45 protein-coding genes (1 of these 45 cut by a window edge) are annotated in these 57,671 nt (G+C 71.5%); 34 read left to right on the top strand and 11 right to left on the bottom strand.

Annotated features, from left to right (window positions below; translation table 11 throughout):
* The 3 genes in view from hisF to hisI are tightly spaced (each overlapping or abutting the next) and all read left to right on the top strand, a layout consistent with a single transcriptional unit that may run on beyond the window.
* Positions 1-549: the 3' portion of an imidazole glycerol phosphate synthase subunit HisF gene (hisF, locus tag CLV43_RS15300; RefSeq protein WP_106187831.1), read on the top strand. The gene continues 225 nt to the left of window position 1, outside the view; 549 of the gene's 774 nt are visible here — the last part of the coding sequence; its start codon lies off the left edge, out of view; it ends in the stop codon at positions 547-549.
* Positions 549-947 carry a hypothetical protein gene (locus tag CLV43_RS15295; RefSeq protein ID WP_106187830.1) on the top strand — a complete coding sequence of 133 codons (399 nt, stop codon included), beginning with the start codon at positions 549-551 and terminating at the stop codon, positions 945-947. The genes hisF and CLV43_RS15295 overlap by 1 nt, the downstream gene beginning before the upstream one ends.
* Positions 944-1,285: a phosphoribosyl-AMP cyclohydrolase gene (gene hisI, locus CLV43_RS15290; protein ID WP_106187829.1), complete on the top strand. Its 342-nt coding sequence runs from the start codon at positions 944-946 to the stop codon at positions 1,283-1,285. Before CLV43_RS15295 ends, hisI begins: the two co-directional genes overlap by 4 nt.
* 336 nt (positions 1,286-1,621) lie before the next feature.
* Here the strand turns inward: hisI and CLV43_RS15285 are convergent, their stop codons facing one another.
* Positions 1,622-2,227, bottom strand: a complete 606-nt coding sequence (locus CLV43_RS15285; RefSeq protein ID WP_106187828.1) for a TetR/AcrR family transcriptional regulator — start codon at positions 2,225-2,227, stop codon at positions 1,622-1,624.
* A gap of 133 nt (positions 2,228-2,360) precedes the next feature.
* On the opposite strand from CLV43_RS15285, the gene CLV43_RS15280 reads away from it, so the two are divergent.
* The 8 genes from CLV43_RS15280 (at position 2,361) to CLV43_RS15245 (ending at position 11,244) form a co-directional block, all read left to right on the top strand.
* The gene (locus tag CLV43_RS15280; RefSeq protein WP_106187827.1) at positions 2,361-3,908 is read left to right on the top strand and encodes an anthranilate synthase component I; all 1,548 of its coding nucleotides are present in this window, start codon (positions 2,361-2,363) and stop codon (positions 3,906-3,908) included.
* A 16-nt stretch (positions 3,909-3,924) separates the two neighbouring features.
* On the top strand, positions 3,925-4,398 hold the full coding sequence (locus CLV43_RS15275) for a Trp biosynthesis-associated membrane protein (RefSeq protein ID WP_425445755.1): 474 nt from the start codon (positions 3,925-3,927) through the stop codon (positions 4,396-4,398).
* A 232-nt stretch (positions 4,399-4,630) separates the two neighbouring features.
* Positions 4,631-5,440 carry an indole-3-glycerol phosphate synthase TrpC gene (gene trpC, locus CLV43_RS15270; protein ID WP_106187825.1) on the top strand — a complete coding sequence of 270 codons (810 nt, stop codon included), beginning with the start codon at positions 4,631-4,633 and terminating at the stop codon, positions 5,438-5,440.
* A gap of 16 nt (positions 5,441-5,456) precedes the next feature.
* The gene (gene trpB / locus CLV43_RS15265) at positions 5,457-6,707 is read left to right on the top strand and encodes a tryptophan synthase subunit beta (protein WP_106187824.1); all 1,251 of its coding nucleotides are present in this window, start codon (positions 5,457-5,459) and stop codon (positions 6,705-6,707) included.
* Entirely contained in the window at positions 6,704-7,495 is a 792-nt protein-coding gene (gene trpA, locus CLV43_RS15260) for a tryptophan synthase subunit alpha (RefSeq protein WP_106187823.1), read from the top strand. Before trpB ends, trpA begins: the two co-directional genes overlap by 4 nt.
* A gap of 273 nt (positions 7,496-7,768) precedes the next feature.
* On the top strand, positions 7,769-8,854 hold the full coding sequence (gene lgt / locus CLV43_RS15255; protein WP_106187822.1) for a prolipoprotein diacylglyceryl transferase: 1,086 nt from the start codon (positions 7,769-7,771) through the stop codon (positions 8,852-8,854).
* Between the two features lie 366 nt (positions 8,855-9,220).
* Positions 9,221-9,886 (top strand): response regulator transcription factor, encoded by a 666-nt coding sequence (locus tag CLV43_RS15250; RefSeq protein ID WP_106187821.1) that lies wholly within the window; start codon positions 9,221-9,223, stop codon positions 9,884-9,886.
* The gene (locus CLV43_RS15245; RefSeq protein ID WP_106187820.1) at positions 9,886-11,244 is read left to right on the top strand and encodes a sensor histidine kinase; all 1,359 of its coding nucleotides are present in this window, start codon (positions 9,886-9,888) and stop codon (positions 11,242-11,244) included. The genes CLV43_RS15250 and CLV43_RS15245 overlap by 1 nt, the downstream gene beginning before the upstream one ends.
* A gap of 7 nt (positions 11,245-11,251) precedes the next feature.
* Here CLV43_RS15245 and CLV43_RS50455 read toward each other — a convergent pair whose 3' ends face one another.
* Together CLV43_RS50455 and CLV43_RS15235 are read right to left on the bottom strand one after the other, a co-directional pair.
* A complete protein-coding gene (locus CLV43_RS50455; RefSeq protein WP_425445754.1) occupies positions 11,252-11,545 on the bottom strand; it encodes a hypothetical protein in 294 nt (97 codons plus the stop codon).
* 98 nt (positions 11,546-11,643) lie between these two features.
* Positions 11,644-12,567, bottom strand: a complete 924-nt coding sequence (locus CLV43_RS15235; RefSeq protein ID WP_106187819.1) for a TAXI family TRAP transporter solute-binding subunit — start codon at positions 12,565-12,567, stop codon at positions 11,644-11,646.
* A 154-nt stretch (positions 12,568-12,721) separates the two neighbouring features.
* Between CLV43_RS15235 and dctA the strand changes: the two genes are divergently transcribed.
* From dctA to CLV43_RS15210, 5 genes are all read left to right on the top strand, one after another.
* The gene (gene dctA, locus CLV43_RS15230) at positions 12,722-14,092 is read left to right on the top strand and encodes a C4-dicarboxylate transporter DctA (protein WP_106187818.1); all 1,371 of its coding nucleotides are present in this window, start codon (positions 12,722-12,724) and stop codon (positions 14,090-14,092) included.
* Between the two features lie 551 nt (positions 14,093-14,643).
* Positions 14,644-19,188 carry a glutamate synthase large subunit gene (gltB, locus tag CLV43_RS15225; RefSeq protein ID WP_106187817.1) on the top strand — a complete coding sequence of 1,515 codons (4,545 nt, stop codon included), beginning with the start codon at positions 14,644-14,646 and terminating at the stop codon, positions 19,186-19,188.
* Complete coding sequence (locus tag CLV43_RS15220) at positions 19,181-20,686, top strand: glutamate synthase subunit beta (RefSeq protein ID WP_106187816.1); 1,506 nt, start codon at positions 19,181-19,183, stop codon at positions 20,684-20,686. The genes gltB and CLV43_RS15220 overlap by 8 nt, the downstream gene beginning before the upstream one ends.
* A 366-nt stretch (positions 20,687-21,052) precedes the next feature.
* Positions 21,053-21,802, top strand: coding sequence for a cutinase family protein (locus CLV43_RS15215; RefSeq protein WP_106187815.1), 750 nt, complete (start codon positions 21,053-21,055; stop codon positions 21,800-21,802).
* A 43-nt stretch (positions 21,803-21,845) separates the two neighbouring features.
* Positions 21,846-22,499, top strand: a complete 654-nt coding sequence (locus CLV43_RS15210; RefSeq protein WP_106187814.1) for a DUF2461 domain-containing protein — start codon at positions 21,846-21,848, stop codon at positions 22,497-22,499.
* Here the strand turns inward: CLV43_RS15210 and CLV43_RS15205 are convergent.
* Entirely contained in the window at positions 22,477-22,803 is a 327-nt protein-coding gene (locus CLV43_RS15205) for a VanZ family protein (RefSeq protein WP_106187813.1), read from the bottom strand. The genes CLV43_RS15210 and CLV43_RS15205 overlap by 23 nt on opposite strands.
* Before the next feature lie 137 nt (positions 22,804-22,940).
* On the opposite strand from CLV43_RS15205, the gene pyk reads away from it, so the two are divergent.
* The 4 genes from pyk (at position 22,941) to gndA (ending at position 27,856) form a co-directional block, all read left to right on the top strand.
* The gene (gene pyk, locus CLV43_RS15200) at positions 22,941-24,365 is read left to right on the top strand and encodes a pyruvate kinase (protein WP_106187812.1); all 1,425 of its coding nucleotides are present in this window, start codon (positions 22,941-22,943) and stop codon (positions 24,363-24,365) included.
* Positions 24,366-24,374: 9 nt separating this feature from the next.
* Complete coding sequence (tesB, locus tag CLV43_RS15195) at positions 24,375-25,307, top strand: acyl-CoA thioesterase II (RefSeq protein ID WP_106187811.1); 933 nt, start codon at positions 24,375-24,377, stop codon at positions 25,305-25,307.
* Positions 25,304-25,948, top strand: coding sequence for a 50S ribosomal protein L11 methyltransferase (locus tag CLV43_RS15190; protein WP_106187810.1), 645 nt, complete (start codon positions 25,304-25,306; stop codon positions 25,946-25,948). Before tesB ends, CLV43_RS15190 begins: the two co-directional genes overlap by 4 nt.
* Before the next feature lie 471 nt (positions 25,949-26,419).
* On the top strand, positions 26,420-27,856 hold the full coding sequence (gndA, locus tag CLV43_RS15185) for an NADP-dependent phosphogluconate dehydrogenase (RefSeq protein WP_106188247.1): 1,437 nt from the start codon (positions 26,420-26,422) through the stop codon (positions 27,854-27,856).
* A 34-nt stretch (positions 27,857-27,890) separates the two neighbouring features.
* Here gndA and CLV43_RS15180 read toward each other — a convergent pair whose 3' ends face one another.
* Positions 27,891-28,844 carry a P-loop nucleotide/nucleoside kinase family protein gene (locus CLV43_RS15180; protein ID WP_106187809.1) on the bottom strand — a complete coding sequence of 318 codons (954 nt, stop codon included), beginning with the start codon at positions 28,842-28,844 and terminating at the stop codon, positions 27,891-27,893.
* 328 nt (positions 28,845-29,172) lie between these two features.
* Between CLV43_RS15180 and dacB the strand changes: the two genes are divergently transcribed.
* Positions 29,173-30,723, top strand: coding sequence for a D-alanyl-D-alanine carboxypeptidase/D-alanyl-D-alanine endopeptidase (gene dacB, locus CLV43_RS15175; protein WP_106187808.1), 1,551 nt, complete (start codon positions 29,173-29,175; stop codon positions 30,721-30,723).
* 138 nt (positions 30,724-30,861) lie between these two features.
* Here dacB and CLV43_RS15170 read toward each other — a convergent pair whose 3' ends face one another.
* The gene (locus CLV43_RS15170) at positions 30,862-33,120 is read right to left on the bottom strand and encodes a SulP family inorganic anion transporter (RefSeq protein WP_106187807.1); all 2,259 of its coding nucleotides are present in this window, start codon (positions 33,118-33,120) and stop codon (positions 30,862-30,864) included.
* Between the two features lie 1,115 nt (positions 33,121-34,235).
* Positions 34,236-34,562, bottom strand: a complete 327-nt coding sequence (locus tag CLV43_RS15165; RefSeq protein ID WP_106187806.1) for a hypothetical protein — start codon at positions 34,560-34,562, stop codon at positions 34,236-34,238.
* A gap of 235 nt (positions 34,563-34,797) precedes the next feature.
* Here CLV43_RS15165 and CLV43_RS15160 point away from each other — a divergent pair, with 235 nt between their 5' ends.
* Positions 34,798-35,646: a helix-turn-helix domain-containing protein gene (locus tag CLV43_RS15160; RefSeq protein ID WP_106187805.1), complete on the top strand. Its 849-nt coding sequence runs from the start codon at positions 34,798-34,800 to the stop codon at positions 35,644-35,646.
* A gap of 19 nt (positions 35,647-35,665) precedes the next feature.
* The gene (locus CLV43_RS49265; RefSeq protein ID WP_245886469.1) at positions 35,666-35,878 is read left to right on the top strand and encodes a DUF397 domain-containing protein; all 213 of its coding nucleotides are present in this window, start codon (positions 35,666-35,668) and stop codon (positions 35,876-35,878) included.
* Between the two features lie 75 nt (positions 35,879-35,953).
* Here the strand turns inward: CLV43_RS49265 and CLV43_RS15150 are convergent, their stop codons facing one another.
* Complete coding sequence (locus CLV43_RS15150) at positions 35,954-36,373, bottom strand: hypothetical protein (protein ID WP_106187803.1); 420 nt, start codon at positions 36,371-36,373, stop codon at positions 35,954-35,956.
* A 202-nt stretch (positions 36,374-36,575) separates the two neighbouring features.
* Between CLV43_RS15150 and CLV43_RS15145 the strand changes: the two genes are divergently transcribed.
* The 6 genes from CLV43_RS15145 (at position 36,576) to CLV43_RS15120 (ending at position 47,126) form a co-directional block, all read left to right on the top strand.
* Positions 36,576-37,223: a DedA family protein gene (locus tag CLV43_RS15145; RefSeq protein ID WP_106187802.1), complete on the top strand. Its 648-nt coding sequence runs from the start codon at positions 36,576-36,578 to the stop codon at positions 37,221-37,223.
* A 281-nt stretch (positions 37,224-37,504) separates the two neighbouring features.
* Positions 37,505-40,411, top strand: a complete 2,907-nt coding sequence (locus CLV43_RS15140; RefSeq protein ID WP_106187801.1) for an AfsR/SARP family transcriptional regulator — start codon at positions 37,505-37,507, stop codon at positions 40,409-40,411.
* 134 nt (positions 40,412-40,545) lie between these two features.
* Complete coding sequence (locus CLV43_RS15135; RefSeq protein WP_106187800.1) at positions 40,546-42,924, top strand: chitinase C-terminal domain-containing protein; 2,379 nt, start codon at positions 40,546-40,548, stop codon at positions 42,922-42,924.
* A 164-nt stretch (positions 42,925-43,088) separates the two neighbouring features.
* Positions 43,089-43,283, top strand: a complete 195-nt coding sequence (locus CLV43_RS15130; protein ID WP_106187799.1) for a hypothetical protein — start codon at positions 43,089-43,091, stop codon at positions 43,281-43,283.
* An 11-nt stretch (positions 43,284-43,294) separates the two neighbouring features.
* The gene (locus CLV43_RS15125; RefSeq protein WP_106187798.1) at positions 43,295-46,306 is read left to right on the top strand and encodes a helix-turn-helix transcriptional regulator; all 3,012 of its coding nucleotides are present in this window, start codon (positions 43,295-43,297) and stop codon (positions 46,304-46,306) included.
* A 64-nt stretch (positions 46,307-46,370) separates the two neighbouring features.
* Positions 46,371-47,126, top strand: a complete 756-nt coding sequence (locus tag CLV43_RS15120) for an AAA family ATPase (protein ID WP_106187797.1) — start codon at positions 46,371-46,373, stop codon at positions 47,124-47,126.
* 48 nt (positions 47,127-47,174) lie between these two features.
* On the opposite strand, the gene CLV43_RS15115 is transcribed toward CLV43_RS15120, so the two are convergent.
* A complete protein-coding gene (locus tag CLV43_RS15115) occupies positions 47,175-48,041 on the bottom strand; it encodes an AraC family transcriptional regulator (protein WP_106187796.1) in 867 nt (288 codons plus the stop codon).
* A gap of 217 nt (positions 48,042-48,258) precedes the next feature.
* Between CLV43_RS15115 and CLV43_RS15110 the strand changes: the two genes are divergently transcribed.
* The 5 genes from CLV43_RS15110 (at position 48,259) to CLV43_RS15090 (ending at position 55,094) form a co-directional block, all read left to right on the top strand.
* Positions 48,259-49,020, top strand: coding sequence for an ABC transporter ATP-binding protein (locus tag CLV43_RS15110; RefSeq protein ID WP_106187795.1), 762 nt, complete (start codon positions 48,259-48,261; stop codon positions 49,018-49,020).
* A complete protein-coding gene (locus CLV43_RS15105; protein WP_106188246.1) occupies positions 49,020-51,542 on the top strand; it encodes an ABC transporter permease in 2,523 nt (840 codons plus the stop codon). Before CLV43_RS15110 ends, CLV43_RS15105 begins: the two co-directional genes overlap by 1 nt.
* A gap of 501 nt (positions 51,543-52,043) precedes the next feature.
* Positions 52,044-53,327 (top strand): extracellular solute-binding protein, encoded by a 1,284-nt coding sequence (locus CLV43_RS15100; RefSeq protein ID WP_106187794.1) that lies wholly within the window; start codon positions 52,044-52,046, stop codon positions 53,325-53,327.
* Positions 53,324-53,647: a hypothetical protein gene (locus CLV43_RS15095; protein WP_106187793.1), complete on the top strand. Its 324-nt coding sequence runs from the start codon at positions 53,324-53,326 to the stop codon at positions 53,645-53,647. Before CLV43_RS15100 ends, CLV43_RS15095 begins: the two co-directional genes overlap by 4 nt.
* A 4-nt stretch (positions 53,648-53,651) precedes the next feature.
* Positions 53,652-55,094, top strand: coding sequence for a GH1 family beta-glucosidase (locus tag CLV43_RS15090; protein ID WP_106187792.1), 1,443 nt, complete (start codon positions 53,652-53,654; stop codon positions 55,092-55,094).
* 324 nt (positions 55,095-55,418) lie between these two features.
* On the opposite strand, the gene CLV43_RS15085 is transcribed toward CLV43_RS15090, so the two are convergent.
* Together CLV43_RS15085 and CLV43_RS15080 are read right to left on the bottom strand one after the other, a co-directional pair.
* On the bottom strand, positions 55,419-56,450 hold the full coding sequence (locus CLV43_RS15085) for a LacI family DNA-binding transcriptional regulator (protein ID WP_106188245.1): 1,032 nt from the start codon (positions 56,448-56,450) through the stop codon (positions 55,419-55,421).
* An 82-nt stretch (positions 56,451-56,532) separates the two neighbouring features.
* Entirely contained in the window at positions 56,533-57,636 is a 1,104-nt protein-coding gene (locus CLV43_RS15080) for a GNAT family N-acetyltransferase (protein ID WP_106187791.1), read from the bottom strand.
* Positions 57,637-57,671: the final 35 nt, after the last annotated feature.

Here is a 57,671-nt window from a genome sequence, read left to right as displayed (position 1 = left end):
ATCCCGCTCACGGTCGGCGGTGGCGTGCGCAGCCCGGAGGACGTCGACAAGCTGCTGCGCGCCGGCGCGGACAAGGTCGGCGTGAACACCGCCGCCATCGTCCGGCCCGAACTGCTCAGGGAGCTCTCCGAGCGGTTCGGCGCCCAGTGCATCGTCCTGTCTGTCGACGCCCGCCGCGTCCCCGCGGGCGAACGGCCCACGCCTTCGGGTTTCGAGGTCACCACGCACGGCGGCCGCAAGGGCACCGGCATCGACGCCGTCGAGTGGGCCGCGCGCGGGCAGGAGCTCGGAGTAGGCGAGATCCTGCTCAACTCCATGGACGCCGACGGCACCAAGGTCGGCTTCGACCTCGAACTGCTCCGCCTGGTGCGCAAGGTCGTGGACGTCCCCCTCATCGCCAGCGGCGGCGCCGGCGCGGTCGACCACTTCCCGCCCGCCGTCGAGGCGGGCGCCGACGCCGTGCTGGCCGCCAGCGTGTTCCACTTCGGACAGCTGCGCATCGGCGACGTCAAGGACGGCCTGCGCGCCGCGGGCGTCGAGGTCCGCTGATGGACTCCCTGCGCAAGCTCACCGGCCGCTCCGCCATCCCACCCGAGGTCCTCATCGCGGCCGTGGTCGCCGCCGGTGGCGCCTTGTTGTTCCTGCTGGTCGGCGTCCTGCGCTGGCAGCTCGACGGCGACTCCGGCTGGCTCCGCTTCCCCCTCGTCGTCGCGGCACTGGAGCTGGTCGTGGCCGCGGGCCTGATCACCGGCTTCCGCCCGTCCCGCATCACCGCCGTCATCCTCTTCCTCCTCCTGGCCCTCCTCCACCTCCTCACCACCCTCAACACCGGCCCCGTGTGGGCCCGCGTCATCGCGGGCGTCCTCTCCGCCGCGCACGTCTACGGCGTCGTCCTGCTCAACACCAACCCAGCACTCGTCTACCTGAAACGAAAAGGAACCCGGTGACCCTCGACCCCGCTATCGCGTCCAGGCTCAAGCGGACCGCCGACGGACTGGTGTGCGCGGTCGCGCAGCAGCGCGGCACGGGCGAGGTCCTGATGGTCGCGTGGATGGACGACGCCGCCCTCCACGAAACCCTCACCACCCGCCAAGCCACCTACTTCTCCCGCAGCAGGCAACAACGCTGGCGCAAGGGCGACACCTCCGGCCACACCCAGTACGTCCACGAGGTCCGCCTGGACTGCGACGGCGACACCCTCCTCCTCGTAGTCGACCAAACCGGCGCCGCCTGCCACACCGGCAACCGCACCTGCTTCGACGCAGACATCCTCCTCAAGGACTAAGGGCGAAGCCCGCCAAGACCCCTTTGGGCACAGCCGAGCCCGCCAAGACCCCTTTGGGCGAAGCCCGCCAGCGCGCATCCGGCGCGGAGCGCCTGGGGCCTTGTCGGCGCCAGCCGATGCCTGGTCCGACGCGTAGCGAGGATGCTTGGTCAGGCGGAGCCTGATGCTGGCGAAGCCAGACTCCCCCTCTGCCCCCGATCCACAGCGCCCTCCTGCTTGATCTTGCTTGTCAAGACAGCTTCACCGTCTTGACAACGAAGATCGGGCATTGAGACAATCGCGCGCCGGGGGCCGGGCTTCGCGCACGTAACCCACAGCACAGCCCACAACCAACCCCTACCCGATCTTCCCCGTCAAATACCTCTGCAAGTTCGGCCCCACAGCCCCCACCACCACCTCCACGTCCGCCGAAGCGAACGGCTCGAACCTCACCACGTACCGCGTCAGCCCCATCCCCACCACCTGCGACGCGCACAGCGCCGCCCTCAGCTCCGCCTGGTCCACCACCAGTTTCTCGGTGATCCTCCGGAACACGTTGTTCAGGAAGAACTCCCGCATCATGGTGGCCACTCCGTCGTGGCTGGTCACGCTCCGCAGCAGTGCCACGAAGGGTCCTCCGCCGCTCGCGTCCCACACTCCGATGAAGTTGCGCACGATCCGTTCCCCGGTTTCCTCCGGTGGCCCGTCCAGGAGTCGTTTCACCAGTTCGGTGGGGTCGAACGGCAGTTTCAGCACGGCTTGTGCGAAGAGGTTCTCCTTGCTGCCGTACCAGTGGTTGACCATCGCCGCGTCGACCCCCGCTTTCGCGGCGATCGCCCGGACCGTGGCACCCTCGTACCCGCGTTCGATGAAGACCTCGCGCGCGGCGTCGAGCAGGACGGCCTTGGTGTCGGCGCCGCCGGCGCGCCTGCCGCGCCGCTTGGGTTCGCTCGCTGTGGTCACGTCTCCATCATCACGCCGATCGGGCTAATTTTCAACAAACGATGAAATACGGCCGGGTCGAACCGGCGGTGCCTACGGGACCCCGATAGAGCCCAAAGAGGGGTTTTATAGGTCTCCACGGCAGAATGAGGCCATGGTCAGCGTCATCGGAGTCGGTGCAGGCTCGGGTCTGGGAGAAATCAGCCCCACCCGAGATGAATTCCGCGAGCTCGCCGCCGAACGCCGGGTGATTCCGGTCATCAGGCGGCTGCTCGCGGACGCGGAGACACCGGTCGGCCTCTACCGCAAGCTCGCCGCGGACCGGCCGAACACGTTCCTGCTCGAGTCCGCCGAGAACGGCCGGTCGTGGTCGCGCTGGTCGTTCGTGGGCGTGCGCTCCTCGGCCGCGCTGACGGCCACCGGCGGCGAGGCGTACTGGACCGGCGTCCGCCCGGTCGGCCTGCCCGAGGGCGGCGACCCGTTGCAGGCGCTGCGCGAGACCATCGAGGTGCTGCGCACCGACCCGCTGCCCGGCATGCCCCCGCTCACCGGCGGCATGGTCGGCTACATCGGCTACGACGCCGTGCGCAGGCTGGAGAAGCTGCCCACCCTCGCCGAGGACGACCTCAAGGTCCCCGAGCTGGTGATGCTGCTGGCCACCGACCTCGCCGCGCTGGACCACCACGAGGGCACCGTCACGCTCATCGCGAACGCCATCAACTGGGACGACTCGGCGCAGAACATCGACGCCGCGTACGACGACGCGGTGGCGCGGCTGGAGCAGATGACGCTCGACCTGCAGAACCCCACCCCGCCCACGGTGGCCGTGTTCACCCGGCAGCGGCCGGAGTTCCTGCGCCGCCGCTCGCCGCAGGAGCACCACGCGGTCATCGAGAAGGCCAAGGCCGCGATCCGCGCCGGCGAGGCGTTCCAGGTCGTGCTCTCGCAGCGGTTCGAGATGCGCACGGACGCCGACCCGCTCGACATCTACCGCGTGCTGCGCACCACGAACCCCAGCCCGTACATGTACCTGCTGCGGCTGGAGGGCTTCGACATCGTCGGGTGCAGCCCCGAGTCGCTGGTGACGGTCCGCGACGGCAAGGCGACGACCCACCCGATCGCGGGCACCCGGTGGAGGGGTGTCGACGAGGAGGAGGACGCCCTGCTGCAGAAGGACCTCCTCGCCGACCACAAGGAGCGCGCCGAGCACCTGATGCTGGTCGACCTCGGCCGCAACGACCTGGGTCGGGTGTGCAAGCCGGGCTCGGTGACGGTCGTCGACTTCTTCAAGGTGGAGAAGTACAGCCACGTCATGCACATCGTGTCCACGGTCAGCGGCGAGCTGGCCGAGGGCAGGACGGCCTACGACGCGGTCGCGGCCTGCTTCCCGGCGGGCACGCTCTCCGGCGCGCCGAAGCCCCGCGCGATGGAGCTGATCGAGGAGCTGGAGCCGACCCGGCGCGGCCTGTACGGCGGTGTCGTCGGCTACCTCGACTTCGCCGGTGACGCCGACACGGCCATCGCCATCCGCACCGCGCTGGTGCGCGACGGGGTGGCGTACGTGCAGGCGGGCGGCGGGATCGTGGCCGACTCCGACCCGGTGTCCGAGGACAACGAGTGCCTCAACAAGGCGGGCGCCGTCCTCGCCGCCATCGCCACCGCCCAGACGATGGCCCCTGCCGCGAGTCCGACGAGTGTCTAGACGTCCACTGTGGATGGTGGTCCTCCTGCTCCTGCTGGGGGCGCTGGCGCTGTGGGCGGCCTCCGGGCTGACCTGGGCCACCGAGGCGGTGCAGCGCCCCGGCGCGGCCGCCACCACCGTCGAGCGGTCCGGCGCGGACGTGGCACCGCAGCTGGTGCCGCTGGCCGTGCTCTGCGCGGCGGCGGTCGCCGCCGTGGTCGCCCTGTCCGGCTGGGTGCGCCGGGTGCTGGGCGCGGTCGTGCTGGCCGCGGGCCTCGGCGCGGGCTGGGTGGCCGCCACGACCGGGGGAACGCCGCTGCCGAAGGCGGTGGCGCTGCTCGGGGCGGTGCTGGTGCTCGCGGCGGGAGTGCTGCTCCTGCTGCGCGGCCAGACCATGCCGAGGCTGGGAGGCAGCTACCAGACACCCGCCGCGGCCAAGAGGTCCGCGAACCCGGACAAGGACCTGTGGCACGCCCTCGAACGCGGCGACGACCCCACCGAACGGAGCTGACCCGTGGCTGACGACGTGCTGACGCGTCCGTGCCGCACGTTCGCGCACGTCGTAGTCGTGGGTGCCCTGTGGAGCAGGGCGGATCGCGCCACCCCGGTGGCCGGTCGGATAGTCCGACGGGGTTAGCATCCATGCGGCGGGAAGGGGATCGTGACGTGTGCGAACCGGCGACCGAGGTAGTTGGCAGCAAGGCACCGAATACCGGCCAGGCGAGCAAGTGCGAGGTGTCCGGGTGACTGTTCTCGAATCGATCATCGAAGGCGTTCGTGAGGACCTCGCCGTCCGCGAGGCGGCGCTGCCGTTCCCCGAACTGCGCGAGCGCACCACGAAGGTCGCGCCGCCGCAGGACGTGATGTCCATCCTGCGCGCACCGGCCGTCGGCGTCATCGCCGAGGTCAAGCGGCGCAGCCCGTCCAAGGGCGACCTGGCGACCATCCCGGAGCCCGCGGACCTCGCCATGGCCTACGAGGCCGGCGGCGCGAGCGTGATCAGCGTGCTGACCGAGGAGCGCCGCTTCGGCGGGTCGCTCGCGGACTTCGACGCCGTGCGCGCCGCGGTCAAGATCCCCATGCTGCGCAAGGACTTCATCGTCAGCCCGTACCAGGTGCACGAGGCCAGGCTGCACGGCGCGGACCTGGTGCTGCTGATCGTGGCGGCGCTGGAGCAGAACGCGCTCATCGCGCTGATGGACCGCGTGGAGTCGCTGGGCATGACCGCGCTGGTCGAGGTGCACACGGCCGAGGAGGCCGACCGCGCGCTGGAGGCGGGCGCGAGCGTCATCGGCGTCAACGCCCGGAACCTGCACACCCTCGAGATCGACCGGGACGTGTTCGGCCGCATCGCGCCCGGCCTCCCGTTCGAGACGATCAAGATCGCCGAGTCCGGCGTGCGCGGCCCCGGCGACCTCATGTCGTACGCGGGCCACGGCGCGGACGCGGTCCTGGTCGGCGAGGGCCTGGTCACCGCGCCCGACCCGAAGGTGGCCGTCAACAAGCTCGTGACCGCAGGCTCGCACCCCGCGTGCCCGCGGCCCAGTCGCTAGATCCCTGGAGGAGCGCATGTCGCCAGCCGGCCAGAGCGCGAGCGGACAGCTCGCGCCCACACCGCACGACCCGGACGAGCGGGGGCACTTCGGCCGCTGGGGCGGTCGGTACATGCCGGAAGCGCTCATCGCGGCCGTGGACGAGCTGGCGGCCTTCTACGAGAAGGCGCGCATCGACCCGGACTTCCTCGCCGAGTTCGCCCGGCTGCTCAAGGACTACGCGGGTCGTCCGTCCCTGCTGACCGAGGCCAAGAAGTTCTCGCGGCACGCGGGCGGCGCGCGGATCTTCCTCAAGCGCGAGGACCTGAACCACACCGGCTCGCACAAGATCAACAACGTGCTGGGCCAGGCGCTGCTCACCAAGCGCATGGGCAAGAAGCGCGTGATCGCGGAGACCGGTGCCGGTCAGCACGGCGTCGCGACCGCGACCGCGTGCGCGCTGATGGACCTCGACTGCGTCGTCTACATGGGCGAGGTGGACACCGAGCGCCAGGCGCTCAACGTGGCCCGCATGCGCCTGCTCGGCGCCGAGGTCATCCCGGTCAAGACCGGCTCGCGGACGTTGAAGGACGCGATCAACGAGGCGCTGCGCGACTGGGTCGCCAACGTCGACGACACGCACTACCTGCTCGGCACCGCCGCGGGCCCGCACCCGTTCCCGGTGCTGGTGCGCGACTTCCACCGGATCATCGGCATCGAGGCGCGCGCCCAGATCCTGGAGCAGATCGACCGCCTGCCCGACGTCGTCGCGGCGTGCGTCGGCGGCGGCTCGAACGCGATCGGCATCTTCCACGGCTTCATCGACGACCCGTCCGTGCGGCTGGTCGGCCTCGAACCCGGTGGCGACGGCATCGACACCGACCGGCACGGCGCCACGCTCACCATGGGCACGCCCGGTTCGCTGCACGGCGCCATGTCCTACGTGATGCAGGACGAGGACGGCCAGATCAACGAGGCGCACTCCATCTCGGCGGGCCTGGACTACCCCGGCGTCGGCCCGGAGCACGCGCACCTCAAGGACCTCGGGCGGGCCGAGTACCGGCCGGTCACCGACGCCGAGGCGATGGAGGCGTTTGCCCTGCTCTCGCGCACCGAGGGCATCATCCCGGCGATCGAGTCCTCGCACGCGCTCGCGGGTGCCATGGCGCTGGGCAAGGAGCTGGGCGAGGAGGCCGTGATCCTGGTCAACCTCTCCGGCCGCGGGGACAAGGACATGGACACCGCCGTCAAGTGGTTCGGTCTCGGCGTCGAAGGGGAATCCCGATGAGCAGGCTCGCCCCGATGTTCGAGCAGTGCCGCGCCGAGAACCGCGCGGCCCTGATCGGCTACCTGCCCGCCGGCTACCCGACGCTGGACGGCTCCAAGGACCTGCTGCGCGTCATGGTCGACTCCGGCTGCGACCTCCTGGAGATCGGCCTGCCGTTCTCCGACCCGGTCATGGACGGCCCGACCATCCAGGTCGCCGCCGAGCAGGCCCTGCGCGGCGGGTTCCGCGTGCGCGACCTGTTCGGCGTGGTCGAGTCCGTCGCCGCCGCGGGCGGGCGGGCCATGGTCATGTCGTACTGGAACCCGATCCTGCGCTACGGCGTCGACGCCTTCGCCCGCGACCTCGCCGCGGCAGGCGGCCTCGGGCTGATCACGCCGGACCTCGTCCCGGACGAGGCGGAGGAGTGGATCGCCGCCTCCGAGGCCCACGACCTGGACCGCGTCTTCCTGGTCGCGCCGTCCTCCAGCGAGGAGCGCATCGACCTCACCTCGCGGTCCTCGCGCGGCTTCCTCTACGCCACCTCGGTCATGGGCGTCACCGGCGCCCGCGACGTGGTGTCGAACCTGGCCCCCGAGCTGGTCGCGCGGGTGCGCGAGCACACCGACATCCCCGTCGGCGTCGGTCTCGGCGTCCGCTCGGGCGCCCAGGCCGCCGAGCTGGCCGCGTTCGCCGACGGCGTCATCGTCGGCTCCGCGTTCGTCACCGTCGCCGCGGACGGCGCGGACGCCGTCCGCGCCTTGGCTGAAGACCTCGCCACCGGCGTGCGCAGCGCCGTGGCACCCGCCTGACGGTTCTTCCCGGAACGGGCCGCTCCGCATCGCGCGGGCGGCCCGTTCCGCTGTCGTGACCTGGTCTTTTGTCCGGGCGCCGGTTCTCGATCGGGTGAACGTCCGCCGGGAGGGCGGTCGAGGGCCCGGAATTGTCGGTGGTCCTGCGGACAGTGGACGCATGGACCGACCGATCCCGACACCGACCCGCCGCCCCGCGCCCCCGGCCGTCCCCGATAACGATCGGATACTGCGGGGAGGACGGAACACAGGGCCCACACAGCACCGGCTACGGTGGTCGCCGTGGTGACGACCTACGCGTCCGGCGCGTTCCTGGCGACGATCCCGAGCCCCTCCCAGGGGGTCTGGGAGATCGGCCCGATTCCCATCCGTGCCTACGCCCTCTGCATCATCGTGGGCATCATCGTGGCGATCTGGTGGGGTGAGCGCCGGTTCGTCGCGCGCGGCGGGCCCGCGGGCGCGGTCACCGACATCGCGGTGTTCGCGGTGCCGTTCGGCCTGGTCGGCGGCCGCCTCTACCACGTGGCGACGGACTACCAGAAGTACTTCGGCGAGGGCAAGAACCCGCTGGAGGCACTGGCCATCTGGAAGGGCGGCCTCGGCATCTGGGGCGCCATCGCCCTCGGCGCGGTCGGCGCGTGGATCGCCTGCCGCCGCCGCGGCATCCCCCTGCCCGCCATGGCGGACGCCCTCGCTCCCGGCATCGTGCTGGCCCAGGCCATCGGCAGGCTCGGCAACTACTTCAACCAGGAGCTCTACGGCGGTTCCACCACCCTGCCGTGGGGCCTGGAGATCTACGAACGCGTCGACCCCGCCACCGGCCTGAAGGACGACCTCGCGGGCGTGGCGGTCGACCACACCCCGATCGACATCGTGCACCCCACGTTCCTCTACGAACTGCTGTGGAACGTCGGCGTGGCCATCCTCATCGTCTGGGCCGACCGCAAGTTCCGCCTCGGCCACGGCCGCGTCTTCGCCCTCTACGTCGCCGGCTACACCGCCGGCCGCTTCTGGATCGAACTGATGCGCACCGACGAAGCCACCCACGTCTTCGGCCAACGCATCAACGTCCTCGTCTCCGCCGCCGTCTTCCTAGGCGCCGTCATCGCCTTCTTCCTCGCCAAATCCAAGGGCCCCCGCGAAGACCTCACCCTCATCCCCGCCCTGGACGCCCCAAAACAGGACTCCACCACCAAGCCCGAAACCGAGACCAATCCGGACAACTCGGCCGCTGCGACCACCACCACCACCACCACCGAACCCGAAACCGTCACGGTCCCCGACACCAAACCCCAGCCCGACACCACCCCGACCACCAAGGCCACGGACGACAAGCCTTCGGCCGAAAAGTCGGAATAGCAGACCGGCAGCGAGCTAACCGCCAACGACGCTGGAAGCGAGCGCCGAGGGCCCAGCCCAGCTGGTAGCGAGCGGTGCTCGTCCGCTAGTGCGGTCGGCTTGACTTGGGGTTTTTGGGCTTACAATGAGTCGGCGGGCAGGCTCTACCACCTGCCCTTTTTCGCCCGACGAAGCCCAAAAAAGGGGCCCCAAGTCAAGCCGACCGCACCTGGGTCCGCTGCAGCGATACCCCGTAGTCCGCTGTAGCGACACCCCCGTAGTCCACTGCAGTGACACCCCCGTAGTCCGCTGTAGCGACACCCCCGTAGTCCACTGCAGTGACACCGGGTTCGAGGAATCAGCGATACCGGGTTTGAGGAACCAGCCATGCGCATCCTCGTCGTCGAAGATGACGACCGGGTGGCCCGCGGCCTGCTCACCGCCCTGCGGCACGCCGGCTACGAGGTCCACCGGGTCGGTACCGCGGCCGCCGCCCTCGCGGCGCCCCCTGCCGACGTGGTCCTCCTCGACCTCGGCCTCCCCGATGCCGACGGCCTCGACGTCCTGCGTGAGCTGCGCCGTCGGCAAGGCGTCGCGGTCATCACCGTCACCGCCCGCGGCGAGGAGCGCGAACGCGTCCTGGGGTTGCGGGCGGGTGCCGACGACTACGTCGTCAAACCGTTCGGCACCGCCGAGCTCCTCGCCCGCATAGAGGCCGTCCTGCGGCGCACCCGCACCGCCCGTGCCTCCTCCGAGTCGTCCCGGTCCCTGGAGCTGGGTCCGCTGGTCCTCGACGCGGCGAGCAGGACCGTCACCCTGCGGGACGTCCCGTTGTCCTTGACCCGCAAGGAGTTCGACCTGCTGGCCCTGCTCGTCGGCCGGGCGGGTGCCGTGGTCAGCCGGGACCTGATCGTCGACCAGGTGTGGCAGTCGCACTGGGAAGCGCCGTCCCGCACCCTCGACACCCACATCGCCGCTCTCCGCGGCAAGCTCGGCGACGGTGTCCGCATCGAGACGATCCGCGGTGTCGGCTACCGGGTGACCGAGGCCTGATGCTGCGGCGTCTGCTGGTCCTCATCGTCCCGCTGCTGGTCGCGCTGGTGGCGGCGCTCGGTGTGCCGTTGGCGTTCGCGGTCGTGCAGCGGGAGACGCAGCAGACCTACCTCGACCGGCTGGGGGACGCCAGCCGGTTCGCCTCGCTCGCCGAGAACGCGCTGGCGTCGGGGAGGCTGACCGCGTTGCGCGGTGAGCTGGAGCGGTACGACGAGCTGTACGGGGTGCAGGTCGCGCTGGTGGCCACGGACAACCGGGTCGTCGCCAGCTCGCGGCCGGACGTCGTGCTGACCTCGCCCGCGATCGCGGCGGGGCTGCGGGCGGCGTTCGGCGGGTTCCGCGGTGACACCGACCAGACGGTGTGGCCGTGGGAGGACGTGCCGCTGGTCGTGGTGGAACCGGTAGGGCGGGACAGCGAGGTGGTCGCCGCGGTGGTGACGGTGTCGCCCACGGACCGGCTGCGCGGGTCGGTGCTGCGGCAGTGGGGGCTGCTCGGGCTGGTCGGCCTGGTCCCGATGCTGGGTGTGGTGCTGGTCGCGTGGCCGATGTCGCGGTGGGTGCTGCGCCCGGTGCGGCGGCTGGACGAGGCCACGGCCGCCGTCGCGGGCGGCAGGCTGGACGCGCGGGCCGACGAGGTCGGCGGGCCGCCGGAGCTGCGGCGGCTGGCGCGGTCGTTCAACACCATGGTCGACGTGGTCGGCCGTGCCCTGCGCCGCCAGCGGGCGTTCGTGTCGGACGCCTCGCACCAGTTGCGCAACCCGCTGGCCAGCCTCCGGCTCGCCGTGGACAACCTCGCCCCGCACGTGTCCGGCGAAGGCCTGGAGGCGCAGCGGATCGCGGTCGACGAGGCCGAGGAGATGGGCCGCGTGCTGGACGCCCTGCTCGCCGCGACCCGGCTCGACAGCGCCTCCGCCGCCGAGCCGGTCGAGCTGGACGCGCTCCTCGCGACGCACGTCCCCGCGTGGCGGGCGCTGGCCGAGCAGGCCGGGATGGTCCTGCGGGTCGACGTGCCCACCGGCCTGTCCGCGCTGGCACCGCCCGGCGGACTCGGCAGCGTGCTCGACGAGCTGGTCGGCAACGCCGTCAAGCTCTCCGGCGGCACCTCCGTCACCATCTCGGCCCGCTCCGAGGCCGAGTGGGTCGACCTGCACGTGACCGACGACGGCAGCGGCCTGGGCACCGACGACCGGGCCGACGCCCTGCGCCGCTTCTGGCGCGCCACCAAGCACCAGAACACCGCGGGCACCGGCCTCGGACTGTCCATCTGCGCCGAACTGGTCACCTCGGCGGGCGGCGAGCTCCGCTTGGACCCCGTCGAACCGCACGGCCTGGACGCCGTGGTCCGCCTGGGCGCGTGACCACGGCTCAAGGCCGCTGCCCCGGCTCGTCCACAACGGACATCCGCACCGCCGGTTCGGTGCGTAGTCGCCGAGCGCGATCACGGCGTCGACCGCGATGGAGGGCGCGACAGCGGCGCCCACGACCACCGGGGGGCATGTCCACTAGCAGCCCTTCGCGGGTAGGCGAGGGCGTGCCCAACACCACCCGCACCTTGCGACGGGCGCGGTCGAGCCGCGACCGCACGGTCCCGACCGGGATGACCGGCGCCGCGGCGACCTCATCGTGGGCAAGCTCCTCCCAGGCGACGAGCAGCAGCACGTCCCGGTCCAGGAACGTCTCCGCCGCCAGGTCGTCGGCGGCCTGCCCGCGAGCCGTCGGGCGAGGTACCCGTGGACGTCCGGAACGGGGTCACCGCACTAGCGCTTGACCGACCTGAACCAGCGTTCGGCACCGGGGTGCAGCGGTACGTCGCCGGTGGCGATGCCGGTGCGGACGTTGATCCGGCTGGCCTCCGGGTGGCCCGCGGCGATGCGCTCGGACTCGGTGAACACGGTCCTGGTCACCACCTCCACCACGTCGTCGGCCAGCGAGGTGGTGGCCAGCAGCAGGTTCGGGACGGACACGGTCTGGCACGGGCCGAGGTCGCCGTAGGTGGTGGCGGGGATGGTGACCGGGACGTAGGTGCCCTCGAAGGCGTTGGCCAGGGCGATGGCCTGGTCGGCCATCGGCACCAGGCGGATCGGGAACTCGCCGACCAGCCCGCTGATCGCCGGGGTGGGGATGCCGGTGAGCGCGAGGAACGCCTCGATCGTCCCGGCCCGCAGCTGCTGCGCGGACTCCGAGTGGGCCATGCGGACGTCGTCGGCCCGCACCCCGAGCAGCTGGAACAGCCGCTTGGCGGTGAACTCGGTGCCGGACTCGACCGGGCCGAAGGAGACGCGGCGGCCCGCGAGGTCGGTGAACGTCCTGATCGGCGACGACTCCGGCACGACCAGGTGCAGGAAGCTGTCGTAGAGCCTGCCGATGGCGCTGATGCCGTCCAACGAGGGCAGGTCGGCCACCGAGTCCAAAGAGGACAAACCGAGCTGGGCCTCGCCGCCCTTGAGCAGCCGCAGGTTCTCCACGGACGCGCTGCTGGGCCGGGCGACCACGTGGGTACCGGGGAGCTGGTCGGCGAGCGCGGCCGCGAGCGCGGCGCCGACCTCGCGGAACACGGCGCCGTCCGGACCGGTGGCCAGGACCAGCTCGGCGAGCTCCGGGGTGTCCGTCGAGGAGCACGCGGCCACCGGGACGCCCGCCGCGAGAGCGGCCAGCAGCACGGTGCGACGGCTGAGCGACACGAGACGGAGGGTACGCCGGAAGTCCAGGTGAACCTCGCGTGGCGGACTTGTTACGTCAGGTGGATCTGAAGTTTCGGGCCGCTCGCTTGTTGCGGGGGAGCCCTGTGCCCAGGATCACGAACCAACTCATCCCCACCGCACCTTTGGAGGCGACGTGGCCGCCAGTCCGCCCGCAGCGGCGCGCAAGCCGCTCTACCGGCACCTGTACTTCTGGGTGCTGGTCTCGATCGTCCTCGGCGTTGTCGTCGGCTACGCGTTCCCGGTGCAGGCCAGCGGCATGAAGTGGCTCGCCGACCTGTTCGTGGCGCTGGTGAAGGTCGTCATCGCGCCGACCATCTTCTGCACGATCGTCGTGGGCATCGCCGGGCTCGGCAACCTCGCCAAGGCCGGTGGGCTCGCGCTGCGCACGATCCTCTACTTCACCGCCATGACGCTGGTCGCCCTCGTCATCGGCATGGTCGTCGTGAACGTCGTCCAGCCCGGCCACCACGGCGCCTCCATCCCGATCAAGGACAGCGTCGCCGAGAAGACCCTCCAGGACGCGTCCAGCTCGGACACCGGTGTCACCGGGTTCGTGCTGAGCCTGGTGCCGAAGTCGTTCGTCAGCGCGTTCACCGACGGCCAGCTGATCCAGGTCCTCGTGGTCGCCGTCCTGGTCGCCGTCGCGGTGGCGGGCATGGGCTCCCGCGGCGCCAGGGTCGTGTCCGCGCTGGACACGGTCGCCAAGGTCATGTTCGGCGTCATCAAGATCGTCATGTACGCGGCGCCGATCGGCGCGTTCGGCGGCATCGCCTACACGATCGGCAAGTTCGGCGGCAGCATCCTCGGCAAGCTCGCCTGGCTGATGGGGTCGTTCTACGTCACGTGCGTGCTGTTCGTCTTCCTGGTGCTCGGCGGGGTCGCCTACTACGCCGGGTTCAACATCCTGAAGTTCCTGCGCTACATCAAGGACGAGCTGCTGATCGTGCTCGGCACGTCCTCCAGCGAGACCGTCCTGCCGCGCATGCTGGTCAAGCTGGAGGCGGCGGGCGCGGAGAAGTCCGTGGTCGGCCTGACCATCCCGACCGGCTACTCGTTCAACCTCGACGGCACGTGCATCTACCTGACCATGGGCGCGCTGTTCATCGCTCAGGCCACCGGCACCGACGTCGGCATCGGCACCCAGATCGGCCTGCTGCTGTTCATGCTGCTCGCCAGCAAGGGCGCGGCGGGCGTCACGGGAGCCGGGCTGGTCACCCTCGCAGCCTCTCTCCAGGCGTTCGAGGCGAACAGCGCCATCCCCGCGGTCGGCATCGCGCTCATCGTCGGCATCGACCGGTTCATGTCCGAGGCCCGAGCGATCACGAACGTCATCGGCAACGGTGTCGGCACCCTCGTGATCGCCCGCTGGCAGAACCAGCTCGACCGGGACCGGCTGCGGGAGGTGCTCGACAACCCGTCGCTCGTCGACGTCGACCACCTCATCGACCAGCAGCACACCGGTGAGGACGAGAAGCGCGAGACCGTCCCGGCGGGCGCCCACTAGACCACCCGGCCGCGGGTCCCGCCGGCGCGCACACCCCACCCACGCCGCGCGCCGGCGGGGCCTGCCTTCCTCTCACGACACCGAACGACGCCGAACGACACTGCACGAAACGCCAGGGCCGCCTCCGGGCGGTCCTGGTCCGTGTTTCGGGGGTTGCTCCGGCACGGGTGGGTGACTCCGCGTGACCACCGGACCGACTGGTCCTGTTACCGCCCGCTAACCAGGGCGGACGGGGTCCGACCAGCGGGGGAGCGCGGGAAGCGGTGGGGTGCCTCGTGTCGGCAAGCTCTCATCGCCGCGCGGGGTCGGTTCGGCTCGGATATGCTGCCCGGTCGTAGCCGATCACGAGGTGTGGGCCCACTGTCGTTCCGACAGCCCGAATCGTTACGCGATCATGAGCAACACCGCCCATCGGAGGGTGATTCCAGGTTTCGCGGCTGTTAAGGTCGCGTCAACACGCGGGCCACCGTCGTCCCGTGCCCAGAGACCGTAATCCCAGGTCTGAGCACGAGGACATCGTTCTTCACAGGACGACGAAGGAGGTCTGCGCTGTGATCTTCTCCGCCATCCCGGCCCCTCAGGGCCTCTACGACCCCACTGCGGAGCGTGACGCCTGCGGTGTGGCGATGGTGGCCGACATCAGGGGTCGGCGTTCGCACGGGATCGTGGACGACGCGCTCACCGCGTTGGCCAACCTGGAGCACCGGGGCGCCGCGGGCGCCGAGCCGACCAGCGGTGACGGGGCGGGCATCCTGCTCCAGCTGCCGGACGAGTTCCTCCGCGCGGTGGTCGACTTCGAGCTGCCCGCCCGCGGGAGCTACGCGGCGGGGGTCGCGTTCCTGCCGCTGGACGTCGACGAGCGCGCCAAGGCCGTCGAGACGGCCGAGCGGATCGCCGCCGAGGAGGGCCTGGAGGTCCTGGGCTGGCGCGACGTGCCGGTCGACCCGGTGGCCGCCGACGTCGGCCCGACCGCGCTGTCGGTGGTCCCGCACTTCGCGATGCTGTTCGTGGCTTCGGCCGACGACACGGGCGTCGAGGGCATCGCCCTGGACCGGTTGACGTTCGGCCTGCGCAAGAGGGTCGAGCACGAGACCGCGGCCGCGAACGTCGGCACGTACTTCCCGTCGCTGTCCGCGCGCACCCTGGTCTACAAGGGCATGCTCACGACCGGGCAGCTGCCCGCGTTCTTCCCGGACCTGCGCGACGAGCGGCTCGCCTCCGCCATCGCGCTGGTGCACAGCCGCTTCTCCACCAACACGTTCCCGTCGTGGCCGCTGGCGCACCCGTTCCGGTACGTGGCGCACAACGGCGAGATCAACACCGTGCGCGGCAACCGGAACCGGATGCGCGCCCGCGAGGCGCTGCTCCGCTCCGACCTGATCCCCGGCGACCTGACCAGGCTGTTCCCGATCTGCGACCCCGACGGGTCGGACTCGGCGTCGATGGACGAGGTCCTGGAGCTGCTGCACCTGGGCGGCCGGTCGCTGCCGCACGCGGTGATGATGATGATCCCCGAGGCCTGGGAGAACCACGCCTCGATGAACGCGCGGCAGCGGGCGTTCTACCAGTTCCACGCCAGCCTGATGGAGCCGTGGGACGGCCCCGCCTGCGTCACGTTCACCGACGGCACCCTGGTCGGCGCGGTCCTGGACCGCAACGGCCTGCGCCCGGCCCGCTGGTGGCAGACCGCCGACGGCCGGGTCGTGCTGGCCAGCGAGACCGGTGTGCTGGACGTGCCGCCGAGCGAGGTCGTGGCCAAGGGCCGCCTCCAGCCGGGCCGCATGTTCCTGGTGGACACCGAGGCCGGTCGGATCGTGGACGACGCCGAGATCAAGGCGGGCCTGGCCGACGACCACCCCTACGACGAGTGGCTGCACGCGGGCCTGCTCCAGCTCGACGACCTCGCCGACCGCGAGCACGTCGTGCAGAGCCACGAGTCCGTCGTGCGCCGCCAGCTCACCTTCGGCTACACCGAGGAGGAGCTGCGCATCCTGCTCGCCCCCATGACCGTCGGGGGCATGGAACCGCTGGGCTCGATGGGCACGGACACCCCCGTCGCCGCGCTGTCGAAGCGGTCGCGGCTGCTCTACGACTACTTCGTGCAGAACTTCGCCCAGGTGACGAACCCGCCGCTGGACGCGATCCGCGAGGAGATCGTCACGTCGGTGTCGCGCGTGATGGGACCCGAGCAGAACCTGCTGGACCCGTCCCCGGTGTCCTGCCGCCACATCCAGCTCGACTACCCGGTCATCGACAACGACGAGCTGGCCAAGCTCATCCACATCAACGACGACGGCGACCTGCCGGGGTTCGCCTGCACCGTCCTGTCCGGACTGTACGAGGTGGACGGTGGTGGCGACGCGCTCGCCGCGGCCGTCGAGCGGGTGCGTCGCGAGGCGTCGGAGGCCATCGCGAACGGCGCCCGCACGCTCGTGCTGTCCGACCGCGACTCCGACCACCGGATGGCGCCGATCCCGTCGCTGCTGCTGGTCTCCGCCGTGCACCACCACCTGGTGCGCACCAAGGAGCGGCTGCGCGTCGCGCTCGTCGTCGAGACCGGTGACGCCCGCGAGGTGCACCACATCGCGACGCTGCTGAGCTACGGCGCCGCCGCGGTCAACCCGTACCTGGCGTTCGAGACGATCGAGGACCTGGTCAACCAGGGCGCGATCACCGGCATCGAGCCGCGCAAGGCCGTGCGCCAGTACGTGGGTGCGCTGGTCAAGGGCGTCCTGAAGATCATGTCCAAGATGGGCATCTCCACCGTCGGCGCGTACACCGCGGCGCAGGTCTTCGAGGCCATGGGCCTGGCGCACGACCTGCTCGCCGAGTACTTCACCGGCACGGTGTCCAAGCTCGGCGGCGTCGGCCTCGACGTGCTCGCCGAGGAGGTCGCGATCCGGCACCGCCGGGCGTTCCCGGACAACCCGACCGACCGCTCGCACCGGCGCCTGGAGGTCGGCGGCGAGTACTCCTACCGCCGCGAGGGCGAGCTGCACCTGTTCTCCCCGGAGACGGTGTTCCTGCTCCAGCACGCCACGAAGACCCGCAAGACCGAGGTCTACCGGCAGTACACCGAGGAGGTCGAGCGGCTGGCCCGCGAGGGCGGCACGCTGCGCGGCCTGTTCGAGGTGCTCACGCAGGGCCGCACCCCGGTGCCGATCGACGAGGTCGAGCCGGTCTCCTCGATCGTCAAGCGCTTCAACACCGGCGCCATGTCCTACGGCTCCATCTCGGCCGAGGCGCACGAGACCCTGGCCATCGCGATGAACCGGCTCGGCGGCCGGTCCAACAGCGGCGAGGGCGGCGAGGACCGCGAGCGCCTCTACGACCCGCAGCGGCGCTCGGCGGTCAAGCAGGTCGCGTCCGGCCGGTTCGGCGTGACCAGCGAGTACCTGGTCAACGGCACCGACATCCAGATCAAGATGGCGCAGGGCGCGAAGCCCGGCGAGGGCGGGCAGCTGCCCGGCTACAAGGTGTACCCGTGGATCGCGCGCACTCGGCACTCCACGCCGGGCGTCGGCCTCATCTCGCCGCCGCCGCACCACGACATCTACTCCATCGAGGACCTCGCCCAGCTCATCCACGACCTGAAGAACGCCAACGAGCAGGCCCGCGTGCACGTGAAGCTGGTCAGCGAGATCGGCGTGGGCACGGTCGCGACGGGCGTGGCGAAGGCGCACGCGGACGTCGTGCTGATCTCCGGCCACGACGGCGGCACCGGCGCGTCCCCGCTGAACTCGCTCAAGCACGCGGGCACGCCGTGGGAGATCGGGCTCGCCGAGACGCAGCAGACGTTGCTGCTCAACGGTTTGCGCGACCGCATCACGGTCCAGGTCGACGGCGCGCTGCGCACCGGCCGCGACGTCGTGGTGGCCGCGCTGCTCGGCGCCGAGGAGTTCGGCTTCGCCACCGCGCCGCTGATCGTGGCCGGCTGCGTGATGATGCGCGTCTGCCACCTCGACACCTGCCCGGTCGGCGTCGCGACCCAGAACCCGGTGCTGCGCGCCCGCTACACCGGACAGGCCGACCACGTGGTGAACTTCTTCGAGTTCGTCGCGCAGGAGGTCAGGGAACACCTGGCGGCACTGGGTTTCCGCACGATCGACGAGGCCGTCGGCCACGCCGAGCTGCTGGACACCGCACCCGCCATGGAGCACTGGAAGGCCAGCGGGCTCGACCTGTCGCCGGTGTTCGCGGTGCCCGAGACCCGGTACCCGTCGGCGCGCCGCCGCGTCCGCGACCAGGACCACGGCCTCGACCACGCCCTGGACCGCACGCTGCTCCAGCTCGCCGAGGGCGCGCTGGAGGACGCCATCCCGGTGCGGCTGGAACTGCCGGTGCGCAACGTGAACCGCACCGTCGGCACGCTGCTCGGTGCGGAGGTCACCCGCCGCTTCGGCGGCGACGGCCTGCCCGACGACACGATCCACGTCCGGCTCACCGGGTCCGCGGGCCAGTCGCTCGGCGCGTTCCTGCCCTCCGGCATCACGCTGGAGATGGTCGGCGACGCCAACGACTACGTCGGCAAGGGCCTGTCCGGCGGCCGGATCGTGGTGCGCCCGCACGAGGACTCGGCGTTCGCCGCCGAGCAGCAGGTGATCGCGGGCAACGTGATCGGCTACGGCGCGACCTCGGGCGAGGTGTTCCTGCGCGGCCGGGTCGGCGAGCGGTTCTGCGTCCGCAACTCCGGCGCGATCGCCGTGTCCGAGGGCGTGGGCGACCACGCGTTCGAGTACATGACCGGCGGCCGCGCGGTGGTGCTCGGCCCGACCGGCCGCAACCTCGCCGCGGGCATGTCCGGCGGCATCGCCTACCTGCTGGACCTCGACCCCGCCAACGTCAACAAGGCGATGGTCGAGCTCCAGCGCCCGTCACCCGACGACCTCCGCTGGCTCAAGGAGATCGTCACCCGGCACCACCAGCTCACCGGTTCGGCGGTGGCCGCCTCGCTGCTCGGCGACTGGCCCCGGCGTTCCGCCGCGTTCACCAAGGTGATGCCCCGCGACTACCAGCGCGTGCTCGAAGCGATGAGGCTCGCCCGCGCGGAGGGCAGGGACGTCGACACGGCGATCATGGAGGCCTCCCGTGGCTGACCCGCACGGTTTTCTGAAGAACGACCGCGCCGACGCGAAGAAGCGGCCGACGACCGAGCGCGTCGAGGACTGGCGCGAGGTCTACCTCGACCTCGAACCCGAGGTGCGCGAGAAGCAGGTCCGCACCCAGGCCGGGCGCTGCATGGACTGCGGCATCCCGTTCTGCCACTCCGGGTCCGCGGGCTGCCCGCTGGGCAACCTGATCCCGGAGTGGAACGACCTGGTCCGCCGCGGCGACTGGGAGCTGGCGTCGGACCGCCTGCACGCCACCAACAACTTCCCGGAGTTCACCGGTCGGCTGTGCCCCGCCCCGTGCGAGGCGGCGTGCGTGCTCGCGATCACCCCGGACGCCGGGGGAGCGGTCGCGATCAAGCGGGTCGAGCAGGCCATCGCCGACGTGTCCTGGGAGCAGGGACTGGTGCACGCCAGCCAGTCCACCGTCTCCTCGGGCAAGAAGGTCGCCGTCGTCGGCTCCGGACCGGCCGGTCTGGCCGCCGCCCAGCAGCTGACCCGCGCGGGCCACCACGTCACGGTGTTCGAGCGCGACGACCGCCTCGGCGGCCTGCTCCGCTACGGCATCCCCGAGTTCAAGATGGAGAAGAAGGTCCTCGACCGCAGGCTGGCGCAGCTGCGCAAGGAGGGCACCAAGTTCGTCACCGGCGTCGAGGTCGGCGTCGACCTCACCGTGGACCAGCTGCGCGCCAAGTTCGACGCCGTGGTCCTGGCCGTCGGCGCCCTGCGCGGGCGCGACGACACCACCACCCCCGGCCGCGAGCTCGCGGGCGTCCACCTCGCCATGGACCACCTGGTCCCGGCGAACCGGGCCGTCGAGGGCGACGGGCCGTCACCGCTGTCCGCCGAGGGCAAGCACGTGGTGATCATCGGCGGCGGCGACACCGGCGCCGACTGCTACGGCACCGCGGTCCGCGAGGGCGCGGCGTCCGTGCTCCAGCTCGACCAGTACCCGATGCCGCCGTCCCAGCGCGACGACTCGCGCTCGCCGTGGCCGGTGTGGCCGTGGATCCTGCGCACCTACGCCGCCCACGAGGAGGCGGGCGAGCGGAAGTTCGCCGTCGCCGTCGAGAGGTTCATCGGCGACGACGACGGCCACGTCCGGCAGATCGCGCTGCGCAAGGTGCGGGTCGAGAAGGACGCCGAGGGGCGCCGCGCGGTCGTGCCGATGTCCGAGGAGGTCGAGGTCCTGCCCGCGGACATGGTGCTGCTGGCCATCGGCTTCGAGGGCGTCGAGCACATGCGGCTGCTGGACGACCTGGACATCACGCTCACCCGGCGCGGCACCATCTCGTGCGGCTCCGACTGGGAGACCACCGCGCCGGGCGTGTTCGTCTGCGGCGACGCCCACCGCGGCGCCTCCCTGGTCGTGTGGGCGATCGCGGAGGGCCGGTCGGTGGCGAACGCGGTCGACCGCTTCCTCACCGGCTCGTCGGACCTGCCGTCGCCGGTGGTCCCAAACCTGATCCCGCTGGCCGTCGTGTGACCCGTCGTCCGGTCACGACAACGGGGTCGTGACCGGACGACGCCATTCCTCCCGGTGATTTCGACACCATTTCGCGGACGTCGGTGAAATCCGGTCGACCGGTCTCCTTCTCGGCGGGTGGTTCCGCGCGCCACTGGTGGAACACCCGATGCGGTGTGCGCGGTGCGTGCGGTATGGGAGCCGTGAGCGGCGGAAACGCATTCCGCCACCTGGACCGGTCATTCCAGGACCGTTCGTTCCCAGACCGGTCATTCCAGGACCGGGTATTCTGCTTTTCGGCGGTGAACCGCGCGTAGTGCCGTTCCGTATGCACAGTCAGGGGGTTTCTATAGCCGCTTTTCTCCACCACGGAAACGGAGTTCCGAAATGAGCGCTGTCCATTCCCTCCGCCCGAGACGCCGGCTCTTCGGGCTGCTCGCCGTCGTCACCGCGAGCGGGATCACCGCGGCCACCGTCTTCGTGATGTCCAACCAGGCGAGCGCCGTCAAGGCACCCGCGGGCACGGCCTGCGCCGCCGTGCACGTCATCACCGCCCGCGCCTCCACCGAACGCCCCGGCGAGGGCATCACCGCCGCCATGGTGAGCCGGGTCGTCGGCACCAGCAAGCAGACCGTGAGCCGGGCGTCGGTCGACTACCCGGCCACCCTCACCGACTACGCCCGCAGCTCGGGCCAGGGCGTCAGCGCGCTGACGTCGCAGCTCACCGCCCAGGTCCAGCAGTGCCCGGACCAGAAGATCGTGCTGGCGGGCTACTCCCAGGGCGCCCACGTGGTGCTCGACGTCCTCGGCGGCGGAGGCGGTGTCGGGCTCGGCTCGGCGACCCCGCCGCTGGCCGCCTCGGTCGCGAGCCACGTGACCGCCGTCGCCACGTTCGGCGACCCCCGCCACGTCGTCGGTCAGCCCTTCGACGTCGGCACCTCGACCCGCAACGGCCGGTTCCCCCGGTCCGGCGCCCAGCTGAAGGTCCTCGCCGGGTTCGCCGACCGCATCCAGACCTTCTGCGACTCCGGTGACACGTTCTGCGACAGCGGCGTGAGCACCATCACGCACCTGAGCTACATGAACCGCTACCGCGACGACGCCGCGGACTTCGTCCTCGGCAAGGTCGGCGGCTGACCACCCGACCACCGCGGCGAAGGGCGGAACGTAGGCTGTCGGCGTGGAATTCAGCGGGTTCGGCGAACACGCCATCGACTTCTTCGACGGTCTCGAGGCCGACAACTCCAAGGTCTACTGGGACGCGAACAAGTCCACCTACCAGGAGGACGTGCGGGCGCCGATGCTGGTGCTGCTCAACGACCTCGAACCCGAGTTCGGTCCCGGCAAGGTCTTCCGGCCGTTCCGCGACGTCCGCTTCAGCAAGGACAAGACCCCGTACAAGACGCACTGCGGCGGCGTGGTCGAACAGGGCCGCGGCGGCGGCGCCTTCTACGTCCAGATCGGCGTCGAGGGCGTGATGGTCGGCGGCGGCTCGTTCGCGATGGCCTCCGACCAGCTCGCCCGGTTCCGCACGGCCGTGGACGAGGACCGGCGCGGCGGGCAGCTGGAGAAGATCGTCGCCAAGCTGGAGAAGTCCGGGTGGGACATCCGCGGCGACCGGCTCAAGAGCAAGCCGCGCGGCGTCGCCCCCGAGCACCCCCGCATCGAGCTGCTGCGCCACCGCACGCTGTACGCGGCGAAGGTGTGGCCGCCCGACGACACCCTCCACGAGCCCGGCTGCGGCACCCGCGTGGTCAAGGCGTGGCGGGAGCTCAAGGCGTTCAACGAGTGGTGCGTGGACCACGTGGGCGTCAGCGAGAAGCCCTGGCGCTGAGCCGCCGCGCGACCAGGGCGCCCACACCCCACCCGAGCGCGATGCCGACGACGTCGGTCAGCGCGTCGAGCACGTCGCCGCTGCGGTGCAGCGGGGTGATCAGCGCCTGCAGCACCTCGGACAGACCCGCGTAACCGACCAGCGCGAGCAGGACCCAGCGGGGCCGCGGCCACCCGGCCGCGGCCCTCAGTCCCGTCACGGCCAAAAGCGCGAACAACAGGCAGTGGACGACCTTGTCCGTGCCCGGCGGCGAGCTCGGGACACCCGACTCCGGGGTGAACAGAACGATGACGCTGAGCGACATCGCGACCACGAACGGAAGATGTTTTCGCAACCGAACCCCCTATTACCCCCGTGTTACCCCTGAATATCGTGCCTGCGCGGAACTTACCGACGGGTAGTTCGGGATCGGTCCAGTAAAGGGGACTATCCTCTCCCAACGTGAGTCGACGCGCAAAGATCGTCTGTACCATGGGCCCCGCTACCTCGTCCCCTGAGAAGGTGCGCGAGCTCGTAGCGGCCGGTATGGACGTGGCGAGGATGAACTTCAGCCACGGCAGCCATGCCGACCACAAGCAGGTCTACGACACCGTTCGCGCCGCCGCGAACGAGTCGGGCCGTGCGGTGGGCATCCTGGCGGACCTGCAGGGCCCCAAGATCCGTCTCGGCCGGTTCGCCGCCGGTCCCGTCGAGTGGCGCACCGGTGACATCGTGCGCGTGACCGTCGAGGACGTCGCGGGAACGCACGACCGGGTCTCCACCACCTACAAGGAACTCGCCAAGGACGCCAAGGTCGGCGACCGGCTGCTCGTGGACGACGGCAAGGTCGGCCTCGTGGTCACCGACGTCGAGGGCCCGGACGTCGTCTGCGAGGTGACCGAAGGCGGTCCCGTCAGCAACAACAAGGGCTTGTCCCTGCCGGGCATGGACGTCTCCGTGCCCGCCATGTCCGAGAAGGACATCGAGGACCTGGAGTTCGCGCTCTCGCTGGGCGTCGACTTCATCGCGCTGTCCTTCGTCCGCTCCCCGGCCGACATCGACCTGGTCCACCAGGTGATGGACCGGGTCGGCGCCAAGCGCCTCCCGGTCATCGCGAAGATCGAGAAGCCCGAGGCCGTGGACAACCTCGAGGCCATCGTGCTGGCCTTCGACGGCGTCATGGTCGCCCGCGGCGACCTCGGCGTGGAGCTGCCGCTGGAGCACGTGCCGCTGGTGCAGAAGCGCGCGATCCAGATCGCCCGCGAGAACGCCAAGCCGGTCATCGTGGCCACCCAGATGCTCGACTCGATGATCACCAACTCCCGCCCGACCCGCGCCGAGACGTCCGACGTCGCGAACGCGGTGCTGGACGGCGCCGACGCGCTCATGCTCTCCGGTGAGACCAGCGTCGGCCGCTACGCCATCGAGTCCGTGCAGACGATGAGCCGCATCATCGTGGCCGTCGAGACCGAGTCGACCGTCGTGCCGCCGCTGACGCACGTCCCGCGCACCAAGCGCGGCGTCATCTCCTACGCGGCCCGCGACATCGGCGAGCGCCTCAACGCCAAGGCCCTGGTCGCCTTCACCCAGTCCGGTGACACCGTGCGGCGGCTCGCCCGCCTGCACACCCCGTTGCCGCTGCTCGCGTTCACGCCCGAGCAGGAGGTGCGCGCGCAGCTGTCGCTGACGTGGGGCACCGAGACGTTCCTCGTGCCGAGGGTGGAGTCCACCGACGAGATGGTCCGCCAGGTGGACATCTCGATGCTCGACATCGGCCGCTACCAGGCCGGTGACTTGGTGGTCGTGGTCGCGGGCTCCCCGCCGGGAACCGTAGGCTCGACGAACCTCATCCGGGTGCACCGCCTGGGCGAGGACGACCACGCCTAGGAGTACACGTTGACAGAGGCTGCCCGTGCCGCGGCCGCGCGATTCGCCGCGGCCCAGGACGCTCCGTTGGACAGCGACGGGGTCCCGCACGGGCAGCCCGTGCTCGACCGCCTCGTCGCGCTGCTCGACCTCGAGCGCATCGAGGAGAACATCTTCCGCGGGGTGAGCCCCGCCGAGTCCCCGGTGCGGGTCTTCGGCGGGCAGGTCGCCGGGCAGGCGCTGGTCGCGGCGGGCCGGACGGTGCCGCCGGAGCGGCACGTGCACTCGCTGCACTCGTACTTCATCCGCGGCGGCGACCCGACCGTGCCGATCGTCTACGAGGTCGACCGCATCCGCGACGGCCGCTCGTTCACGACCAGGCGGGTCGTCGGCATCCAGCACGGCAAGGCGATCTTCTCGCTGTCCGCGTCGTTCCAGAAGGACGAGACGGGCATGGACCACGCCGAGCCGATGCCCGACGTGCCGGACCCGGAGTCGCTGCCGACCTACGCCGAGGCGTCGAAGACGTACTTCGACCAGCTCGAACGCCCCCGGCTGCCCCGGCCGATCGACGTGCGCTACGTCACCGAGCCGCCCTGGGAGTCCCGCGAGGACGGCCCCGGCGAGGCCCGCAGCCAGGTGTGGATGCGCGCCGACGGCAAGCTCAGCGACGACGACCTGCTGCACGTCTGCGTCCTGGCCTACGCCTCCGACATGACCCTGCTCGACTCGATCCTGGTCAAGCACGGCGTCTACTGGGGCACCGACAAGGTCCTCGGCGCCAGCCTCGACCACGCCATGTGGTTCCACCGCCGCTTCCGCGCCGACGAGTGGTTCCTGTACGACTGCGCGTCCCCCAGCGCCTCCGGCGCCCGCGGACTCGCCACCGGCCGCTTCTTCTCCCAGGACGGCAGACTCGTCGCCACCGTGGTCCAAGAGGGCCTGCTCCGCGTCATCTCGTGACCACCGTCCCCCACCCCGGCGCCACCTGGACCGCCTGGTACCTCTTCGGCCTCGGCCTGACCGCGGGCCCCGACGTCCACCGCCCGTCCGAGTTCTCCGCCTTGCTGGCGTCCACCCTGAGCGACGTCTGGGGCCGCTCCGTGGTCGACGCAGGCTCCGGCGCCGGCCTCATCACCATCGCCGCCCTCTCGGCGGGCGCCCGCCACGTCATCGCCCTCGACCGCGACCCGGACGCGCTCCGCGACACCGCCACCAACGTCGAACGCCTGCTCGGCCCTCCAGCCCGCGACCGCCTCTCGTTGTGGCAGGCCGACTTCACCCAGCTCGACGTGCTCGACGCCGACGTGCTCGCCGTCAACCCCCCACAACGCCCCGCTGAACTCCTCGCCGACGTCGAACCCGAGTTCCTGCACCTGCACGAGGGCGGCGGCCGCGACGGCCTGGACGGCCTCCGCCTCATCCTCACCCACGCCCGCTGCCACGAGGTCCGCACCACCCTCGCCGACGTCCTACCGCTAACCGCCCTACAACGCACCCCCCGCCGCCTGACCACCACCACCCTCCCCATGCACCCCGCCTGGCGCCCCCTGATCGGCGGCGACGAATCCAAAGTCTCCATCTGGGCCTTCGACCGCCGCTGACAACAGCAACAGCAACAGCCACTGCCACCCCACCACCCCATCCACGATGGGCGCAGCCCGCCAGCGCGCATCCGGCGCGGAGCGCCTGGGGCCTTGTCGGCGCCAGCCGATGCCCTGTCCGCCGCGAAGCGCGGATGCCTTGTCCAACGGCGCAGCCGAGGATGCCTTGTCGGGCGAAGCCCGATGTCCGAGTCGAGCGCAGCTCGATGCTGGCGAAGCCAGACTCCCCCTCTGCCCCCGATCCACAGCGCCCTCCTGCCCGATCTTGCTTGTCAAGACAGCTCCATCGTCTTGACAAGCAAGATCGGGCATTGAGACAATCGCGCGCCGGGGGCTGGGCTTCCCCAGAAGGTGGGACGGCCGGGAACTGGGCTTCACCGATCCCCCCAACCCGCTACGTCTCCCACCACCCAACAGCTCTATGACACTCGTCCCCTCGCACTACGGCCGTTTTTTAGGCAGGCTGTGCAGATGACAACCGAGGCAACGGCACGGATCGCGGTAACCGGACTAGCTGTGATGGGCAGCAACCTGGCCCGCAACCTCGCCCGGCACGGACACCGGGTCGCCGTCCACAACCGGTCCGCGAGCCGGACCAAGCTCTTGATCGAACAGCACGGCCACGAGGGTGACTTCGTCCCGGCCGAGACGGCGGAGGAGCTCGTCGCGAGTCTCCAGAAGCCGCGCCAGATCATCATCATGGTCAAGGCGGGTGCGCCCACCGACGCGGTGATCGACGAGTTGACGCCGTTGCTCGACGAGGGCGACATGGTGATCGACGGCGGCAACGCCCACTACGCCGACACGCGTCGTCGGGAGGCGGCGTTGCGGGAGAAGGGGCTGCACTTCGTCGGTGCGGGCATCTCCGGTGGTGAGGAGGGCGCGCTCAACGGCCCCAGCATCATGCCGGGTGGTTCGAAGGAGTCCTACTCGCACCTGGGCCCGGTGTTGGAGAGCATCGCTGCGAACGTGGACGGCACGCCGTGCTGCGTCCACGTGGGACCGGACGGTGCGGGCCACTTCGTGAAGATGGTCCACAACGGCATCGAGTACGCGGACATGCAGCTCATCGCCGAGGCGTACGACCTGCTGCTGCGCGCGGGCGGCAAGACGCCCGCCGAGATCGCCGACGTGTTCCGCGAGTGGAACGAGGGCGACCTCGAGTCCTACCTCATCGAGATCACCGCCGAGGTCCTGTCGCATGTGGACGCGACTAGCGGCAAGGCGCTCGTCGAGGTCATCGCGGACGAGGCGGAGCAGAAGGGCACCGGTCGCTGGACCGTGCAGGAGGCGTTGGAGCTGGGTGTGCCGGTGACCGGCATCGCCGAGGCCGTGTTCGCCCGCTCGCTGTCCGGCCGCGTCGACCAGCGCAAGGCCGTGCGCGACGCGTTCGGTGCCGCCGAGGTCTCCAAGACCGTGACCGACGGTCTCGTCGACGACGTCCGCCAGGCGCTGTACGCCTCCAAGGTCGTCGCGTACGCGCAGGGCTTCGACCAGATGCGGGCCGCCAGCAAGGAGTACGGCTGGGACCTCGACCTCGGTGCCATGGCGACGATCTGGCGCGGCGGGTGCATCATCCGGGCGCGGTTCCTCGACCGGATCCGCGAGGCCTACGACGGCAGCCCCGAGCTGGCGTCGCTGCTGGTCGACGACTACTTCCGCGAGGCCGTGCAGAACGCCGAGGCGGCGTGGCGACGGGTTGTCGTCGGCGCCGTCCAGGCCGGGGTGCCGGTGCCGGGGTTCGTGTCGGCGTTGGCGTACTACGACGGCCTGAGGTCGGAGCGGCTGCCCGCGGCGCTGATCCAGGGCCTGCGCGACTTCTTCGGCGCGCACACCTACCGGCGCACCGACGCCGAGGGCAGCTTCCACACCCTCTGGTCTGGTGATCGGTCGCAGGTCGAGGCGTGATCCACTCCCGGTCCCCCTGCCGCGGGGGACCGGGTCACCTGCCGACGTACCGGGCGATCTCGTCGTGGCAGGCGTCCACCGGGTGTGTGGTGTCGACGACGAGGCGGTCGTCGGTGCGCGGGCGGTAGTCGCGTTGTTGGATCTGCTCCCAGGTGGGGTAGGTCCAGCCGGGGAGGTCGCTGACGCGCTCCTCGACTCGTCGGCGGTGGATGTCGGGGTCCGGGCAGGTGACCTCGATGACCACGTGCTCCGCGGCGCACTCGACGGCCAGGTCGCGCCAGCCCGCGCGGGCTTCGGGGACCGGGTTGACGGCGTCGGCTATGACGGTCAGACCTCGGCGGAGGTGGCTCGCGGCGATGTCGTGGGCGACGCTGTAGGCGGCGATACCGGTCTGGTCGGGGGTGAGGCCGTTGCGGCGCATGGCCGCTTCGATCTCGTCGACGCGGAGGAGGACGGCGCCGGTGCGGGTTGCTAGGTGGCGGGAGAGGGTCGACTTGCCGGTGCCGGGGAGGCCGCTGAACTCGATGAGGGTTGGGGTGGATGATCTTGTTGGGTGGATGGTGGTTGCCTTTGGTTGTCGGACCCTGTGAGTACGTTGGGTTTCGGGGGGTTTTCTCGGTGGGGGGACCCTGGGGTGGTGCTGTCCGGGGGCGTGGGTTGGGTTTAGGGAGGCTGCAACCCGCTCACCGAGTGTTCTAGACTTGACGGAGCTTGTCAAGACGGTAGAGCTGTCTTGACAAGCTCCGTCAAGCCCAGAGATGGCTTCGGATCGGGTTGCGGGGTAGGTCTGGCTACGCCAGCATCGGCTTCGCCGACTCAGGCATCCTCGGCTTCGCCGTCGGACAAGGCATCCTCGCTGCGCGTCGGACAGGGCATCGGGCTTCGCCCGACTCAGGCATCGGCGGGCGCCGATAAGGCCCCAGGCGCTCCGCGCCGGATGCGCGCTGGCGGGCTGCGCCCATCGGGGTGTTGTGCTCGGCTTCGCCATCGGGCGGGGCATCCTCGCTGCGCGTCGGGTGGGGCGTCGGGCTTCGCCCGGCAGGGCATCGGCTGGCGCCGATGAGGCCCGAGGCGCTTCGCGTCGGATGCGTGTTGGTGGGCTTCGCCCAATGGGGTGTTGTGCTCGGCTTGCCGTCGGGCTGTGGTCGGTCGGTTGTTGTTGCTGGGGGGTGGGTGGGTGTGGGTGGTCCGCGAAAATGTCGTACCCCCTGAGTACCTTGGGTTTCGGGGGGTCTTCACGGCTGGGGGACCCTGGGTTTGGCTGTATATGAGGGCCCCTCACAGGTGTGGGGTGTAGGGGTGTGCAGAATCGACGGATGATCCGTTGGCCACGACTGCTTGCCCTGCTTGCGTCCTTGTCCCTCGTGCTGGGTTTGTCCACCGGCGGGGCGACGGCGTTGGATGCTAATCCGCTTGCGGCGGACCTTGATCGAATTTTGTCCGACTCGCGCCTGTCGGGGGCGAATGTCGGGTTGGTCGTCAAGGATGCCGAGACCGGGGAGTTGATCTACACGAGATCCGGGTCGAGTCGGTTCCAGCCTGGGTCGAACGCGAAGTTGGTGACGTCGGCGGCTGCGTTGGACTCGCTTGGGGCCGATCACCGGTGGAGTACGCAGTTGCGGTCGACCGCGGCTGTGCAGGGGACGGTGTTGAACGGGGACCTGTTCCTGCGGGGGACTGGTGATCCGACGATGTTGGCGGCCGACTACGACGACCTGGCGGCGAAGCTCGCGGCGACTGGTGTTCGCACGGTCAGCGGGGCGCTGGTCGCTGATGACAGCTGGTTCGACTCGGTGCCGTTGGGCACCGGGTGGGCGTGGGACGACGAGCCGTACTACTTCAGTGCGCAGACGTCGGCGTTGACGATCGCGCCGGACGTCGACTTCGACGCGGGGTCGGTCGCGGTGAAGGTCAGTCCTGGGGCGCAGGGGCAGCCGGCGGTGGTGACGTTGACGCCGCCGTTGGACCTGACGATCAACAACACGGCGACTACCGGAAGTGCGGACGGGGTGTTCGTGCACCGGACGCACGGCACGAACGTGGTGAGCGTGGGCGGGTCGCTGGCCGTGGGCGGGCAGCCGTACACGGAGTACATCTCGGTGAACGACCCGACGACGCTGGTGGCCGGGTTGTTCCGGAAGTCGTTGCAGAGCCACGGGATCACGGTGACCGGTGGTACGCAGTTCCGGGAGACGCCGTCGTCGGCGCAGGTGCTGGTGGACCACCAGTCCATGCCGCTGCGCGAGCTGCTGGTGACGTTCCTCAAGCTCAGCAACAACATGCACGCCGAGATGCTCATCAAGTCCATGGGGCGCAAGGCATCTGGCGAGGGCAGCTGGGCGGCGGGCATCCGGGAGCTGGAGGCGAGGCTGCCCGGTCTGGGCGCGGACCCGTTGACGATGAACCTGTTCGACGGCTCGGGGCTGTCCCGCATGGACCTGCTGTCGCCGGACCTGTTCGTGTCGGTGCTGCGCGCGGCGCGGACGAAGTCGTGGTTCCAGCCGTGGTACGACGCGCTGCCGATCGCCGCCGTGCAGGACCGGATCGCGGGCGGCACGCTGCGCAACCGCATGATCGGCACGGCGGCGGCGAACAACCTGCACGCGAAGACCGGGTCGATGACCGGGGTCACCGCGCTGTCGGGGTACGTCACCAACGCGGACGGGCGGAAGCTGGTGTTCTCGTTGCTGCAGAACAACTTCGTGTCCGGGCCGCCGAAGGACATCGAGGACGCGGTGGCAGTCAGGCTGGCCTCGGACAAGGCGGGGCAGTCGCAGCCGAAGATCCAGGCGAGGCAGCAGCCCGCGCCCGTGGAGAAGGGCAACCGGCTGGACGACATGGAGTGCAGCTGGCGGAAGGCCTGCTGACGCGCGGTTGACGAACGAACGGGGGTCTCCCACACGCGTGGGGGACCCCCGTTGTCATGGGGACCAGAGGTCCCCCGGTCGTGAAGGCCCCCCGAAGATCCACGGTACTCAGGGGGTCCGACAATTCCGGTGCGTCGGCTAGCGGCCCGCGGGGGTGCGGAGTGGTTCGAGGGCGTTGCGGTCGGGGTTGACGAGGTAGACGCGGGCGGCGGAGATGTCGAAGTACATGCCCGTGAGGCGCAGTGCGTTCGAGGCCACGGCTTCGCGGACGGCCGGGTGGGTGAGCAGGTTGTCGAGTTGCTGGGCGACGTTGGCGACGCTGAGCCGTTCGACCACCGGCAGCTCCCGGTCGATCGTCGTGCTCGGTTCGTGGAAGCGGATGAGGCTGCGGTCGGCGTGGTGCAGCCAGGAGTTGAGGGCGGTGCCGGGGCGGGTGGAGCCGTTGACGAGCGCGCCCATCGCGCCGCAGTGGGAGTGGCCGCAGACGGCGATGGTGGAGACGCCGAGCACCTCGACGGCGTACTCGATGGCGGCGCCCATGGAGTCGTCGGTGCCGTGCACGGGCACGAGGTTGCCGATGTTGCGGACGCAGAAGAGGTCGCCGGGGCCGCTGCTGGTGATCAGGTTGGGGACCACGCGGGAGTCGGCGCAGGTGATGAACAGCTGCTTCGGGCGTTGGCCGCGGGCGGCGAGCTCGGCGAGGAACGGGCGGACGAGCGGGGCGGAGTTCCGCTCGAACTCGTGCATGCCGAGGATCATCGGGTCGGTGTCGCCGCGCTGGGTGGGCAGCACGACACCGGGCGCGTCACCGGGACGGGTGCGCTGCCAGTGCGACCACGGCGCGAACCAGCGCGGGAGCGGCGACGGGGGAGTCTTGCGCAGGCCCGGCTTGCCGCCGATGGCCTTGCCGAACCAGGTGTCGTGCACCTCGTCCACGTCGACCTGGCCGCCCAGCCGCTGGTAGCCGGCGCGCCAGTCGTCGACGGCCTCGAACGCGGCGTGGTCCATGAAGTCGATGTGCAGCTCCAGCACGACGCGCTTGCCGAGCGGGATGCGGCGCAGCTCGCGGACGAGCCTGCCGACACCGAGGAACACCAGCGAGCCGCGGATCGACACGCGCCAGCCGTCCGGCTCCTCGTCGACGCGCACGGTGCTGTGCGTCAGGCGGTACAACGACCTCAGGACGGCGATCGCCATGCCGATGAGGACGCCCTCGACCAGCCCGAACACCAGGACACCGGCGAGGGTGCCGACGTAGGGGGCGATCTCGCCGTGCTGCGCCAGCTTGCGCACGCGGTCGCGGCTCACCAGGCGCAGGCCCACCACGAGCAGCACACCCGCGAGGGCGGCGAGGGGGATGAGGTCCAGCAGGCCGCCGAGCGCGACCACGAAGACGAGGACCCAGACGCCGTGCAGGACGGTGGAGGCGCGGGTGCGGGCGCCCGCGGCGACGTTCGCGGAACCGCGGATGATGCCGCCGCTCACCGGGAGGCCGCCCAGCGCGCCGGACACGACGTTGGCCGCGCCCTGGGCGACCAGCTCGCGGTCCAGGTTCGCGCGGGGGCCGTCGTGCAGCTTGTCGACCGCCACGGCGGACAGCAGGGACTCCATGCTGGCGACCAGCGCGACGGACACCACGGCCAGCGCGACCGCTCCGACGCTGCCCTGGGGCACCTTGGGGAAGACCATGTCGGCGAGCGGCGCGTCGGGGAGGTCCACTGTGGACACGTCGACGCGCAGCGCGATGGACGTCAGGGTCGCGGCCAGCACGGCGGCGAGCGGTGCCGGGACCAGTGCGGAGCGCGGGATCCGTTGCCACATCAGCATCACGGCCACCGCGACGGCGCCGACGACCACCGAGCCGAAGTGCGAGCCGTGCAGCTCGGCGGGCAGCTCGGAGAGGTTCTCCAACGTCGTGGGGTGGGCGTGGCCGCCCAGCACGATCACCAGCTGGCCCAGGGCGATGCTGATGCCGATACCGGCGAGCATGCCGTGCACGACGGCCGGCGAGAGGGAGAGCGCGAGGCGGGCCACCCGCGTCACGCCCAGCACGATCTGGACGAAGCCCGCGGCGAGGGTGATGGCGGCGGTGGCCGCCCAGCCGAACTTGATGACCAGACCGGCGGTGACCACGATCAGACCGGTGGCCGCGCCGCTGACCTGCAACGGAGTGCCGCCGAAGAGACCGGCGACGATGCCGCCGACGACCGAGGCGATGAGGCCGGAGATGAGCGGGGCCCCGGTCGCCGCGGCCACGCCGAGGGACAGCGGGACGGCGATGAGGAACAGCACGAAGGAAGCGGGCAGGTCGAAGCGGAGAGTTCCCGGGAAGCGCAGCGGGGGTCCCGCGGTGGTGTGCTCGCCTGCGTGGGACTTGTTGGAGCGGGGGCGGTTCATGTCTTCCTTCGGGGTGCGTTGTCATGCCCGAGCCGGGTGGGGCGCGGGGTTGTCGGTGGGGTGGGTCTAGCGGGGTGTCGAAGGAGCGCGGCGTGCTGAGGGCAGCACGAGGCGCAGCCGGAAGGCGACGAGTGCGGACTCGGCCTCGGCGCGGTGGTAGGGGGTCGCCGCAAGGCACCTCCGTGTCGGCACAGTGGACGTGTCGGCACAACCCGCGTCGGGACTTCCCCTTCCGGCGGCCCGGGGTGCGGGCTGGTGGAAAGGGAGGTCGCGTCGTGTCCATGATGGACGAAGATGTGGCCCAGACGACACGGGTTTCAACCGGACGTGTCGATCATCAGTGGGGGGTCACTGGGGGTTATGGAGGTTGTGGGGGGAGGGCGTGGCGGAACCGAACCCGGTCGGGGGGTCGGGGTCGGTTCCGCCACGGTCGGTGCCGGGTCGCTTGTGCGGGGTCCGGGGTTTGGGGTGCTTCTTGTGGTGGCGTTGGGCTCGCGGGTTTAGGGAACATGCCTCCACCCCGCTCGCCGAGTGTTCTATGCTCGCCCAAGCTTGTCAAGACGGTGAAGCTATCTTGACAAGCTTGGGCGAGCATAGAGATGGCTTCGGATCGGGGTGCAGGGGTAAGTCTGGCTACGCCAGCATCGGACTACGTCCGACAGGGCATCGGCTTCGCCGACAAGGCATCCTCGCTGCGCGTCGGACAGGGCATCAGGCTGCGCCTGACAGGGCATCGGCTTCGCCGACAGGGCATCCTCGCTGCGCGTCGGACAGGGCATCCTCGGCTTCGCCGTTGGACCAAGCATCCTGGGCTTCGCCGTCGGACAGGGCATCGGCTGGCGCCGACAGGGCATCCTTGCTGCGCTGCGGACGAAGCGGTGGGGCGCTCCGCGCCGGATGCGAGGTGGCGGCTGCGCCGGGTGGGGATCAGGCTGCGCCTGACTGGTGTCCTCGCCGTGTGTTGGGGTGGGTGGGTTTTGTTGGGTTGTTGGTTTGGTGATCGCACCGGGCCGGGTCGGGGAAGGGGCCGGTCCGGTGCGATCTGGCCGTCCGAAGGGTCGGAGCGGCTGGATTGTGGGGTGTGGGGTGGGTGCGGGCTTTTGGCTTTGGCTTTGTCAGCCGACGCGGCGTAGGTGGCGGTGGGTGCCGCCGCCGGAGGATTGTTCGCCTGCGACGGTGAGGCAGAGCTGGGCGCTGAGGTAGGCGCGGCAGGGGGCGGGGAGGCGGCGGCTCCACCAGCGGGTGCGGCAGGTGGGGCAGCGGCCGTGTTCGTCGGGTTGGTGTTCGTCGAGGAGGGCCTTGACGGTGGCGACCAGGCGGGGGAGCTCGGCGCGGGCCAGTTCGGCGGCGGAGTGGTCGTCGCCGTGGGCGGCGAGCTGGCTGACCGTGGCCAGGTGCTCGTGCAAGGACTTGTCGAGTTGGCTGAAGACGGTGACGGACATGGTCAGCGCTCCCCGGCCAGGTCGGTGGCGGGAATCCTCCAGGCGACGGATTCGCGTCGTCCCGCGGCGCTGCTCATGGTGAGGACCTCCGGCTTCGGGTGTCGGTGGAGCGTGACCCCAGCAGCGTGCGACCGGTGGGCGGCGAACTGCAAGTTGCAGTACACGAATGGATGACGTCTCTTTGCTTGGTTGTGCTGGGGTCACAGACTGTGCATGACCCAGGAGGTACCAGGAGATGGCACGGGGCAGCAGCCCGACGTTGCGCAAGCGGCGGCTTGTCCAAGAGCTGCGGAGGTTGCGGGAAGTCGCTGGTCTGACGATCGAGGAGGTCGGGGAGCGGCTGGAGTGCTCGGCGTCGAAGATCAGCCGGATCGAGACCGGACGGGTGGGGGTGACGCCGCGTGACGTGCGGGACATGCTCGCCGCGTACGGGGCGGACGAGGCCCTGCTCGAAGAGCTGGTCCAGCTGGCGCGGGAAGCGCGGCGCAAGGGCTGGTGGGACGAGTACGGCGACATCGCGCCCGGTCGGTACATCGGGTTCGAGGCGGACGCGGAGTCGGTGCGGACCTACCAGGGGCTGATGATCCCCGGACTGCTGCAGTGCGAGGAGTACACGCGGGCGCTCATCGGCGAGGTGACGCCGGAGGCGTCACCCGGTGAGGTGGACCGGCGGGTCGCGCTGCGCAACGCCCGCCAGGCGCTGCTGCACGAGGAGGACCCGCTGCGGCTCGACGTGGTCATCGACGAGGCCGCGCTGCGGCGGCTCGTGGGTGGGGCCGAGGTGCTGCGGGCGCAGGTCCGGCGGTTGCTGGAAGTCGGCGCGCTGCCCAACGTCACCCTCCAGGTGGTCCCCTTCACCTCCGGCGGTCACGCGGCGATGGACGGTCCGTTCGTCATCCTGAGCTTCCCCGAGCGGCTCGATCCCGACGTGGTATACATCGAAAGCACCAGAAGCGGCGTCTATTTGGAGCAACCCTCGGATGTCCTGTGGTACTCGGACGTCTTCGGGCGACTGTCGACCACCGCGCTGGATCCGGACGATTCCGCGCGCCTGCTCGACACCGTGGCGCACGCTCTTTCCTGATGACTGGAGTGAGTTCGCAGTGGAACCAGAAGTCGACTTCACGAACGCGACGTGGCGCAAGAGCAGCCGGTCCTCCGCGAGCGGACCCGACTGCGTGGAGATCGCGCTGGCGCCGCGCGCGGCCGGCGTGCGGGACTCGAAGAACCCCTCCGGCCCGGTGCTGGGCTTCGACGGTGCCGCCTGGGGCCGGTTCCTCGGCGCCACCAAGCTCGGCGGCTTCGACCTGACCTGACGACCCCGGGACCCCTGACGGGGCTTTCCCCGTCCTTTCGCCAGGGGGCCCGTCCTACCCCGGTCTGGTTCGTGGTCAGACCAGGGGATCACGCGCGGTAGACCGCGGACCGATGTCCGCACCACCCCTTTCCGGTGAACTGGACGCACTCACCGGGAAGGGGTCCACGTCATGTCCAGGCACGTCCCCGTCTCCGGCGCGCTCGGCGTGTCCTGCCTCGTCGTGGGCCTGGTCCCGGCGTTGCGCGAAGCCACCCGCTACCGCGGCGCGGACCTGCTGGACGGCCACTGGTGGCGCCTCCCGGCGAGCCTGTTCGGCTCCTACCACCTCGCGCACGTCCTGTGGACGCTGCTGCTGGTGGTGCTCGTGGTGGCCACCCTCGAACGGCTCGTCGGCCCGGCCGCGACGCTGCTCGTCCTCCTGCTGGGCCACCTCGGGCCCACGCTCGCCGCGTTCGGCCTCGCGCGCCTGTCCGGCGCGCAGGACGTGCTGCACCGGCTCGACTACGGCGCCTCGGCCGCGCTCGCGTGCGCCGCCGGCGCCCTGGCGCTGCTGCGCCGCTCACGGGCCATCGCGGCGGTGCTCGTCGCGCTGCTCGTGGCAGACCTCTTCTACAGCGACTGGCTCACGGCCGCGGAGCACTGGACCGCGGTCCTGCTCGGGCTCGGTGCCGGCGCCCTTCTCCTGGGGGGACAGCATGGGATTCGTGACCGACGCGCTGGCCGGACTGGCCGGTCTGCCGCAACCGGCGGTGGTGGCGGTGACCGGGGCGATGACCCTGGCCGAGTGCACGCTGGGGGTGGGGTTCCTGGCCCCCGGCGAGGCCTCGCTGCTGATCGCCTCGACGACCGTCACGACGGTGCCGCGGTTCCTGGTCATGTGGCTGGTGGTGTCGGTGTGCGCGGTGGCGGGCGACAGCATCGGGTACCTGCTCGGGCGCCGCTACGGCGATCGGCTGCGTGACTCGCGGATCGTCCGCAAGCTCGGGCGGGCGCACTGGGACCGCGCGGGCGGGCTGCTCCGCGACCGCGGTGGGATCGCGGTGTTCACCGCCCGCTTCCTGCCCGTCGTGCGGACCCTCGTCCCGGCCTCGGCGGGGGCGTCGAACCTGCCCTACCGCCGGTTCCTGCCCGCCTCCGTCGCCGGGGCGGTGTGCTGGGCCGCCCTGCACATCGGCATCGGGTCGGCGGCGGGCGCGTCGGCGAAGTACGTCGAGTCGGTGCTGGGCGGCGTGAGCTGGGTGCTGTTCGGCGCGGTGGCCGTGGCGGGCGCGGTCTACGCGTTGCGCCGCCGCCGCAAGCAGGCCGGTGCGCGGGAGACCCGCGAGCTTGAAGAGGTGGGCTAGGAGAACACCCCGGAAAGGGCGAAGAGGGCCACCCCCTACCGGGTGGCCCTCTTCTTCTGATGGGGACGTGGGTCGGCCGGCGTTCCGCCGCCGCGGGCTGGATGCCCCTTGCACGCCGGACGACCCACGTCGATCAGGGAGACGGTGGAGGTTCGGTTCCACCGTCTGGTCCAACCTCCCCCACCGGGTTTCGCCCTGTGTGGTTGGTCGGACACGCTTAGCGTAAGAATGCGGCTACAGCGCGACTGGAGCCGGACTGAAGTGATCTCTAGGCTCAAGGCGTGGGGCACAGCACTTCGGCAAAGGACACGTCGGTGGCGCAGGACATCCCCGAGTCCCTCAGGTTCGAGGTACTCGGTCTGCTCCGGGTCCTCCGCACCGGTCACGAGGTCGACCTCGGTGCGGCCAAGCAGCGCGCCGTCCTCGCCGTGCTGCTGCTCAACCGCAACATCCCGGTGACCCGCGACCACATCATCAACGCCGTCTGGGGCGACGCCGTGCCGAGCAGCGCGGTGAACCTCGTGCAGACCTACGTGGCCGGGCTGCGGCGCGCGCTGGAGCCCCGGCGCGCCAGGCGCGCGCCCGCGGAGCTGCTGACGTCGGTCGGCGACGGCTACCTGCTGCGGGTCGAGCGCGACGCGCTGGACCTGGACGTGTTCGAGACCGGAGTGACGACCGCGACCCGGCTGCGCGCCGCGGGCGACCTCGCAGGCGCGGCCCGCGTGCTGGAGGACGGGCTGGCGCTGTGGCGGGCCGAACCCCTGGGCGGTGTCGCCGGGCTGTTCGCCGAGGTCGAGCGCGGCAGGCTGGTGGAACGCCGGTTCGCCGTCCTGGAGGAGCGCGCCGAGCTGCGGCTCTCGCTCGGCCAGGGCGCGGACCTGGTCGGCCAGCTCACCTCGCTGGTCGGCGACCAGCCGCTGCGCGAACGCGCCCACGGGCTGCTGATGCGCGCGCTGTGCCAGGCCGACCGGCAGGCCGAGGCGCTGGCCGTCTACCGCGAGGCGCGGCGGGTGCTGATCGACGAGCTGGGCGTGGAGCCCGGCCCCGAGCTGCGCCGCGTGCAGATGGCCGTGCTGGCCGGGGAGGACCCGGAGCCGAGCAGGCAGGACGCGCCGGTGGTGGCCGCCGCCGCGCCGCCCGCCCCGGTCCGGCCGACCGTGCCCGCCCAGCTGCCGCGCGCGCCCGTCGCGCTGATCGGCCGCGACGCCGAGCTGCGCCGGATGGACGAGCTGCTGGCCGCGGACCCCGACGGCGGGCTGCTGCTCGTGGTCAGCGGCCCGGCCGGGGTCGGCAAGACCGCGCTCGCGCTGCACTGGGCGCACCGGGTGCGCGACGACTTCCCCGACGGGCAGCTCTACGTCGACCTGCACGGCTACGACCCGAACCAGGACCCGCTGGACGCGGGCGAGGTGCTCAACCGGTTCCTGCGCACGCTCGGCGTGCAGCCCGGCGACGCGCCGGTGACCGTCGAGGAGCGCTCGGCGCTGTTCCGGACCCTGGTGGCGGACCGGCGGATGCTCGTGATGCTGGACAACGTGCTGGGCTCGACCGAACTGCTGCCGCTGCTGCCGGGGTCCTCCTCCTGCGTGGTGGTCACCAGCCGCAGGCGACTGGTGGGGCTCGTCGCGCACGCCGAGGCGCGGCTGGTGGAGCTGGACATGCTCACCGTGGACGCCGCCGTCGAGGTGCTGGGCCGGGTCGCCGGGCGCGGGCCGAGCACCGAGGTGGACGCCCTGCGCAGGCTCGCCGAGCTGTGCGACGGGCTGCCGCTCGCGCTGCGCATCGCCGCCGCCCGGCTCGCCGTGTCCCCGACGCTGCGGGTGGCGGACTTCGTGGCGGAGCTGGACGACGAGCACGGCAGGCTCGCCGCGCTCGGCCTGGAGGACGGCGAGGGCCCGGTGCGGGTCGCGCTGGACGCCTCCCGCCGCGCGCTGCCCCCGCTGGCCGCCCGGCTGCTCGCGCTGCTGGGCCTGCACCCCGGCCCGCACGTGACCAAGTTCGTGGCCGCCGCACTGGCGCGGGTCGACGCGGGCCAGGCGCAGCGGGCGCTGGACGCGCTGGCGGCGGCGAACCTGCTGTCGGCGGGCGAACCCGGCCGCTACGGCGCACACGACCTCGTCCGGGTCTACACCAGGACGCTGGCCGGGGAGCTGCTGGCCGACGAGCGGCGCGAGGCCGTGGGCCGGATGCTCGACTACTACCTGCACTGCGCCGACCTCGCCGACGGCCTGCTGCCGATCGGCCGCGGCAGCGTGCGGATCGAGCTGCGGCACCGGCCGACCGAGGTGCCGAGCCTGACCGACGCGACCGAGGCGCTCACCTGGCTGGAGACCGAGGAGGCGAACCTGCTGGCCGTGGCGGACCTGGCCGCGGCGAGCTCGGAGCCGGTCTTCGACCGCGAGTGGCTCGTGCACGCCTGGCAGCTCGCGTACACGCTGTCGCGGTTCTTCTGGCTGCGCACCGACCACGAGACCTGGTTGCGGGTCACCGAGTCCGGGCTGCGCGCGGCCGCGGAGCTCGGCGAGTCGAAGGCGAAGTTCGTGATGCTGTTCAACCTCGGCACGGCGCTGCTCCGGCTGCGCCGCCAGGACGAGGCGCTGCAACGGCACCAGGAGGCGCTCGACGTGGCACGGGCCGCGGGCGACCTCGACCAGCAGGCGCGCGCGTTGACGACGGTCGCGGACACGTTGCAGGACTTCAAGCGGATGGACGAGTCGGAGGCGCACTACCGGGAGGCGATCGAGGTCAGCAGGGCCGCCGGGTCGCGGTGGACCGAGGCCAACGCCCACCACAACCTCGGGCTGCTCCTGCTGGTCACCGGGCGCGGCACCGAGGCGCCGACCTGGCTGCGCGCGGCGCTGGGCATGTACCGCGAGGTCGGCGAGCAGTGCGGCGAGTCGATCTGCCACTCGGACCTGTCGGCCGCGCTGCTGGCCCAGGACCGGTTCGAGGAGGCGGCGGCCAGCGCGCGGTCCGCGCTGTCGTTGGCGACCGAGGCCGCGAGCCCCTACCACCAGGCCCTCGCGCACGACCAGCTCGCCACCGTGTTCGACCGCCAGGGCGCGGCGGGCGCGGTGTCGCACTGGCAGCGGGCGCTCGCCCTGTTCACCGACCTGGACGCGCCCGAGGCCGACCAGGTCAGGGCGCGGCTGGCGCGGACCCGGACCACGTCGCACACCGCGGTGTGACGATTGGTCTATACCTATTGACACGGACCGCCCGATCTCCTTACGTTCTGGTCAACCGTCACGGGTGAGCCGTGACACATCCCTGCTCTCGACATCACCTGCCAACGGCCGCCGCCAGGTGCAGGAGGTCTGCCTTGCCCAGGAACAGAAGACTCCTCCCCGCGCTGGCGTCGCTCGCCACGCTGGCCGGACTCCTGATCGCCGTGGCCAACCCGACCGCGTCACTCGCGGCGGGCAACGAGGACTGCCGTCCCGACGGCCTGTACAAGACGCCCGGCGTCGACGTCCCCTACTGCTCGGTCTACGACACCTCTGGCCGGGAGGTGCTGGACGCCAACCACTCCCGACGCGTGATCGGGTACTTCAGCAGCTGGCGCACCGGCAAGGACGGGTCGCCCGCGTACCTGCCGAAGGACATCCCGTGGGACAAGGTCACGCACCTCAACTACGCCTTCGCGCACATCGACAACCAGAACAGGATCTCCGTCGGAGATCCGGGCGCGACCAACGCCTCGACCGGCATGGAGTGGCCAGGTGTCGCGGGCGCCGAGATGGACACGTCGCTGTCCTACAAGGGGCACTTCAACCAGCTGACGAAGTTCAAGAAGCAGAACCCGAAGGTCAAGACGCTGATCTCCATCGGCGGCTGGGCCGAGACCGGCGGCTACCTCAAGGCCGACGGCACCCGTGACGCCAACGGCGGTTTCTACAAGCTGGGCCAGGACCAGGCCGCGATCGACACGTTCGCCGACTCGGTCGTGACGTTCCTGCGCACCTACGGCTTCAACGGCGCGGACATCGACTACGAGTACCCGACGTCGAACAACAACGCGGGCAACCCGGACGACTTCGCGCTCGCCAACGCCAACCGCGGCACGCTGTGGGCGGGCTACGAGCGGATCATGAAGACGCTGCGCGAGAAGCTGGACCGGGCGAGCGCGGCCGACGGCAAGCACTACCTGCTGACCGCCGCCGTCCCCGCGTCGGGCTGGCTGCTGCGCGGCATGGAGGCCTTCCAGGTCACCAGGTACCTGGACTACCTCAACGTCATGAGCTACGACCTGCACGGCTCGTGGAACCACTTCGTCGGCCCGAACGCCGCCCTCTACGACAACGGCAAGGACGGCGAGCTCGCCGCGGGCGGTGTCTACACGGCCCCGCAGTACGAGGGCATCGGCTACCTGAACACCGACTGGGCCTACCACTACTTCCGCGGCGCCATGCAGGCCGGGCGGATCAACATGGGCCTGCCGTTCTACACCCGCGGCTGGCAGGGCGTCACCGGCGGCGTCAACGGGCTCGGCGGCACGGCGGCGCTGCCGGACCAGTCGAAGTGCCCGGCGGGCACCGGCGGCAGCGTCGGGTCCACCACCCCGTGCGGCAACGGCGCGATCGGCATCGACAACCTGTGGCACGACAGCACCGCGGGCAACGCCGAGGTGCCGTCGGGGGTGAACCCCATGTGGCACGCCATGAACCTGCAGAACGGCATCACGCCGGACTACCTGGCCGCCTACGGCCTCACGCCCGCCACCGACCCGACCGACCGGATCAGCGGCGCCTACACCCGCAACTACGACACCACGCTCGTCTCGCCGTGGCTGTGGAACGACAGCAAGAAGGTGTTCCTGTCCACTGAGGACGAGACCTCGGTGGCCGCGAAGGCGAAGTACATCGCCGACAAGGGCATCGGCGGCGTCATGATCTGGGAGCTCGCGGGCGATTACAAGTACGACTCGGTGAAGAAGCAGTACACCATGGGCGACACGCTCCTCACCAAGATCAACGACGGGCTGCGCGGCGCCGCGCCGTACGGCAACCTCAAGGCGTCCACGGCGACCCCGGCCGACGTCCTGGACGTCTCGGCCACCGTCGGCGGGTTCGCGTTGGGGGACAACAACTACCCGATCACGCCGAAGCTGAAGGTCACCAACAACTCGACGCTCACCGTCCCCGGTGGCGCGAAGATCGAGTTCGACTACGGCACCAGCGCGCCGGGCAGCATGTCCGACCAGTCCGGCTTCGGCCTCCAGGTGGTCGCCAAGGGCCACACCGGGTCCAACGTCGGCGGCCTGCGCGGCGACTTCCAGCACGTGTCGGTGACCATGCCGACGTGGCAGTCGCTCGCACCGGGCGCCAGCGTCGACATCACCATCAACTACCAGCTGCCGATCTCGTCGCCGTCGAACTTCCGCTTCACGTTCGGCGGCAAGACCTACGCGATCGCGTCGGACCACCCGCGCGGCGGCGGCGGCGGCAACCCGCCGACCAGCACCACGACCACGACGACGACCACGACCACCACGACCACGACGACGACCACCACGACGACGACCACCACGACCACCCCGCCGACCTGCGCGGTGGCGGCGTGGGACCGGACCAAGGTCTACGTCGGCACGAACGCGGTGTCGTGGAAGGGCCGCAAGTGGACGGCGCAGTGGTGGACGACGGGCGAGGAGCCCGGCACCACCGGTGAGTGGGGCGTCTGGCGCGACAGCGGCGCCTGCTGACCGCGCAAGGGGTAAGGGGAGCGGCACGTCCGGGCGTCCGGGCGTGCCGCTTCGCCGTTCGGGGGTAAGGGATTCGCGGGGCGGGGCACGTGAACCTCCGATGCCGGGCCAGGGGCCTTACGGCGACTCTCAGTGTCACCGGGAAGACGACACAAGGAGTTCCGATGAGCCTCGAATGGACCCCCGAAGCGATCAAGGCGGAGATCGACTACCGGCAGCGCTCCATGCTGGCCGACGCCGAGCACGTCCGCGCCGCGCGCCGCGGCCTGCCCGAGCACCAGTCCTGGTGGGCCAGGCTGGCGCGCCGCGCCGGGCCCACCGCGCCCGAGGGGCGGAAAGTCCAGGGCAGCGCCGCCTGAGGTGTGCGAACATGCCACCCGTGGCACGTCTCGGATCCGGCATCCCCCTGGTGGCCCGCGGTCGGGAGATGGCCCGGCTGCGGGCCGCGCTCGCCCAGGCGTCGGGCGGTGCGGCCACGGCGGTGCTGCTCGCCGGTGACGCCGGGGTCGGCAAGACCCGCGTGGTCGAGGAGCTGGCCACCGCGGACCCCGACGCCCTGGTGCTGACCGGCCGGTGCCTCGACGTGGGCGAGATCGGCATCCCCTACCTCCCGTTCGCCGAGGTGCTCGGCCGGGTGCGGGACCAGGGGCTGCTCGACATCGCGGGCAGGCCCGCGCTCGCGCGGCTGCTGCCGGAGCTGGGCCTCCCGACCGGGGGCGACGACGGCCGGGAGAGCTCCAACCAGCCGCCGCTGTTCCCGACGGGCAGGCGCTCGGAGCAGGACGTCGGCCAGCTCCAGCTGTTCGACGCCGTGCACGGTCTGCTCGGCGACCTGGCCGAGCGGCGCACCGTCCTGCTGGTCCTGGAGGACCTGCACTGGGCCGACGCGTCGACCCGCTACCTGCTGTCGTTCCTGCTGTCCCGGCTGCGCTCCCAGCGCCTGCTGATCGTCGGCACCTACCGCTCCGACGACCTGCACCGCGCCCACCCGCTGCGCCCGCTGCTGACCGAGCTGCTCCGGCTGCCCGCCGTCGAGCGCGTCGCGCTGGGCCCGTTCGACGCCGACGACTCGCGCGCGTTCGTGGACGCGCTGGCCGACGAGCTGCCCGAGGACGTCGTCCGCGAGGTCGCCGCCCGCTCGGAGGGCAACCCGTTCTTCGCCGAGGAGCTGCTCGCCGCCGCCACCTGCCTGCCCAGCGGCGGTGTCCCGTCCGCGCTGGCCGACGTGCTGCTGACCCGCATCGAACGCCTCGCGCCCGGCACCCAGCACGTGGTGCGGGTGGCGTCGGTCGGCGGCCGCCGGGTGAGCCACGACCGGCTGCGCACCGTCGCGGGCCTGGACGACGTGGCGCTGGACGAGGCGCTGCGCGAGGCCGTGCAGCACCACGTGCTGCTGGTCGGCGAGGGCGACGAGATCTACGTGTTCCGGCACGCCCTGCTGCGCGAGGCCGTGTACGGGGACCTGCTGCCCGGCGAACGCGTCCGGCTGCACGCCGCCTACGCCCGCTACCTCACCGGCCGCACCGACCGCGGCACCGCCGCCGGGCTGGCCTACCACGCCATGGAGAGCCACGACCTGCCGCGCGCGCTGGCCGCGTCGGTGGACGCCGGGCAGGAGGCGCACCGCACCGGCGCGCCCGCCGAGGCGCTGCGGCACTTCGAGCAGGCGCTCAAGCTGTGGGACGCGGTCGCGGAGGACCAGCGGCCCGCCGACGTCACCGAGCTGGTGCTGCTCAGCCGCGCGTCCTGGTCGGCGGGCACGGCGGGCCAGCCCGAACGCGCGCTCGCGTTCGCCCGCTCCTCCGCCCGCGCGGCCGACCCGGCCGACCCCGAGGCCGCCGCGGAGACGTGGCGGCGGGTCGCCCAGGCCTCGCAGGGCCTCGACGGGCACGACCGCGAGATGCACGAGGCGATCCAACGGGCGTGGGAGCTGGTCCAGGACCGCCCGGCCAGCCCGTCGCGCGCGTGGGTGCTGGCCGTGTCGGCGTCCTGCCTGCGCTACGCCAGGAGCTTCGCCCTGGCCCGTGAACGGGCCGAGATGGCCGTGCGCGACGGCCGCGCGTCGGAGTGCGCGGGCGCGGTGGCGGACGCGCTGGCCACGTTGGGGCTGCTGGACGACAGCGGCAACCGCACCGAGTCGGCGCGCGAGCACCTCACCGAGGCGATCGACTGCGCGGTCGAGGCCGACGCGGTCAACACCGAGCTGCGCGCCCGCTACTTCCTCGGCCTGCACCACTACGACCGCGGCGAGCTCACCGACGCCCTGCTGGTGTTCGACGAGGCCGCGGACCGCGCCAAGGCCAAGGGCATGACGTGGAGCGGTTTCGGGCTGGAGGTGCGGGTGCTGCGCGCCCTCGCGCTCTACCACCTCGGCCGCTGGGACGAGAGCGCCGCCATCGCCGAACCGCCCGGTCTGGCCGTCTCCAACACCGTCCTGGCCAGGCTCGCCGCCGCGGGCACCCACGTCGCCGTCAGCCGCGGCCACTTCGACCAGGCCGAACGCCTGATCACCGAGCTGCGCAAGGACTGGCACCGCGACCTGCAGATCGCCCTCATCACCGGCGGCACCGGCGCCGAGCTGGCCCAGTGGCGCGGCAAGCCGGAGCAGGCCGTCGACCGGGTCGCCGACACCGTGGAGTGGACCCGCAGGCTCGCGGCCGAAGGCCAGGAGGGCGAATGGCTGCTGGCGGGCATCCGCCTCGGCGCCCTCGGCATCGCCGCCCACGCCGACCTCGCCGCCCGCGCCCGCAGGCGCCGGGACAAGGCCGGGGAGATCTCGGCCGTCACCGGCGGCGGCGACCTGGCCGGGTACGCCCGCGCCACCGCCGTCAACGGCCTGCCCCGCACCGGTGTCCTCGGCCCGGAAGGCCGCGCCTGGCTGGCCCGCGCCGAGGCCGAGGAGAGCAGGCTCACCGGTCCCGGCGACCCGGAGCTGTGGAGCCGGGCCGTGGCGGAGTTCGGCTACGGCGCCGTCTCCGAGCAGGCCTACTGCCGTTGGCGGCTGGCCGAGGCCCTGCTGGGCGCCGACCGCCGTGACGAGGCCGTGGAGCACCTGCGCGCCGCCACCGACTTCGCCCGCGCCGTCGGTGCCAAGCCCCTGCTCGACGCCGTCGCGCAGACCGCCCGCCGGGCCCGCGTCACCCTCCGCCCGGACGAGGCCGAACCGCGCGACCACGTGGACCCGTTCACCCCGCGGGAACGGTCGGTGCTCGCGCTGGTCGCGTTGGGCCGCACCAACCGCGAGGTGGGCGAGGAGCTGTACATCAGCGAGAAGACGGTCAGCGTCCACCTCACCCGCATCATGGCCAAGCTCGGCGCGGGCCGCCGCGCCGAAGCCGTGGCCATCGCCTACGACCGGGGCCTGCTGGAACAGCCCGGCTGAGCGCACCGGTGGCAGAGTGGGTGGCCGTCCCCTGTGGAACCCCCCGAGCCGAGGAGCCCCGCCGGTGCCCCCACGACGACCCCGCCGAGGACCCGGCCACTTCGTGCGGCACGTGCGCGTCGAGGAGCGGTCGGACACCGGCCGCTACCCGTACACGCTGCCCGCGGTCCGGGCGCTCGGCGAGCACGGGCTCGACCTGGCCGCGGGCGTCACGTTCCTGGTGGGGGAGAACGGGAGCGGCAAGTCCACGCTGGTCGAGGCGATGGCCGTGGCGTGCGGCTTCAACCCGGAGGGCGGCAGCCAGAACTTCAGGTTCGCCACCCGCGCCTCGGAGTCCTCGCTGGGCGACCGGCTGGTGCTGTCGTGGTCCGGTCGCAAGCCGAGGACCGGGTTCTTCCTGCGGGCGGAGTCCTACTACAACGTCGCGACCGAGATCGAACGCCTCGGCCTCGTGCCCTCCTACGGCGGGCGGTCCCCGCACGAGCGCTCGCACGGGGAGTCGTTCATCGACCTGGTGAACCACCGGTTCGGCCCGGAGGGCCTGTACCTCCTGGACGAGCCGGAGGCGGCGCTGTCGGTGCGCGGGTGCATGGCCGTCCTGGCGCGCCTTGCCGAGCTGGCGGACCAGAGCTGCCAGGTCGTCGTGGCCACGCACTCCCCGGTCCTGCTCGCCCTGCCCGGCGCCACGATCCTGGAGGTCGAGGACGACGGCACGATCGCGCCCACCTCCTACGACGACGCCCTGCCCGTCCGGCTGACGCGCGGCTTCCTGGCCGACCCGCGGGCCTACCTGCGCCACCTGCTCGCCGACGGCGACTGACCCGGTGCGGCGGTCGGTCCCCGGCCGGGGACCGACCGCCGCACCGCGCTAGGAGGTGGTGCGCTCCACCGGGATCCACAGCGCGGCGTCGGCCGTGGCACCGCCTTCCGCCAGCTTCGCGCTGAGCAACGACGGCCCCGGCACGCTGCGGTACGGGTTGGACGGGAACCACTGCGTGTAGACGTCCCGCCACACGTACTGGAGCACCTTCGGGAACTCGCCCGAGCTCTCGAACACCGCCCACGTCCCGGCGTCCACGTCCAGCGAGTCCAAGCCCTCGGGCACGTCCGCGCCGGACGCGACGGCGTAGTAGAAGTCCAGCTCGGTGCCCTCCTCGAAGCCCTCGTCCACGTTGACGCTGACGTTGAGCACGCCGGCGGGCTCCTGGTCCGACAGCGCCTCGATCCGCGCCCGCTCCCGCGGGTCGAGCCCCTTGACGAACTCGACGATCGCCGGGTTCATCCCCTCGTGCACGAGCGGCACCCGCTCCTTGCGGCCGACCACCCTGAACGCTTCCTTCTCCACGATCCGGTACCGCATGCTGCTGCTCCCTTCGACGACGAGGCGGAAGGACATCCGGGGCTGGGACCGCAGGGCCGCACCGGTCCTGCGCGCCTCACCCGGCCCGACGCCGTGCACCGCGCGGAACGCCCTGGCGAAGGCCTCGCCCGAGCCGTAGCCGTACCGCACGGCGATGTCGAGCAGCGTCTCCTCGCCCGCCAGCACCTCGGCGCCCGCGAGGGTGAGCCGCCTGCGCCGGATGTACTCCGACAGCGGCACGCCCGCCAGCGCGGAGAACAGCCGCCGCAGGTGGTACTCCGACGTCAGCGCGATCCGCGCCAGGTCGGCCACCTCGATCGGCTGGTCGAGGTTGCGCTCGACGTGCTCCATGGCCTGGTTCAGCCGTTCCAGCACTCCGGCCTCCCTTCCTCGACACCAATGCTGCGGCCCGCCCACCCTGCCCGACCCGACAGTTCGTGCCCGCCCCGGTCGGGTTGTGCGACCACGGGAGGACTCCGGGTCATCCTCCGGGCTGAGTCCGGTGTGCGCGTCGGGAGTGATGTCCGCGCACACCGCCCCTTCGTAGATTTCCCCCTGTCAGCGAGACGGAAGAGTGGAAATGGGGCAGAGCATGTCTGCAGTGGCGTCCGAGACGAGCCGGGTGGGCACGCAAGCCGCCGTCGCCGCCAACGGCCTGGTGAAGGTCTACGGCAAGGGCGACACCGCGGTGCGGGCGCTGGGCGGGGTCAGCGTGGAGTTCCAGGCGGGCAGGTTCACCGCGATCATGGGGCCGTCCGGGTCCGGCAAGTCCACCCTGATGCACTGCCTCGCGGGCCTGGACAGCTCCGACGGCGGGTCCGTCCACATCGGAGGGACCGAGATCACCGGCCTGAACGACAAGGACCTGACGAAGCTGCGCCGCGACCGCGTCGGGTTCGTCTTCCAGGCGTTCAACCTGCTGCCCACGCTGTCCGCGGAGCAGAACATCCTGCTGGGCCTCGAGCTCGCGGGCCGCAAGGCCGACAAGCAGTGGTTCGACACCATCGTCGACGTGCTCGGCCTGCGCGACCGGTTGAAGCACAAGCCCTCCGAGCTCTCCGGCGGCCAGCAGCAGCGCGTGGCCTGCGCCCGCGCCCTGGTCGCCCGCCCGGACGTGGTGTTCGCCGACGAGCCCACCGGCAACCTGGACTCGCGCTCGGGCGCCGAGGTCCTCGACTTCCTGCGGATGTCCGTGCGCAAGCTCGGCCAGACCGTGATCATGGTGACGCACGACCCGGTGGCCGCGTCCTACGCGGACCGCGTCGTCCTGCTCGCCGACGGCCACCTCGCGGGCGAGATCCAGAACCCGACCGCCGACTCGGTGCTGTCCGCGCTCAAGCACCTGGGGGCGTGATGCTGCGCACGATCATCGCGGGCGTCCGGGCCCGCACCGCGCGGCTGCTGCTGTCCTCGGTCGCGATCATGCTCGGCGTCGCCTTCGTCACCGGCACGCTCGTGCTCGGCGACGGCATCACCGAGGGCATGAGGGACGAGTTCGCCAAGAGCGCCCGCGGTGTCGACCTGTCGATGTCGACCACCGGCGAGGGACCGCAGGCCGAGACCGGCATCAGCCAGGCCACCCTCGACAAGGTCCGGAGCACCCCCGGCGTGCAGGGCGCGGACCTGCGCACGGTCGTCGGCGCGGCGATGCTCACCCAGTCGGGCAAGGCGAAGCCCGCCACCGTCGGGCCGCTCGCGTCCACTCCGGAGCTGCGCGAGTACGACCTGAAGGAGGGGCGCTACCCCACCTCGCCCACCGAGGCCGCGGTCGACGTCCGCACGCTGGCCACGGCCAAGGTGTCGATCGGCCAGCAGATCACCCTGCTGGACAAGCAGGACGGCAAGCACCCGTTCACCATCGTCGGCACGTTCGCCCAGGGCGCCAACTCGATGTCGCTCGCGGGCAGCGAGCACTTCGTGGTGCTGCCGGAGGTGATGTCCGGGCTCACCGACGAGCTGCACGCCTACGGGCTGGTCGCCAAGGCCGCGCCGGGCGTGACCCAGGAACAGCTCGTCGCCGACGTCAAGAAGGCCGTCGGCGAGCAGGGCTACACCTTCCGGACCGGTGAGCAGCTCACCACCGAGACGCTCGCGCAGATCAGCAGCCGGTCGAGCGAGATGACCCAGGTGCTGCTGGTGTTCGCGCTGATCGCGCTCGTGGTCGCGGCCATGGTCATCTACAACACGTTCACCATCCTGGTCGCCCAGCGCACCAGGGAGCTGGCCCTGATGAGGTGCGTCGGCGCGAGCCGCGGCCAGGTGTTCGGCAGCGTGATGGCCGAGGCCTTCGTGATGGGCCTGTTCGCGTCCGTCATCGGCCTGCTCGGCGGGCTGGGGGTGTCGGCGCTGATGCAGGTCGTGATCGGCGCGGTGTCCGACGACAACATCGTCGTCCGCCTCCCGCTGGCCCCCACGACGGTCCTCGCCGCGTTCGCCGTCGGGGTGCTGATCACCGTGGTCGCGGCGTTCCTGCCCGCCCACAAGGCGACGAAGGTCGCCCCGATCGCGGCGCTGCGCGCCCAGCTCGACAGCCACGAGGAGGTGGCCAGGACCAGCAAGGTGCGGATCGCGTTCGCGCTGCTCCTGGGCCTGGCGGGGGTCGGTGTGGTCGCCTTCGGCATGAACCTGGACGAGGAGCAGGCCCTGCTGGTCACCGGCACCGGCACGATGCTGCTGCTCGCCATGGTCGTGACGCTCGGCCCGGTGCTGGTCGGCCCGGTCAACCGGGTGCTGGGCGTGCTGCCGCGGGCGCTGTTCGGCGTCCCGGCGAAGCTCGCGTCCGGCAACGCGGGCCGCAACCCCAAGCGCACCGCCGCCACGACCGCCGCCCTGATGATCGGCGTCACCATCGTCAGCCTGGTCACCGTCGTCGCCACCAGCGCGAAGGAGACCGCGAACGCCGAGGTCGACAGCCGCTTCCCGGCCGACTACACGGTCACCTCCTCGGTCGGCAGCCGGACGCTGCCGCAGGGCATGGCCGCGCAGCTGGCCGCGGTCCCCGAGGTCGCCAAGGTCGCCCCGGTGGCGGCGTTCGGCGTGCCCGGCCCGGCCGACGGCGGCGCCTACCTGATGGCGACCACCCCGGAGATGATCGGCGACCTGGTGAAGCCGAAGGCCACCTCCGGCGCCATCACCGGGCTCAAGAGCGGCGACGTGGCCGTCAACAGCAGGTTCGCCGAGCGCAGCGGCCTGGCCGTGGGCAGCACCCTGACCCTGGGCGCCGACGCCACCAAGCGGGACCTGAAGGTCGTCGCGGTCGTCGAGGGCCTGGACGCCTCCGGGCTGGTCACCCTGGACACCCTCAGGGCGTTCAAGCCCGCGGACGACGGCTTCGACAGCATCATGGTGAAGCTGAGGGACGGGGTCACCGCCGAGGCGGGCCGCACGGCCGTCGAGAAGGTCACCGACCCGTCGCCGATCGCCGTCATCGACAGCGCCGCCGAGACGAAGGCCCAGCTCAACACCCAGGTCGACCAGGTGCTGGCGTTCATCTGGGCGCTCATCGGGCTGGCCGTCGTCATCGCACTGTTCGGCATCGCCAACACCCTCACGCTCTCGGTGCTGGAGCGCACCAGGGAGTCGGCCCTGCTCAGGGCGCTCGGCCTCACCAAGGGCCAGCTGCGCCTGATGCTGGTGGTCGAGTCGGTCCTGATGGCGGTCATGGGCGCCGCGATCGGCCTGGTCCTCGGCATCGGCTTCGGCGGGCTCCTGGTGAAGGGCATGTCCTCGGACAGCTTCCCCATCGCGTTCGCGGTGCCCTACGGGCAGATCGCCGTGATGCTCCTCGCCGCCGTCGTCGCCGCGATGGTCGCCGCCGCCATGCCCGCCAGGCGGGCCGGTCGCACCTCGGTCGTGGCCGGGATGGCCGAGGCCTGACCCGACCGCCGCGGCCTCCGTCGGGGAAGGGCGCGGCGGTCTCCCGGCGAGCCGGTGTCCACGACTCCAGGGTCGTGGACACCGGCTCGTCCGCGTCCACGGTGGACGCGGGTCCCGGTCCACCGCGGTGTTCGAGCGGACCGACCGGTCCACGACTTCGGGAAAATCCGCGTCCGGGCGTCACATCCGGCCCGTGGCCACCTCTAACCAGGTGCGTGGTTGGCCCGTGCGAGGGCCGGGCCAACCACGCCTCTTGCCCTGTTGGGCCGTTCGGCGCACAGTTCACCTTGGTTTCACCCGTATTGGTGCTGCCGTCGCCACGTCGTGCTGCTGTGATCTTGAGCAGCGCCATGTCCTTCGGGCGGTGGCGGACGAACGCGGTCAGAAGGTTACGGATACATGTCGGCAGAGAGGCTCCGGCTTGACTTCGGAGATCGTCCGGTCGACTGTGAGAGCGCTCTCATCGCGGCGGGAAGCGCGACGGGCGCGCAAGGAGGACGGATGAGCAACACCCTGGTCGGTCGTGCGGCGGTGGCGATCGCGGTCGCCGTGGCGGCCACGGGCGTCGTGGCGTGCGGGGGAGGTGCCAGCGGTGCGGACGGCGGCAGGACCAAGCTGTCCATCGGCGTCTTCTCCGACTTCGGGTACGACAGCCTGATCAAGGAGTACCAGTCCGCGCACCCCGACATCGAGATCGAGCAGCGCAAGGTCAAGATGGAGCAGCACCACGCGCAGCTCGCCACCCAGCTCGCCGGTGGTCGCGGCGCGGCCGACGTCGTCGCCATCGAAGAGGGCAACGTCGCCCAGTTCCGCCAGTCCAAGGACAAGTTCGTGAACCTCGCGGACTACGGCGCCAAGGACCTCAAGGACCAGTGGACGCCGTGGAAGTGGAACCAGGGCACCACCGACGACGGGAACTTCGTCCTGGGCCTCGGCACGGACATGGGCAGCCTCGCGCTGTGCTACCGCCGCGACCTGTTCGAGGCCGCCGGGCTGCCCGTCGACCGCGTCGAGGTCGGCAAGCTGTGGCCGACCTGGGAGGACTACGTGGCGACCGCGCAGGCCTTCACCGAGAAGACGCCGGACGTGAAGTTCGTCGACACCGCGCTGAACGTCTACAAGGCGATCCTCGACCAGACCGAGGAGGGCTACTTCGCCAAGGCGGACGACTCCTACATCGGCGGCACCAACCAGAAGGTGGCCGACGGCTTCCGGCTCGCCGCCGTCCTCGGCGAGAAGAGGCAGACCAGCGCGCTGCCGCCGTTCAGCCAGGAGTGGAACGCCGGGCTGAAGCGGGCCGCCTTCGCCACGACCACCTGCCCCGCCTGGGCGCTCGCGCTGATCAAGGCCGGTGCGGGCGACGATGCCGCGGGCAAGTGGGACGTCGCCGACGCGCCGGGCGGCGGCGGCAACTGGGGCGGCTCGTTCCTGGCCGTGCCCAAGCAGGGCGCCCACCCCAAGGAGGCCTACGAGCTGGCGAAGTGGCTGACCGCGCCCGAGCAGCAGAAGAGGATCTTCAAGGAGACCGGCAACCTGCCCAGTGAACCGGTGGCCTACAAGGACCCCGAGGTCACCGCGACGGTGAACGGGTACTTCAACTCCGCGCCGGTCGGCGAGATCTTCGCCGCCTCGGCCGAGAGCCTGCAGCCCGCCTACCGCGGCACCAAGGACTCCAAGGTCACCCCGGTGTTCAGCAACGCCCTGTCCAGGGTGGAACAGGGCAAGCAGGCCACCTCCGACGCGTTCGCCCAGGCGTTGCAGGAAGCGCAGGACGCCGCCAAGTGACGCGCGGGAACCCGGTGGCGGAGCGGGGCCGTGGCCCCGCCCGACGTCGACCGGGTTCCCGACCGGCGGCGCGGGCCGTCGCCCGCGTCGGCGCGAGGAAGAACTGGGAAGAGGCCGTCCCGTCACCGCTGCCGGGTGGTCACCCCGTCGAGGGCACCACGGGTCCGCGGACCCCGCCGGTGCCCCTCGGCGGTCACTGCTCCGACTACCCGCCCATGCTCGCGGGCGCGCCGTCCGCGGTGCCGCCCGCCGTCGCGAACCGCACCCCGTCGTCCCGCCGGATCGCCGGCCGGGACGTGCCGGGTGCCGTGAAGGGATGACCTGATGACCACCACAGACTCCGACAGCCGGGTCGGGCCCGCCTCCGCCGCACAGGCGCTGGAGTTCCCGCCGGACTTCCTCTGGGGCGCGGCCACCGCGGCGTTCCAGATCGAGGGGTCCACCACCGCGGACGGTCGCGGGCCGTCCATCTGGGACACCTTCGCCGCCACGCCCGGCAAGGTCCTCGCGGGCGACAACGGCGACCCCGCCTGCGACCACTACAACCGCTACGCCGAGGACGTCGAGCTGATGACCTCGCTCGGCCTGGCCGCCTACCGGTTCTCCGTGGCCTGGTCCCGGATCCTGCCGCGGGGCGCGGGCGCCGTGGAGCCGCGCGGTCTCGCGTTCTACGACCGGCTCGTGGACGAGCTGCTGGCCAAGGACGTGCGGCCCGTCGCCACCCTCTACCACTGGGACCTGCCGCAGGCGCTGGAGGACGAGGGCGGGTGGCGCAACCGCGACACCGCCTACCGGTTCGCCGAGTACGCCGAGCTCGTGCACGCCCGCCTCGGCGACCGGGTCCAGCTGTGGAGCACCCTCAACGAGCCGTGGTGCTCCGCGTTCCTCGGTCACCACAACGGCATCCACGCGCCCGGCCTCACGGACTCCCAGGCGTCCCTGGAGGCCATGCACCACCTCCTCCTGGGCCACGGCCTCGCCGTGGAGGCCATGCGCGCGCAGGCGCCGGAGGACCACCGGTTCTCGCTCGTCCTGAACTTCACCACGGCGTGGGCCGACAACGACGACAGCGCGTCGAGGGACGTCGTCCGCAAGGTCGACGGCCTGCACAACCGGATCTTCCTGGACCCGGTGCTCGGCCGCGGCTACCCGGCCGACGTCGTCGAGGACGTCGCCTGGGTCGGCGACTGGCAGCGGGTGGTCCGCGACGGCGACATGGACGTCATCGCCACGCCGATCGACTGGCTCGGCGTGAACTACTACAGCCCAACCCGCGTCGCGCCCGCCGCGGACCCCGCCCACGTCACCGAGGGCCCGTTCCCCGGTCTGCGCGGCGCCGAGCTGCTGGACCCGCGCGGCGAGCTGACCAGCTTCGGCTGGGAGCAAAGCGCGGACGCGTTCGCGGAGCTGCTGCTCACCCTCGGGCGCACGGTCGGCGACCTGCCCATCGTGGTCACCGAGAACGGGTCGGCGTTCCACGACGAGGTCGACGAGCTGGGCCGCGTCGACGACCCGCGGCGGGTCGCGTACCTGCTCGACCACCTGCGGGCGGTGCACACGGCCATCTCGGCGGGCGTCGACGTCCGCGGGTACCTGGCCTGGTCGCTGCTCGACAACTTCGAGTGGGCCGAGGGGTACAGCCAGCGGTTCGGGCTGGTGCGGGTGGACTACGACACGCAGGTGCGGACGGTGAAGCGCAGCGGGGCGACGCTGGCGCGGATCATCGGCCGCAACTCGGTTCCGGCCACCGGGTACGAGGTGGCGTAGAGGTGGCGAGGGGCCCGCGCCCGGATCGCGCGCGGGTCCCTCGTCTTGGGGCGGCGGTCCCGCCTTCCGGACGAATGCCCTCCGGACGACCGGAGCACGAACCCGGACCCCGAACTGAACCGGTTCAGCGTTGTCGGGGCGGATAAGCGACCAGAGTTCCACCGCGTGAGTGGGCCCCCGTTTTCGACCTTGCTCGGAGGGGCCGACAAACACGGTTCGTGACTGCTTTATTCGCAAAATCCCCGGAAAGAGCGGCTGGTTATCCTCGAAAAACACATCGGGTGACAAAAGCGTCCCCGAACGAGGTATCAAGTCGACCGGTCATCAGGTCGACTGACGACGCACCAGAATCGTCGGCAGCACCTCGCGGCGGGCCCGCACAGGCTCGTCGCGCAGCAGCCGCAGCAGGTGCGCCACCATGTGCGCGACCTGCTCGTTGGCGTCCTGCTTGATCGTCGTCAGCGGCGGCTCGGTGTGCGGGGCGATCAGCGGGTGGTCGTCGAACCCGACCACGGCCACGTCCTCCGGCACCCGCCTGCCCGCCTCGCGCAGCGCGTCGAGCGCGCCCGCGGCCATCAGGTCGCTGGCCACGAACACCGCGTCGAGGTCCGGCACCCGCTTGAGCAGGGCGGCCATGGCGAGCTTGCCGCCGTCGCGGTTGAAGTTGCCGCTCTCGGTCATCAGCTCCGTCATCGCCTCGTCGGCGCCGACGGCGGTGCGCCAGCCCTCGACCCGGTCGATCGAGGAGAACTCGTCGACGGTGCCGGTGACGCTGACGATCCTCTTGCGGCCCAACGACATCAGGTGCTCGGTCGCCAGCACGCTGCCGCCGATGTTGTCGTTGTCGACCAGGTGCAGACCGCGCAGCGGACCCCACGGGCGGCCCGCGTAGACGACCGGGAGGGGCAGCTTGCGGGCGATGGACGGGAGCTGGTCGCCCTTGTGCGGCGCGAACAGCAGGGCGCCGTCCACGTGACCGCCCGCGAGGAACCGCTCGGCGCGCGCCTGGTCGTCGGGCGAGTGCACGAGCATGAGCACCATCTGCACGTCCGCGGAGGACAGCGCCCGCGCGGCGGCGCGGATCAGCTGACCGAAGTGCGGGTCGTCGAAGATCTTGGGCTCGGGCTCGGAGAACACGACCGCGACGGCGTCCGTGCGCCTGGTGACGAGCGAGCGCGCGGCGTGGTTCGGCGTGTACCCGAGCTCCAGCACGGCCGCCGTCACCGCTTCGTGCGCCTCGGGGCTGACCCTCGGCGACGAGTTGAGCACGCGGGAGGCCGTCGCCCTCGAGACGCCCGCCCGTTCGGCGACGTCCTCCAGGGTCGGGCGCGCCGCGCGCTGCGGTTGGACGGACACGGGCACCACTCCTCGGCGGTCGGCGAACCGGCTCAGCTTAGCCGGGTGGCCCGTCCACGGGAGCGCTCCCACAGGGTCTGGGTCAGCGTGTTCCCGCGATCCGGGCGCGCGGCGCGGCGCTCGGCGTGCGCAGCGGCGCGGGCGTCGGCGTGATCGACACCCTGAGCAGTCCGTCCTCCGTGCGCACCGCGGTCTCCAGGCCCGCGCGGGCCGCCGTGCGCACCAGCCCCGTCTCCGACGGCAGGCACCACGCGACCAGCTCGCGGTAGCCCGCGGCCCGCGCGGTGTCGGCCAGCCGACCCAGCAGCGCCGTGCCGACACCCCGGTGCTGCCAGTCGTCCTCGACGAGCAGGGAGATCTCCGCGCTGTCCGGAGTGGACGTCCGGATCAGCTGCCCCAGCGCCACGACCCGGTCCGCGCACTGCGCGACGACGGTGCTGCCGCGCGGCGGGCTGAGCAGCCGGTGCAGCCACCGGCGCGGCAGGGTCCGCACGCCGGAGTGGTAGCGGGTGAACAGGGTGCCCGCCGAGCACCTGGCGTGCAGGTCCGCCACGGCGTCCTCGTCCTCCGCGCCGCCGGGCCGCAGCACCAGCGCCATGCCGTCCGAGCTGAGCACCGCGGTCGGCTGCGGGGTGGGCGTGCCGGACTCGCTGAGCAGGTCGATCAACGCCGCCGCCCTGGCCAGCTCGACCTGGGTGAACGGCGACCAGCCGCGCCGGGCGACCACCACCGTGCCCTCGCGGGTCAGCAGCCGCGCGTGGTGGCCGGGCCTGTCGTCGTCCGGGTCGCCCTCGCCGCCCGCGGGCAGCACCACGACGGAGTCCGCGGCCAGCACGGCGCGCAGGGCGTCGCACACGCTGCCGGGGTCGCGCACCGCGTTGCCCGCCGCGCGCAGGGCCGCCGTCGGCGCGTCGACCAGGTCGCGCACGTCGGCGTTGGTGATGCCGACGCACCGGCCGCCCTCGGCCCGGATCGCCTCGACCAGGTCCGCGGGCAGCAGCCCCGGCGCGACCTGCACGACGATCTCGTCGATCACCCCGCCGGGCACCGGGATCACGGCCAGCGCCAGCACGTTGCAGTCCCGTTCGGCGAGTCTGATGGTCACCCTGGCGAGCGCGCCGGGACTGTCGTCCAGCTGGACGCGAAGTCGCCAGGTCAGCGGTGTGGTCTTCCCGGTGGGCTCCATGCCCCCAGGGTCGCCGGCTCCTGTTGCCGATGGGG

This window comes from Umezawaea tangerina (assembly GCF_003002815.1).
Classification (GTDB): Bacteria; Actinomycetota; Actinomycetes; order Mycobacteriales; family Pseudonocardiaceae; genus Umezawaea; species Umezawaea tangerina.
This window is presented reverse-complemented; position numbering and strand designations above follow the sequence as displayed.

Excerpts from the sequence above, each read along its gene's own strand:
- CLV43_RS15295 (WP_106187830.1), top strand. The coding sequence starts at position 549 with ATGGACTCCCTGCGCAAGCTCACCGGCCGCTCCGCCATCCCACCCGAG.
- CLV43_RS15280 (WP_106187827.1), top strand. The coding sequence starts at position 2,361 with ATGGTCAGCGTCATCGGAGTCGGTGCAGGCTCGGGTCTGGGAGAAATC.
- trpB (WP_106187824.1), top strand. The coding sequence starts at position 5,457 with ATGTCGCCAGCCGGCCAGAGCGCGAGCGGACAGCTCGCGCCCACACCG.
- trpA (WP_106187823.1), top strand. The coding sequence starts at position 6,704 with ATGAGCAGGCTCGCCCCGATGTTCGAGCAGTGCCGCGCCGAGAACCGC.
- CLV43_RS15250 (WP_106187821.1), top strand. The coding sequence starts at position 9,221 with ATGCGCATCCTCGTCGTCGAAGATGACGACCGGGTGGCCCGCGGCCTG.
- CLV43_RS15245 (WP_106187820.1), top strand. The coding sequence starts at position 9,886 with ATGCTGCGGCGTCTGCTGGTCCTCATCGTCCCGCTGCTGGTCGCGCTG.
- CLV43_RS15215 (WP_106187815.1), top strand. The coding sequence starts at position 21,053 with ATGAGCGCTGTCCATTCCCTCCGCCCGAGACGCCGGCTCTTCGGGCTG.
- CLV43_RS15205 (WP_106187813.1), bottom strand. The coding sequence starts at position 22,803 with ATGTCGCTCAGCGTCATCGTTCTGTTCACCCCGGAGTCGGGTGTCCCG.
- gndA (WP_106188247.1), top strand. The coding sequence starts at position 26,420 with ATGACAACCGAGGCAACGGCACGGATCGCGGTAACCGGACTAGCTGTG.
- CLV43_RS15180 (WP_106187809.1), bottom strand. The coding sequence starts at position 28,844 with ATGGCGAAGCCGAGCACAACACCCCGATGGGCGCAGCCCGCCAGCGCG.
- dacB (WP_106187808.1), top strand. The coding sequence starts at position 29,173 with ATGATCCGTTGGCCACGACTGCTTGCCCTGCTTGCGTCCTTGTCCCTC.
- CLV43_RS15170 (WP_106187807.1), bottom strand. The coding sequence starts at position 33,120 with ATGAACCGCCCCCGCTCCAACAAGTCCCACGCAGGCGAGCACACCACC.
- CLV43_RS15165 (WP_106187806.1), bottom strand. The coding sequence starts at position 34,562 with ATGTCCGTCACCGTCTTCAGCCAACTCGACAAGTCCTTGCACGAGCAC.
- CLV43_RS15160 (WP_106187805.1), top strand. The coding sequence starts at position 34,798 with ATGGCACGGGGCAGCAGCCCGACGTTGCGCAAGCGGCGGCTTGTCCAA.
- CLV43_RS15145 (WP_106187802.1), top strand. The coding sequence starts at position 36,576 with ATGGGATTCGTGACCGACGCGCTGGCCGGACTGGCCGGTCTGCCGCAA.
- CLV43_RS15130 (WP_106187799.1), top strand. The coding sequence starts at position 43,089 with ATGAGCCTCGAATGGACCCCCGAAGCGATCAAGGCGGAGATCGACTAC.
- CLV43_RS15125 (WP_106187798.1), top strand. The coding sequence starts at position 43,295 with ATGCCACCCGTGGCACGTCTCGGATCCGGCATCCCCCTGGTGGCCCGC.
- CLV43_RS15110 (WP_106187795.1), top strand. The coding sequence starts at position 48,259 with ATGTCTGCAGTGGCGTCCGAGACGAGCCGGGTGGGCACGCAAGCCGCC.
- CLV43_RS15105 (WP_106188246.1), top strand. The coding sequence starts at position 49,020 with ATGCTGCGCACGATCATCGCGGGCGTCCGGGCCCGCACCGCGCGGCTG.
- CLV43_RS15100 (WP_106187794.1), top strand. The coding sequence starts at position 52,044 with ATGAGCAACACCCTGGTCGGTCGTGCGGCGGTGGCGATCGCGGTCGCC.
- CLV43_RS15090 (WP_106187792.1), top strand. The coding sequence starts at position 53,652 with ATGACCACCACAGACTCCGACAGCCGGGTCGGGCCCGCCTCCGCCGCA.
- CLV43_RS15080 (WP_106187791.1), bottom strand. The coding sequence starts at position 57,636 with ATGGAGCCCACCGGGAAGACCACACCGCTGACCTGGCGACTTCGCGTC.